We start from the raw sequence: 55,746 nt of genomic DNA on the forward strand, positions 1-55,746 counted from the left end.
TGCGGGAATAGCTCAGTTGGTAGAGCACGACCTTGCCAAGGTCGGGGTCGCGAGTTCGAGTCTCGTTTCCCGCTCCAAATTCAAAAAAACGCCGCTCATACGAGCGGCGTTTTTTTTATGCGCGTGAAAAGACCATTCAAGATGCATGGATCTTTAACCAGCGATTTTCGTTGTCTGAGGGGGCTTGCTGCGCTTTACCTTAATAATGAAGGTGAAGCGAAAGTACTTCATGCAAAACTTAAGGTAAAACGCTCAGGAAGATTAATAGTTCATTCCTAAAAAAAAGCACTTCTCCTAACCTTCCAGTACCCATTCTGGAGGTGCGCTTATGTTGATTTTTGTTAAATCGATGGTCATTGGGCTATGCATTGCAGCCCCTGTGGGGCCTATTGGGCTGTTGTGCATACAGCGAAGCCTCATGCTGGGTTGGAGAGCCGGTTTCGCAACGGGATTGGGGGCCGCCACTGCCGATTCGATCTACGGGTTCATCGGGGCCCTCGGGGTCACGGCCATCATCGCGACGCTGATCAGCTTCAAACCTTGGTTGTGTATTTTTGGTGGACTGTTCCTCGCCTACATTGGCTATCAGACAATACGATCGAAGGGGGGCGCGACCGCCATGGCAGGTGAGCGTGCCAACATGTTCAAAGCCTACTCGACCACGCTGTTCCTGACCCTGTCGAACCCCATGACCATCTTGTCGTTTATCGCGATATTTGCCGCGTTGAGCGATGGCATGGCCAGCGACCAGGGCGGCCAGCACGCCTTGCTGCCGATGGTGACCGGTATATTCCTGGGCTCGGCTGCCTGGTGGCTGGGCTTGAGCGGGTTCTCTTCCCTTTTCAAGGCACGGATTGCCGAATCGAAGCTAAGGCTGATCAACTATTTTTCGGGGGCGACCATCACCATTCTGGGGGCCTACCAGGTCGCCGCTGGGGTCATGCTGGCCACGGCAACCTGATGGAGAGCAATGCATGAAAAGAGCTCCTACTGCAGCCTGGACTCGACATACGCCCTGAAGCGGCTTATTGCCTGGGTGACGTCTGGGGCGGTGGCATTGCTGAATGAAAGCCTGACCTGATTAGCCGCCTCATTCGTCAGCGAAAATAAAGTGGTGGGGAATACGATCACCTTGAACTGTTGGGCGCATTCGCGCATTTCACAATACCCAAAGGCGAAAGGCAGTTGCAGATTGATGAAGAAGCCGCCCGCCGGCTGATTCCAGCTGATCGTTCTTCGGGCGCCGACCTTGACTGGGAATTCACGCTCCAGGCATTCAAGCATGTGGTCTCTTTTCTGCGTATAGGACAACACCCTGGGTTGGTTCAGCTCTTTCAGCGAGTAGTTGTTCTCGATCAGCAAGCCGGCGGCGACCGCTTGGCACAGGGCAGGGGTGTTGACGGTAATCAGGCTTTTGGCCTTGCACAATCGGGCGCTGAATGACATGACGCCGGCGCCCTCCGGCGCGACCACATAACCCATGCGCAAGCCCGGAAAAATCGATTTGGCAAAGGAACCCAGCAAGAACACTCGACTGCTGTCGATGGACTTCATGGACGCAATGGCATCGCCTTCGTACCTGAAGTAACGGTAGGCCGTGTCTTCAAGGACAAAAAAATTCTTTTCACTGGCCAAGGAAAGCATGGCTGTCCTGGCGTGATAGGAGAGGCTGTCGGCGGTCGGGTTGCTAAAGTCCGGAACGGCATACAGTGCTTTGATTTTTTCCCCCCTGGATTCAAGTTCTTCAATGATTCTGCGCAGGGCGATCGGGTTGAGAAAAGCCGCCATGGGGACGGGGACTATTTTTATGCCCAGCAGTTTTGCGATGCCCGTGATCCCGGAAAACACCGGGTCGGGCACTAATAAAATCCCGCCGCCTTCAAAAATGGACAGGAGCGTCAAGGTACAGGCTTCCTGAAACCCCAGGCACACCACGATGCTTTCAGGGTTGGAGACTGTTATCCCTTCATCCACCTGCAGATAGGTGGCGATTGTTTCATTGATGATTCCCGAGGTTTTTCCATATTGGCAAAGCAGCGTCGCCAGTGACTGCCCAGTACCGGCAACGTGACGTTTGTATTGGGCCAGGCCCCTGTCGATGAGCGACGGGTCGCACTGCTGGTCATCGGGTCGACCGGAGGCCAGTGAAATGGCCTCCGGGTTTTCCTGGGCGATGGAGTTCAGAAGGTGGATGACGTTCAGGAGGGGGTCTTCGAATATCGTGTTCTCGAATGCGCTGGACACTTTCGCTTCTCCATAAAAAAAGCAACGAGCCACTGAAGGCTCGTTGCTTGTGATGACACGCTAGGCAGGATCGAGTGAGCTTTGCTGATCGATCCTGCTTTCCATGGTTTCGAATGCCTGGAGCAGGTCCTCCTTGAGGTCTTCCAGATCCTCCAGGCCAAAGCACAATCGAACCAGGCCTTTCTCGATGCCCATGTCCGCTTTTTCCTGGTCCGTCATCGAGGCGTGGCTGCCACTGAAGGGCTGGGCGACCATCGAGGTCACGCAGGCCATTCCGGTGCCCGTGCCAAACCATTTGAGCGCGCGGGTGAACGTTTTGTAAAAGGGCACCAGATCGGGCCGAATATCAACGAACACAATGCCGCCATAACCGGTCAATTGCCGGCCATCGATGCGTGGGTAATAGACATGCTCGATAAACGGCAACTCGCGCAGATAGTTGAGCATGCTTGCTGTGGTCTGGCTGTGTTTTTCCATGCGCAGGTTGAACGTCTGCATGCTTCTGCGCAGTAACCAGGCGCTATTGGGCGTCAGTATCGTGCCTGAATAAAAGCGGCCCTCGAGGAGACGGTTGTAAATCGTCTCATTGTCGACCAGCACCAGGCCGCCCATGACATCACTGTGTCCAGAGAAGTATTTGGTGGCACTGTACAGGGAAATGTCGGCGCCAAAATTCAACGGCTTCTGAAATATCGGCGTGGCCCAGGTATTGTCAACGACCACCAGCGCCTGCGGGTTGTGTTGCTTGACGGCCCTGCTGACCGCCTGGATATCAATGTCTTTCAGGAAGGGATTGGTCGGTGTTTCGAAAATGACCATGTCGACATTCGCCGGCAAGGCCTTCAGGCCCTCTGCCGTGGTGAGATCCAGAATCGTCAGGTGTGCGCCGATACGTGCCGCATAGCGCTGGAACAATTTATAGGAGCAGCCATAGATGTATTTGTTGATGACCAGCGAAGCACCCGGTTTCAACAGTTCCAACACCATATAGATCGCGCTCATCCCGGTGCTGTAGGCCAGGGCATACTCACTGCCCTCCAGGGACGCGACGACCTGTTCCAATTCCGTCACGTTGGGATTGGCTTTCCTCGAGTAGAAGAAGGCCGAGTCGGCGTTGAAAGCGCTGCACTGATAAATAGGCGTTACCGAAGGATGGGCGTCCCGGTCATCCACCTTGATATGAAGTATTTCAGTAGACACTTTCATGCTTGGCTGACCAGTTTGATGACCTGTTCATACATGTTTTGCTTGCCCTCGTAACCCACGGTCGGGGTGATGTCATTTTGCGAAATACCAATTTCTTCAATCGACTCTGTCGGGAAGTGGGCCCTGTCGAACACTTCATGAAGGTTCGAATTCACGCCGTTGGGGAGCCAGACCTCCGGGCCTGTTTCATCGATGCGAGCCTTGGCAACGATGAATCGATAGCTTTCATGGGGGCGCAAGGTCAGTGATTTCCAATCGCTGTTGTGCCCGTCCGTATAGTTGCGTCGCAGGTAGACGGTCTGTTCGAAGTCTTCGGTATTCAGCACTTGGGCGTGCAGCGACACAATGTCTCCGTGCCACTCGAACTTTCGCTTCTCGTAGGCGCTCAACGCGTCCTCGCGCAACTCGACAGGGGCATTCGCCTGGTGTCCGCCCAGCAATTTGAAATGCGCATCATGTCCGCACTGAGAGCAGCATCCTTTGCTGTCCAACCCGATGATTTCGGCGTTCAAGCCATAACGGGTGACGAGCAGGGCGTTACAGTGGTTGCAACTGGTATTGGTCCCTTCGACGTCATTCACGTTACCCAGGTAGACGTGCTCAACGCCCATGCTCCGAGCAACGTCCCGAGCCTTCAGGAGCCTGTCCACAGGCGTACGGATGCTGTTGCTCATCTTGTAGTCGGGGTGAAACCGGACGAAGTGCAGCGGTACGTTCGGGCCCAGTTCATCCAGGACCCACTGGCTGATTTTCCTGGCCGTTTCCTCGTCGTCGCTGATGTCGGTCACCATCAAGGTGCTGACCTCGACATATTTGCCGGCGTCATAGACTTTCTTGATACCCGCCAGGACGGGCTCCACCCAGCCGGTGGTGACCTTGCGGTAGTATTCCGGGGAGATGGATTTCAGCGAAATCGAGAAAATATCGATGACCGGCAATAACTCATCAATGGCCTCTTCGCTGATGAAGAATGCCGATTTATAAAGGTTGATCAGGCCCGCTTCCTTGGCCAGCTTCGCTGTGTCGAGGATGAATTCGTGCCAGACAACGGGATCGTTATACGTCCAGGAAATGACGCGTATGCCGTGTTTGAGTGCGGTTTCCACCACCTGCTCGGGGGTGTAGTAGTAAACGTCCTTGTCGGTGACGTACTTGGCCTGCGATGTCTTCCAGTTATGACAGTAACCGCAGTTGAGCATGCAGCCGATATTACCCAGGGACAAGATTCTCTCCCCGGGGGCAAAGTGGAAAACGGCTTCGGTTTCAATTGTCTCCTCAGTGCTGTGGACGCCTTTACCGTAGTTCAATGTAACGAGCCTGCCGCCACGGTTTCCGCGCACTTTGCAAAAACCTAGCTTGCCTTCCTGGATCACACAGTTGCGCGGGGAAAGATGACACTTCACAGCGCCCCCGGGGAGTATTTCTTCCAGTTTTGCCGGGCTGCTTTCCAAGGTCCAGTTTTTATTTTTTGTAGTGTCCATCTTTCACTCCTCATCACGGAAGTTGTCATCATTGGCATCGGTTTAAAAAAATCGAGGCAAAACGATCCTGCCGCCCTGCAGGGCAGTCATAGTTGTAGATTTATTAGTAAGCGGATGAAGCGCTCATCAATCCATAGTTTTTAAGTGCAAAGCGCTTGGCATTCATGTTCATGAACGGTTGAATAAGTGGGCCGATCACCAGCAGAAATGCAATCGTGCCGATACCGAAGGGCCCGCCTAAAAGCCAACCGCTGGAAAAGATGCCGATTTCAATAATCATTTTGGCCTTGGTGAACGACCAGTTCCATTTGGATACCATGGTCAATACCACCAGGTCCATGATCCTGATGCCGATACCGCTCATGATGATCAAGGCGGAGGAGTAGGCACACAGCATCAGCCCCGAGGCCAATAGCGCGTACTCATTCATTCTGACGATCAAGTACTCTCCGAGCCCCAGCCACGACCAGAGATCGATCAGCAGCCCAGTCAACGTCGTTGTAATGAAGGGACTTATCGGTGGGTATTTTTTGTTCCAGAGCACCCACCATGTCAGGAAAAACAGCGATACGATCGCCGAGCAAACGCCCATGCCCAGCATGAGTATTTTATCGATCGAGATGATCAGGACATCTAAAGGATCAGTACCCAGTTGGCTGATGATGAAACACTTGGCACCCAACGAAAAGAAACCGACACCCATCAGGTACATCAGTAACTGATCTTTCTTGAAATGCCGGAGACTTAGGACTTGCGTGCCAATGTGTTGAATGAGCGGGTGAGGTTTTTTTTCACACTTTTTCTTTTCATCTTCCATGCGAACACCATCCCTGGAGAGAATATTTTATTATGAGTGCGTCACGCTAAAGAACAGGGCCGTTGATTGCCCGGATTCTTTTCAGGCTTTTCAGGCTGGAAATAGACTAGCGCCATGCTTTATTTTGGTGCATGCTTTTTTTAATGAAAAACGCGGGCTTTTCATTAAAATTTATACTTTTAACCGGGGAAAACGCACATGGATCGTATAGACGTCAAAATCCTGGGTAAGGTACAGGACTGTGGTCGGATTTCCATCACAGAGCTTTCCAAGCACGCGGGGCTTTCTATTCCTGCCACCAATGACAGGTTGCGCAAACTGGAAGACTCCGGGGTCATCAAAGGCTATTGCGCTCAGTTAGATCCAACCAAGCTGGGATATGGCATATCGGCGGTCGTCGGCATCACCACCCTCAAGCCGGCGAAAGCCAAATTGATAGCGACACTCACCGACATACCCGAAGTCGTCGAGTGCCTGCACATCACGGGGAATGACTCCTATCTGATCCGCATTTACGCCAGGTCCATGGCTGAGATCGAGGACATTATTGCGAAAATCAACGCGTACGGTGAGACGCGGACCAGCATTGTCCTGTCCATTCCTATCGAGAGAAGAAAACTCGCCCCGTGAGTCAGGGCGCCTGTCGGGCAGGGGCGGGGAGTCGATCGACGAGGTCGCTCCCCGGCCATGGGCGTCCGGTCTAGCCCTGGCACGGGTGGGGATGCTTATGGAAAGATGGCGATAACGGTACAAAACCTTTTACCCCTCGAGGCTGTGCACCAGGTTTTCAATCGCTTCCAGGGCGGCCTCATCCGCTGGCTCCGGTACCGGATGTGCGTTGCGCATCTGGTACGCGAGACGGTATTCACTGGGCGTGCAACTGGCGTATTGCTTGAAGGCGCGAGCGAAGTAGGAAGGGTCCTTGAAGCCGGCCTCGTAGCCGATGCTGGTGATGGGCATCTGGCTGTTATCGAGCAGCTCCTTGGCGAAGCTCATGCGTTTGTTCAGCACGTAGTCGGTGAAACCGAGGCCATTGGCTTCCTTGAACACCCGGCTGAAACGAAACGTCGTCATGCCGCAACGCTTGGCCAGGTCGCGCTGATCGATGCTGTCGCGAAAATGCTGGTCGATGTACAGCATGATGTGGCTGAGGGCCTGGTGCTTCTGGTGCCCGGAGGTCAGGCGAATGCTGTCCGGCAGGGTCGGGGAGTGGTCGATCTGCGAGGTTTTTGCTCGGCCATTGGCATTGCGGCGCAGCTCGCACAGTTGCACCACGGCCGTGAGGTAGCGCTTTCTCTCGGCGGCGGACAAGGGCAGCACCATGTATTCCCAGACGCTGGAGCGCATGGCCCACACCGCCAGCTCTTCGGAGTGCTGCACGGTGAACATGGTGATGGGCGTGCCAGGAGCGGTTCGCTTGATCTCCAACAGGCGTCGCAGGCCCGGCGTGTCCGGGCGATCGAAATGGATGCAGATCATGTCGACCTGTTCCGCGCTGGGCAGCATGGCGTTTTTTGCCAGTGTGCAGTCGCACGTGTCCTGGAACAGGGAGACGAGTTCCGGGGTGGACCGATCATGGGTCAGATCGACCCATAACAGCGTTGGCTTTGCAGTCGGATTGGACGCCATAGGACGACTACCCACAGGTGCTTGCTGCCCTTTAGCTAGCAGTATTGCCACTGTGCCATCATTTCGCCGAATAAATTTTTATAAAAGTCCGATCGTTTAGCGCCATCCGTCGTCATGGGATGCCCGTTCGCGTTGCCCAGGCTGGATTTCCCGCCCCGGCGCCTTTCCTGTCCGGCGCAAAAAAATCCTAGCGATGTGCAAAATCCTCCTAACGGCGATGACCACCTGCTGACTAGGGTTGCATCAGGCAGTTCGCAATGTACTGCCCTTGATAAAACAACCCGATGAGGTGTGCGAAATGACTCTTCAAACAATCAAGGCTTCGGTGCTGAAGTTCGCCAAAGATGAAGATGGCCTGACCATTGTGGAATACGCCGTGGCCGGTGGGTTGATCACCGTGTTGGTAGCCGCCGCGTTCGTGCTTCTGGGCGGTGCCGTGAACACCAAGATCCGTGCGCTGTGCCAGGCGGTCAACGGCAACGTTGCCTGCACATAAGCGATCACTTGCTTGGGGACACGGTAACTATCAAGGAAAACCGCTTGCGACTCTTTTGCAGTGAGTACAACGAATCAATCAAATGGACTTCGCGCTGTCCCCTCCCATCAAGTTGGTAACAGTACTTCTGACCCGCGTGAGGTTCATGAAATGACTCTCCAGACAATAAGCACTTCGATCAGCAAGTTCGCCCGAGATGAAGACGGCCTGACCATCGTTGAATACGCGGTGGCGGGTGGCTTGATCACGGTGTTGGTAGCGGCGGCCTTCGTCCTTCTGGGCGGCGCCGTGGACACCAAGATCCGGGCGCTGTGCCAGGTCGTCAATAGCAACGTCGCCTGCTAACGAAAATCACCCCAGGGAGACACATCATGTCCATGGAACTGCTGGTGTCGACGGTCCTGCTGCTGGGACTGCTGGGTGTGGCGGTGGTGAGCGATCTGCTTCGCCACCGCATCCCCAACACATTGGTCCTGTTGGGCCTTGCCCTGGGATTGGCCGGCCAGGTGTATACCGGCGGGATCGGTGGCCTGGGCGACAGCCTGTCGGGCATGCTGATCTGTTTCGCGCTGTTCCTGCCCATGTATGCCGTCGGGGGCATGGCCGCCGGCGACGTCAAGCTGATGACCATGGTCGGCAGCTTCCTGCCTTTTCATTACGCACTGTGGGCGGCGCTGTTCAGCCTGATCGCCGGCGGTGTGTGCGGTTTCCTGATCGTCCTGGCCCGCGGCCAACTGCTCCAGACCCTGGGACGCTACTGGTTGATTGTACGAGCCCAGGCCTATCTGGCGCCGACTGCGGATGAAGCGGCGGGCAAACCCTTTCCCTATTCGATTGCGATCCTGATCGGCACTTTGAACAGCGTTTACTGGCAACTGGTTGCCGGCGGCTGGGGAGTCTAGTCATGCACGTCATCAACGATAGCGATGCCTACCCCAGCGAACGGGAAGCGGTGCAACGCCTGGCACCCCAGCCATGCACCATTCGCGACACAGGCCTGACCGACAGTTTCCTGGGGGAGCTGGTGTGCAAGCATCTGCACGACGCCGGTGTGCTGGACATGTCGCGGCTGGTCGAGCGCCTGGCCCTGACCGGCGCGGTGTTGGAGGAAGTCCTGGCGTTCCTGCGCAAGGACGGTCGTGTCGAAGTGCTGGGCCAATTGGGGCAAACCAGTGGACAGACGCTGCGTTATGGCCTCACCGAGCGCGGCCGCAGTTCGGCCCGTGATGCCCTGGCCCGCAGTGGTTACATCGGCGCGGCACCGTTCCCGGTGAGCACGTATCGCTCGCTGATCAAGATCCAGACCATCCACCACGGCCGCATCACCGCCAAGGACATGGGCCAGGCCTTGGCCGGCCTGGTGCTGAGCCAAGGCATGCTCGACCAGTTGGGCGTCGCCCTGAATTCCGGGCGGGCGATCATGATCTACGGGCCGGCGGGCACGGGTAAGACCTATGTCAGCAGCCGATTGATCCGGCTGTTCGCCGAGGCCATCTGGGTGCCCCATGCCATCGTCATCAACGAGTCGGTGATCGAGATCTACGACCCGCAGGTGCACCAGCGCCTGGACGACAATGGCCAAGCGAATAACTTGATGCTCAATGAAGGCATCGACCGCCGGCTGCTGTGCTGCAAACGCCCGATCGTCATCACCGGCGGCGAGTTGAGCATGGAGCAGTTGGACGTGCGCTACGACCCGTTCACCCGGCAATACCAGGCGGCGCTGCAGCTCAAGGCCAGCAACGGCCTGTTCATCATCGATGACATGGGACGCCAGCGCATGGCCCCTGCGGAGTTGCTCAATCGCTGGATCGTGCCCATGGAGGAGAAGCGCGATTTCATCAATCTGGGCGGCGGTCGGCATTGCGAGCTGCCGTTCGATCTGGTGCTGGTGTTTTCCACCAACCTCAATCCCCTCGAACTGGCCGACGAGGCCTTCCTGCGGCGCATTGGCTACAAAGTGCAGTTCGGCTACCTCAAGCCCGAGGATTACGAACGCATCTGGCGCCAGGAGTGCGAGCGCCTGGGCATCCCGTATGACCCGCTGTTGGTGCGCCATGTCCTGCAGCGGTTGTATGCAAGCGAAGGCATGCCGCTGGTGCCTTGCCATCCCCGTGACCTGTTGAACATGGCGCTCGATCGCCAGCGTTACCTGGGCGGCTCCGGCCCCCTGTTGCCGCAAGAGCTGGAATGGGCCTGGCACAACTACTTCGTTCAGCTCGACTTCCTTTGATCTGGAGATACCGACATGAGCTCTCGTACGCTTCCGCTGATAGGCGTTTCCCTGGTAATGGGCCTTGGTGCCGCATGGATGGCTGACGCCTGGCTGAGCGCACGACTCAACGCGTCCCCCGATGATCATCTGCGAAGCGTGGTGGTCGCCACGGTGGAAATCCCCTTCGGGCAAATGGTCGAGGCCCAGCAAGTCACCACGGTGCGCATGCCCATGGACACGATCCCGGACGACGCTTTCGATGCCAGCGAACAGGCCGTGGGCAAGATTGCCACCTTCGACATCCTGCGTGGCGACATCGTGCGAGGCGCGCGTCTGAGTGAGCACTTGGGCGGCAGCACCCTGGCTTCGCTGATCGCGCCGGACAAACGCGCCATTTCGGTCCGTGTGGATGATGTGGTCGGCGTAGGTGGCTTTCTCTTGCCGGGCAACCGGGTCGATGTATTGGCGACCAAGACCACCAGCGCCGGCAGCAACAGCGCCACGTCCCGGACCATCCTGGAAAACCTGCGGGTGCTGGCGGTGGACCAGACGGCGGGCACCGACAAGACCCAGCCGGTGGTGGTGCGGGCCGTGACCCTGGAAATGTCGGCCACTGAAGCCGAAGCGCTGGTCACAGCGCAAACCGAAGGCAAGCTGCAATTGGCCTTGCGTAACCCATTGAACCTGGAGAAGAAGGCCGTGGCCGTTGTGCCGCCAGCCCCTGCGCCGGTCATGGCGATGGCCGCCCCGGTGCCAAAACCTGTGGTGCAGCGCATTGCCAAGCCGCAAGGCGGGGCGATCACGCTGATCCGCGGCGTTGAAAGCAGCGTGATCAATGTCCGCTGAATGACGCCTCCATGCCAGGCCCGTCCGGGCCGTGGCGATGCCGATCCCCAGACGTTGTAGATGAGGGCTCGATGATGAATGCCAATATCCGGCGCCAGGGAGGGGCGGTGAGTGTACTGATGGTGATCGCGCTGGTAGCGATTTCCATGATGGCGGCGTTGGCCCTGGATGGCGGGCACATGCTGCTGAACAAGACGCGCCTGCAAAATGCGGTGGATGCCGCGGCCTTGGGCGGCGCCAAGACCCTGAGCCAGGTGAGTGGCGGCATCAACATGGCCAGCAGCACCCGCGCGGCGGCCCTGGACACGCTGAACAGAAATGCCAACGCCTCAGGCAACACCGAGCTGGCCACCGCGGTCGCCGGCAACCCGGGCGCGTTTGCCGTGGTGGAACTGTCCAGCAGCGTCTACGGCCCGTTCTCCTACCCCGGGCCTAGCGATGCCAAATACGTGCGGGTGTCGGTGTCCAGTTATCAATTGAACGGGTTTTTCTGGAGTTTCGTGCAAACGATGGGCAGCGCCGGCTTGGGCAACAAGCGCGTGGCGGCGATTGCGACGGCAGGTCCCAGCCCCACCTCGCCTTGTGACCTGGCGCCGTTGATGGTGTGTGGCGATCCCACTCAATACAACCCTGGCGCCGGCAACTTCTGGGGATACCAATTTGGCGACCTGGAGGTCTTGAAAACGGCGGCGGGAAACACATCGCCCATTGGGCCGGGCAATTTCCAACTGCTGGATTTCGGCTCGGGCGGCAGTGCGGTCCGGGAGGACCTGGCCGGCGGTGGCTCGGTTTGCCGCAGTGTCGGGAGCAACGTCCAGACGGCACCGGGCAATAAAGCCGGCCCTACTTCCCAAGGCTTGAACACGCGCTTCGGTATCTACAATGGTCCGGTCAGTTCTTCGGACTACCCACCGGACCTGGTCACGGCGTCGAGCACCCCGGCGATGACTTACAACGATGCGCTCTCCCAGGCGCAATACAAAGGCAAAGCCGTCACTTCGAGCAACGGCGATCTGTCGGCGGGCGGCGAGGCGATACAGGACTACAACGACTGGCGGGCCAAGGTCGCCGCCTGTGTGGCGGGGGGCGCCAGCGGCTGCCAAAGCAACGGGGTTTTCGAGCGCCGGATGCTGAAGATCGTGATTGGCAATTGCACCGGCAAGCAGGGCGGTTCCACCTCGATTCCGGTCCTGGGGTTCGGCTGCTATTTCGTTGTGCAGCCGGTGGATGGCGGGGGCTCGGACTCGCTGGTCTTCGGCCAGTTCGTCAAGGAGTGCGAGGGCGATAACGTACCCGGCCCCACGCCGTCCAGCGATGCCGGCCCGCAGATCATCCAACTCTACAAAACCTATCTCAACGGCAGCGGCACTCCGAGCACCGACTCGTAGGAGGCGTCATGGGACTTTCTCAGTTCAAACCCGCGCAAGCCCAACAAGGCGTGGCGCTGGTGGAGTTCACCCTGGTGCTGCCGTTGTTGCTGTTGTTGCTGCTGGCCTTCGGCGAGTTCGGCCGCATGCTCTACCAGTACAACGTGCTGTTGCAGGCCAGCCGCGATGCCGACCGCTTCGTCGCCAGCCAGGCCTGGAACTCCACCCTTGGCACCGTTGCCTTGGGCAGCACGCTCCTGACCCAGACGAAAAACGTCGCGGTGTATGGCGTGCCCAGCGCGACGGGAACCGCCGCGGTGTCAGGCTTGACCACGGCGAATGTGCAGGTCGCCGCCGACGGCAGCGATCATGTGCGCGTCACCATTACCTACACCTTCTGCCCGGTGATTGGCGCGGGCAACTGCACGGGTTCGATCCCCGGTTTTTTCGGCAATGCCATTCCACTGGGCATCCAGTTGGTGGCGACCACTGTCATGAGGGCGCTGTGATGAATCACAAGCACATGCGCGGCACTTACATCGTGGAGTTTTCCTTCGTGGGCTTGCTGGTGTTCATCCTGCTGTTCGGCGTGGTGGAAATGGGCCGGCTGTACTTCACGGTCAATGCGCTGGATGAAGCGGCGCGCCGTGGCGCGCGGCTGGCGGCGGTGTGCAATGTCAGCGATCCGGTGGTCTTGCGCCGGGCCATCTTCAACGCCGCGACGGACGCCGGCACCAGCCAACTGATCGGCAACCTGGCGACCTCGAACCTGGCGCTGACCTACCTGGATGTCAACGGTGCCGTGGTAGCGAACCCCACCGACACGTCCGGTGCCACCGGCTTTCGAGCCATTCGCTATGTCCGGCTGAGCGTGCAGAACTTTGTTTTCAACCTGTTCATTCCCGGCTTGGGCGTGCCCATTACCTTGCCCACGTTCAGGGCAACCTTGCCACGCGAAAGCCTTGGGCGTCATTCCGATTCCGGGGAGATCACACCATGCTGAACACCAGGGAAAATCCGCTTTCGACCACCACTGGCAGAGCCGGGCTGCGGATACTGATCAGCAGTCGCGATGCTACGTCCCTGCGCGACCTGCAATGCGTCTGCCAGCGCATGCCTGGCCTTGAGGTGAGCACGCGCCTGGTCAGCAACGGCCATGTCGATCCGCTCTACGGCCTGGACCGCATGCCCGACCTGCTGCTGTTGCGCGTCAGCCATCTGTGGCGCGAAGAACTGTCGGCGTTGCTGCAACGGCCCGCCCATGAACGTCCGCCGATGCTGGTGTGCGGTCCCTTGGGCGAGCAGGAGGGCATGCGCCTGGCGATGCAGGCCGGTGCCCGGGATGTGCTGCCCGAACCCGTCGCCGATACGGAGTTGGTGGCGGCGCTGAATCGCCTGGTGGCGGAAGTCCGTCTCGGCAACGGCAACGAAGGGAAGCTGGTCGCGGTGATCAGTGCCAAGGGCGGCTCGGGCGGAACCCTGGTGGCGTGCAACCTGGCCCAGCAGCTCAGCGCCCGGGCAGGCAATACGCTGTTGCTGGACATGGACCTGCAATTTGGCAGCGTGACCCATTACCTGGACGTGGCCCAGTCCCACAGCCATCTGGAAGTGCTGCAGCAGATCGATGAGATGGACAGTGTCGCGCTGCGGGGTTTTTGCAGCCACTTCAGCCCGACCCTGCACGTCCTGGGAGGCCGGGCCGGTGAGTTGTGCCTGCCCCAGGATGCCCAACCCGAACAGCTCGACGCCCTGCTGCAACTGGCCCGCGCCAGTTATGACTGGGTGGTGGTGGACCTGCCGCGGCAGATCGATCACCTCACCGGTTCGGTACTGGAACAGGTGGACCGGGTGTACGTGGTGGTGCAACAGAGCGTCAGCCACCTGCGCGATGCCAGCGCCCTGGTGCGGATCCTTCGCGAAGACCTGGGCGTGCGCGGGGAGCAGTTGCAGATCGTGATCAACCGCTATGACAAAAACGCCGCCGTCAGCCTCAAGGACATCGGCGAGGCCCTGCGCTGCGTGAACCTGTCGAAATTGCCCAATGACTTCAACCTGGTCAGCCAGAGTCAGAACACTGGCGTGCCGTTGGGGCTGCATGCGCCGAAGGCGGCCATCACCGTTGCCTTGCGCGATTTGACCGAAGACCTGGTCGGTCACCAGATGGCCACGGACAAGGGCCTGCTTAAACGTGCCTTCAACCGTTTTTTCGGGGGATGACCCATGATCAGCGACTTTCGTAACCGCTTGCGCAAACAGCCCGCCAAACCTGGCGCCACCGCAGGCGCACAGCCCGGCGACGGCTTGCCGGACCCGACGGATGCCTTGATGGCCTGGGAGCAGGCCATCCCCGACGTGCTGTATGAAACCCGCAGCCAGGTCACCCCGGTGGAGGCCGAATGGCGGGAAAAGATCTACCAGCAACTGCTCAAGGTCATGGACCTGTCGTTGCTCGATGCCCTCGAACAAGTCGAGGCCACGCGGCAGATCCGCGATATCTGCCAGCGCCTGCTCGAGGAACATTCGGCGCCAGTGAGTACTGTCAGCCGGCAGCTGATCATCAAGCAGATCACCGACGAAGTGCTCGGCCTCGGGCCGCTGGAACCGCTGTTGGCCGACCATAGCGTGTCCGACATCCTGGTCAACGGGTTTGCCTCGGTCTATGTCGAGCGCTTCGGCAAGCTGCAACGCACCGACGTGCGGTTTCGCGACGACCAGCATTTACTGAATATCATCGACCGCATCGTGTCCAGCCTGGGGCGCCGTATCGACGAGTCTTCGCCGTTGGTGGACGCCCGGCTCAAGGACGGTTCGCGGGTCAACGCGATCATCCCACCCCTGGCCATCGACGGTCCGAGCATGTCGATCCGGCGCTTCGCCGTGGACCTGCTCAACACCGACAGCCTGATCCAGGTCGGCACCATGACCCCGGCCATTGCCTTGCTGCTCAAGGCTATTGTGCGCGGGCGCCTGAACGTGCTGATCTCCGGCGGGACCGGCAGCGGCAAGACCACCATGCTCAACGTGCTTTCCAGTTTCATCCCCCACAACGAGCGCATCGTCACCATCGAGGATTCGGCCGAGCTGCAACTGCAACAGCCCCACGTGGTACGCCTGGAAACCCGGCCGTCGAACATCGAGGGGCGTGGCGAGGTGAGCCAGCGGGAGTTGGTGCGAAACAGCCTGCGCATGCGCCCGGACCGGATTGTCATCGGTGAGGTGCGTGGTGCCGAGGCGATGGACATGCTCACGGCGATGAACACCGGCCACGACGGTTCGCTGACCACCATTCACGCCAACACCGCACGGGATGCGCTGGGGCGAATCGAGAACATGGTGTCGATGACCGGGGCGACATTTCCGATCAAGGCCATGCGTCAACAAATTGCCTCGGCCATCGATGTGGTGATCCAACTGGAGCGTCAAGAAGACGGCAAGCGACGCGTGGTGAGCATGCAGGAGATCAACGGGATGGAAGGGGAGGTCATTACCATGACCGAAATTTTCTCCTTCGTGCGCCAGGGCATCGGCGAACACGGCGAGGTGCTGGGGGAATATCGGCCCAGCGGCATGATCCCGGCCTTCCGCGATGTGCTGGCCAAGCGCGGCATCGAGTTGCCGCTGACCTTGTTTCGCCCTGAGTGGATGGAGGGCCGCACGTCATGAACAAGATCCCCAGCGAGTTCATCCTGATTTTCCTTGGCATGGTGTTCATCGCCGTGTTCCTGCTGTCCCAGGGCGTGGTGGTGCCGGTGTTCGGCGAAGCCGGCAAGATGCGCAAGCGTATTCGCGGGCGCCTGCACGTGCTGGAGAAGGCCAACCACTTGCCCAACATGCAAACCGTGTTGCGGCAAAAATACCTGACGCGCCTGTCACCCCTGGAAGCCCGCCTGGAACAACTGCCATTCATGGCCAACCTGACGCAACTGATCGAGCAGGCCGGCCATGAATACCGGGCTTATCGGGTCATGCTGCTCGGTCTGGTCCTGGGGGCGGCGGCCGGAGCCTTGGTGCTGATGGTCTCGCCGGTCTGGTGGATGGCGCTGCTGGCGGCGTTTGCACTGACCTGGGCGCCGGTGTTGAAAATCCTGCGTGACCGCAACAAGCGCTTCGCCGCGTTCGAGGAAGGTTTGCCGGATGCGCTGGACGCCATGTGCCGGGCCTTGCGCGCCGGGCACCCATTCAATGAAACCCTGCGTCTGGTCGCCGAGGAGCACAAGGGGCCGGTCGCCCAGGAATTCGGCATGACGTTTTCCGACATCAACTATGGCAACGACGTGCGCCGGGCCATGCTCGGGCTGCTGGAGCGCATGCCGAGCATGACGGTGATGATGCTGGTGACTTCGATCCTCATCCACCGCGAGACCGGCGGCAACCTGACCGAAGTGCTGGAGCGCCTGAGTCGGCTGATTCGCGGGCGTTTCCGGTTCCAGCGCAAGATCAAGACGTTGTCGGCGGAGGGGCGCATGTCGGCGTGGGTGCTGGTGGCGATCCCGTTCGTGCTGGCGATCGCCATCGTGCTCACCAGCCCCAGCTACATGCCCGTGCTGATCAATGACCCCATAGGGCACAAGCTGATCATCGGCGCGTTCTGCGCCATGTTGATCGGGATTTTCTGGATAAGAAAGATCATCCGGATCCAGGTTTAAGCGCTGTTGCGCCGAGAGGTTTCAGTCATGGACTTTTTGCTCGGATTGTTGAGTCGGTTGACCGGTAACGAAGAACTGGCACGGCTGTTGTTCATCGCTGCGGTTGGTCTCAGCACGGTGCTGGCGGTCGTCGCGCTCCTGCTATTGATGCTGGGCCTGCAGGATCCGGTGCAGCGGCGTCTGGCGCTGATCAAGCGCGGTTACGCTGGCAGCACGGTGGGGCAGGAGGCGCCCAGTAACCTGCAACTGCTGTTGGAGCGGGTCGGCCAGCGCTTTGCTTCCACCGACCAGGCCCACACGTCCGCCACCCAGACCTTGCTGACCCACGCCGGTTATCGGTCTGCCTCGGCGGTGCAGATGTATTGGGCCGTGCGCTTGATGTTGCCGTTGTCGATGGTCGGCGTAGCGTTGTTGCTGCTGCCGATGATCAAGGTTTCAGTGGCCATCGGCCTGCTGGCGGTGACCCTGGTGGCGGGCATCGGCTGGTTGCTGCCGGCGATCTACGTCGGCAAACGCAAGCAGGCGCGTCAAGGCCGGTTGCGCGCGGCGTTCCCGGATGCACTGGACCTGATGGTGGTCTGTGTCGAGTCGGGCCTGGCCCTGCCCACGACGATTGAACGGGTGGCTGAAGAGATGTCGGTCAGCCAGGTTGAGCTGGCCGAGGAACTGGCGTTGGTCAATGCGCAGATCCGGGCGGGCATCACCAGTACCGAGGCGCTCAAGCAACTGGCCGTGCGCACCGGCCTGGAGGATATCCAGGGCCTGGTCAGCTTGCTGGCGCAAAGTATCCGTTTCGGCACCAGCGTGGCCGATACCCTGCGGATCTACGCCGATGAGTTTCGCGACCGGCGTACCCAGGCGGCGGAAGAAATGGGCGCCAAGATCGGCACCAAGCTGATCTTCCCACTGATCTTCTGCCTGTGGCCGAGCTTCTTCCTGGTCGCCATCGGCCCGGCCATGATCGGCGTATTCAGGGCCTTCGGGAATATGTAGGCCACCCGTGCCCTGCCGCAAGTCCACTGTGGGAGCGAGCCTGCTCGCGATAGTGGTTTGACAGTCAACGACGGTGTTGAATGTCGGTCCGCCATCGCGAGCAAGCTCGCTCCCACAAATGATCCTGGGGGGGCATGAGTCTTGTGTTCAGCACAGTCCACATAGTGGGTGTCCATGAGTCTTGTGTTCACCACCGGTCCATTGTGGGAGCGAGCTTGCTCGCGATAGCGGTGGGTCAGTCCATGAAGGTGTTGGCTGTCAGCCCGCTATCGCGAGCAAGCTCGCTCCCACAGGTTTACTCCTGTGTTCTGCCGACCGTTCAAACCTAAAGACCACAGCCTCCGGGAGTGCCTGCATTCGATCCGATGCAGGCACTCCCGGAGACTGTGGTCTTTCGTTTGCCGCGTGTTTCATTTGCTGCTGGTGATCTCCCCACCCGAGTCCTGGTCAAAGAACTCCGGGATCGGATAGTTGAAGCTGTTGAGCCAACGCTGCATGGCCATCTCGCGTTCGGCGGCCGAGGCGGTTTGCAGGTTGGTGGAGGCCACCACGCCGCGAATCTGCAGTTGCATCCAGCTCTCGGTGCCTTGCTGTGCGGCCGAGGAGGGGCCTGGCTCAATGGCCCAGGCGGCGGTGGACAGGCTCACCATGCATACGATCATCAATTGTTTGGTCATCATTTCTTGAACTCCTCGTAACGCTCTACTTGACCGCGCCGGTTGAAGCATCGACGACCTCGGTCAGGCGGTTGGCGGGTGACGTCGCTGCCTGAGTGGCCGAACCCCTGATTTTTTCCGCACGGGCTTGGGCATCTGCCACTTGCTGGGGGCTGAGCTTGGCCATGTTCGCGAGCTCGGCGGCCTGCTTCCAGTTGTCCTGGTAAATCAGCAGGGTCACCATGTTGAACGCGGCCAGGGTGTCGGACTGCTGGAGCTCCATGGCGGTCATGAACTCGAAGCGGGCTTCTGAAATGCGCCGTTGATTGAGGTAGACAACCCCCAGGTCATTGCGGATCTTGCCTTCGGTCGGGGCCATTTTCGCGGCGTGTTCGAGGTATTGCGTCGCGGCCGCATTGTCATTCTTGGCTGCCGCCAGCTGACCCAGGCCATGTTCACCGTCAGCGGCCAGGCATGTCCCCAGCAGGCTTTTGTACAACGGTTCGGCCTCGTTGCGGCCCATCAGGCGCAGGACCCGAGCCTTGCGCAGGCGGACCTGGACCAGGTCCTCGGGCAAGCGTTCGAGGTTCGCCAGGCTGGCGTATAAACGGCCCTCGTTGGCCATGTCTTCGGCCATGTTCAAGGCCAGTTCCTGGTCGGCTCCGGGCCTGGCGCAATCGGCCGTGCGTGAAGCCACCACGCCGCTGCTGGCACAACCGGCAAGCATCAAGGTCGCCGCTAATGCGATCACTGTTTTCATGGGATACCCCTTGGCGAACCGTTGGCCGTCACATGCGTTGCACATCAGGCGCCGGTTCATTGGGAAAGCCCGCTGCGGTTGTCGAACTCGCCATGTTCGAAGAAGTACATGTGGGAGAAATTCGGGTCGTAATTGCGCAGTTGCTCACCCGGCAAGGTCGGCAGTTGCGCGTCGGCCGCCAACGGTTGGACCAGGTGCGGCGTGACGATCATCAGCAGCTCGCGCTCTTCGCGGTTGATGGAGTTGTCACGAAAGAACGCGCCGAGAATCGGCACGTCGCCCAGCCCTGGAAACTTGTTCACCTGGGAGCTGTTACGGGTGCTGATCAGGCCACTGATGACGAAACTTTCGCCATCGGCCAGGGCGATGCTGGTATCGGTACGGCGCACGGTGAGGGCTGGCACCAATGTCCCGGCGATGTTCACCGCGTTGGTGAAATCCAGCTCACTGACTTCCGGTGCCACTTTCAAGGCGATGCGATTCTTGCCGATGACGGTGGGGGTCAGGGTCAGGCGAATACCGAATTCCTTGTACTCGATGGACACATTGTCGCTGCCGGCACTGGGTACTGGGATCGGCACTTCGCCGCCAGCCAGGAAACTCGCGCTCTGCCCGCTGAGGGCCACCAGGCTCGGCCGCGCCAGGGTATAGGCAAAGCCGCTGCCTTCCAGGGCGTTGATCATCAACAGGGTCTTACCGGTGGCGAAAGACAGGTTGAACATGTCGTTATTGACCGGCAATGAAGGCCGGACAACACCGCCGATGGTGGGCAAGGTCCTCGGCGAGCCGAACAGGAAATTGCCACGGCTGCCGAAAATCGACGTCGAGGCTTCCTTGAGCTTGGTCCGGCTGACTTCAACGAAACGGATGTCGGTCTGTACCTGAGCGAGCAGCATCGGGTCTTCGGAAGGTATGCTCGCGGCGCTCGTCAGCGCCTCAGTGGCGCGGCCTTTGACAAAGACCATGCTCTGGCGCGGTATTTTCGAACAGTCGGTCCAGACCATCAGGCTGGTGGCGCCGGGCGCCAGGCCCGTGAGAATGAAGGCATCGCTGCCACTGGGTTGCACATCGGCAATTTTCGGGTCGCCGACAGCCAATTTCGTCACGGGGGCGAGGATACGCAGTTCGCTCTGGAGCCCTTGGCCGACCTCGAAGGTCGCTGGCAAATTGTCCAGTTGCGAACAATTTGCCGCTGCGGCCTGAGCCGCGTCCAGGCCAAGGCCCATCCAGAACAGACCATGGATGAAATGTTTTAAAACGGGGGCGGTGCGCTGGGTCATGAAGTGATCCTCAATAAGAGGCCATCCCTAGGCTTACCATTGCCTCGGATCACTTAAGAGGCCCGGGCTACCCCTTTCCAACTCGCCAGACCTTTCATGAATGCCGGCTTCAGGCCTCGTCGCTACCAGCAAACGGGCGCATTACACCGGCCCGACTGAACGACAGGCAGCTTGCGAACAACTCTGAGTCCCGGAACATCCGGGAATTGTCGAGGCAGTGACAGTATCGATCAGGTCGCTTGAGGCACTTTTTACCGGCCCCGTCCTCGCTTCTGTTTCACGTTAGTTCAAGCATGGCAAAGCGCCACGCTCCAGGACAAAAAAATGACTAAAAGCTGACGGAAGGAAAAACCAATCAAACGCGCGTCAATAATATGTCTTTTTGTGCGGTTTTCGGTTGACGAGTTCACAGGGAAAGGATCAACCGTCCGGCAAAAAGAATCAGCACCACCCCCATGGTCCGCTCGAACCAGTGGCCCATGCGCATGAAGACTTCCCGCACCTTGGCGCTGGAAAAAAACAGCGCCACGACCACAAACCACAACGCATTCACCATGCACATCCAGAGCCCATACAACGCCTGGATCTGCAGCGGTGTCGTCGCACTGATCAAGGTGGTGAAGATCGCCAGGAAAAACAGCGTGGCCTTGGGGTTGGTGGCGTTGGTCAGGAAACCGGTGACAAAGGCCTTGAAGGGCGTTTGCCCGGTAGCGGCCTGTTCGTTGTTCTGTTCTTTTTCAAGGGAGGACTTGGGTTGGCTGCGCAGCAGGCTGATGCCCAAGTAGAGAATGTAGGCGCCGCCCACGACCTTGGCGGCGGTCAGTAACCACGCAGTGGTGTGCATCAGCGCGCCGACGCCGAGCAAGGTGTAGAGGACATGCACCGAGATGCCGGCACCGATGCCCAGTGCAGTGCAGATACCGACCCATCGGCCGAAGCGAACGCTCTGGCGAATCGTCACGGCGAAATCGGGACCGGGCGCGACCACCGCCAGAAAGTGCAGGGTGGCCAGGGTCAGGAATTCACCAAGGTAGTTGGATAGCATTTCAGCTCCAAAAGGTCAGGGGCGAGGAGTCGCCGCGATAACCGACAAAAAAAGAAAGGCTCAGGCGTGGGGCGGCCACACCGGGGCTGACCGAATGCATGCATCGCGAATTGAACATGATGAAGTCGCCGGGTTGCGGTCGTACTTCCAGGGTCGGGCGGCCGAGTAAGGCGGGGTCGATGCCGTAGCTGTCGCCGCGCATCTCATCGAACAGGTCTGGCGAGACATGCTTATCCCACATTTGCAGCGCGCCACCTTCAGAGGGCATGTTGAGGTAGACGTTGCAGGCGAGCTGGGCTTGCAGGCTGTGGGCCTGAAAACTGTCGGGTGCATCCTTGGCGAAAATATCGTGATGGGCCAGGAAGCACACGCCGGGTTTCACCACGCGGGACAGGCCTACGTACATCTTCCGGCCATAAAGGCTTTCCAGGTGTGCTCCCGCCGGCCAGGTTTCGTCGAGCATGCAGCGCAACGTGTCGACCGGCGAGGAGTAGGGGGCACAGCGGTTGCGCAGCTCGACGATATTGCGACCGGCCTGGCTGAAGTAGTCCTCGATCAGTGGCGGCTGATTCTCGGCTTCGTAGAAGGCCATGCCGATGCGCCCGATGCTGGGGGCGTTGATATAACCTTCGAAACCGGGGGCAAGGATCTTGTTGCCAATTTCAATGGCCAACGATTCCGGCAGAAAGTTTTTCAAGCGCACGGCGAGCACTTCGCCATCTATCAGTTTCTTGATGCACCACTGATCGAGGTGCTCGACATCAAGCATCATGAGACAGGTCCGTCTGAATAGGGGGAGGGGCCTGCGAGCGGTTCCTGGTCGCAAGGGGGGCGGGTATCAGGCCACGTGGTAGTGCACCGACAGCGTGCCTTTCTTTTGCGAAAGCGAGGCGATGGTGACGGCTCCCAGTTCCTGCAGCCGTCGCACATGGGTGCCGCCGCAGCCGTAAGCCGTCAGCTCGCCGAACCCGACTTCCCGGGTGCCTTGGCGAAGTGCGATCAGGCGAGGCAAGTCCTCGGCGATCCATGCATCGATGCCCTGCTGGATGATCGATGTGTCCAGCTCTTCGGGATGTTCCCCAGGCTGGAACTGCACGCGGCTTTCGCCAGGCCAGTGGTGGGCCTTGATCGGTTTCCAGCCACGGCTTTCGGCGAAATGGCCGATCAGGTGCCCGGCCGAATGCAAGCGTGAATTCAGCAGCCGCCGCTGTTCATCCACGCGGATCGCGGCCATGCCCGGGGTCACTGGGCGGTCGACGTAATGAATGATCTGTTGCCCGTCCTGAACGACACGCAGTACTTGGCTGTCGCCGATCCATCCGGTGTCGCAGGGCTGGCCGCCGCCCTGGGGGTGGAACAGGGTGGCGCGCAGCACCACGGCGAATTCGTTTTCCCGGGGGCTGCAGTCCAGGACTTCCACGTTGGCCTTGAGGTCATCGCTATGGAAAAAAAGGCGAAGCGTCATGGTCCATACCCACATCAGAAATTGTGACGGGATTATAGGTAGCGTGTAAAAGGGTGATAATCCGTTCAATTTTCAAAGGACTGTTGCACCATGAGCACAAATCTACCGTTGCCGTTGCTCGCCGAAATGGCGGTCTTCGTCAAGGTTGTGGAGACCGGCAGCTTTTCCGAAGCGGCCCGCCAGTCAGGCTCGTCGCCTTCGGCCATCAGCCGCAGCATTTCTCGCCTGGAGAAAGCCCTGGCGACCCGACTGCTGCAGCGCACCACCCGCAAGTTACGTTTGAGCGATGGCGGGGAAGAGGTGTTCAAGCGCTGCCAGGAGATGGTCGCCGCCGCTCGGTCGGTGATGGAGATCAGCGGCCAGTTCACCCAGGAAGCGGAAGGGCGCATCCGCGTCAGCGTGCCCAAGGCCGTGGGGCGTTTCGTGATTCATCCACACATGCCTGAATTTTTGCGCCGTTATCCGAAGGTCGATGTGGAGTTGTTCCTGGAGGATCGGCCGGTCGACCTGATCGATGATCACGTCGACCTGGCCATCCGGATTACCGATCAACCATCGGCCGGGCTGGTGGGGCGCCAGTTGCTGACCATTGACCACCTGCTCTGCGCCACGCCGCAATACCTGGCGGAACACGGTGTTCCCACGCATCCCCACGATTTGCTGGAGCACAGTTGCATTTACTTGGGCGAAACGCCCAATGACGCGCGTTGGAAATTCAAGAAAGGCAGCAAGTCGGTCACCGTAGGCGTGCGTGGACGCTATGCGGCCAATCACACGGGGGTACGGTTGGGGGCGGTCTTGCAGCACATCGGCATCGGTAGCCTGCCGTATTTCACCGCCCGTCACGCCTTGGAACAGGGGTTGATCGTGCAGGTATTGGCCGACTGGACGTTCCTCGCTTCTTACCACGGTGGCTTGTGGTTGCTGCATTCGCCGACCCGCTACCTGCCGCCGAAGCTGCGGGTGTTCATTGATTATCTGGTGGAGTGCCTGGCGAAGGAGCCGACCTTGAACAAGATGGGGGGAGGGGGGCGTTCCAGCAGGGTCGCGGCGCACTACGAGTTGCCGGAAAGTGATGGGTTGTTCTGACGGGCCTCATCGCGAGCAAGCTCGCTCCCACAGACGGTCATGATCAACCGCAGCCAGTGTGGGAGCGAGCTTGCTCGCGATGAGGCCCGTCCAGGCAACACACTTGGGCAAGGCCAAAAAAAGGCCCGCCGGTTTAACCGTGCGGGCCTTTTTGCAGGACGGATCGCAATCAGTGCTTGCTGTCCTGGTCCGACATCGCCAGCAGTTGCTTTTCCTGGTTCCAGTCGAAAGGCTCGTCGTTTTGCTCGGCTTCGAAGCGACGTTCTTCCAGGGCCTGGTAGAGGGCGATTTCTTCGTCAGGCATGTAGTGCAGGCAGTCACCGGCGAAGTACCAGAGCAGGTCGCGAGGCACCAGGTGGGCGATCTGTGGGTAACGCACGATCACTTGGCACAGGAGGTCCTGGCCCAGGTACTGGCTTTCGATCGGGTCGACAGGCAATTGCGCGCGCAACTCGTCGAAGCGTTCCAGGAACAAGGCGTGGCTTTCTTCGGGCACCTGTTCGGCCTCACCCACGGCGACCAGGATGCTGCGCAAGTGGTCAAGCAAGACAAGGTGATCGGCAACGACATTGGACACGAGATAAGTCCTCAAGAGCAAAACGGGCGCAGGAGTATAAAGCCCTTGCGCCCGCTTTTATAGGTGACGGCGTACCTGGCCGTCAGTATCAACGGACCTTGTCTGGCGCCAGCGTCAGTTCGGCCTTGTCGAAATCATCCACGTCGATGACATTGCGCCGTGCCGCCTCGGCCGCGCGCAAGGTCTGCGCTTCACCGGCTTGCAGCACGCCGGCCTCCAGGGCCGCATCGATGAGGGATTCGCCAGGCGCCGGATTGAGCTGACCCTGCTTGAGCGCACCGTGCAGTTTCTTGTGCAGCGGATGGGCGGTCGCCAGCAGGTCGGCGGCGTGTTGCAGGGCGCCCACCGGATCGTCGGTCGATTGCGGGCGATAGCAACCCTGCAGCAACTCTTCGAGGGTCGGGTCCCCCTTGGGCCGGCCGATGACCGCAGCCACCTCGGCGTCGAGCCTGTCGCTCGGGCCCTTGTGACGCCGACCGAAGGGGAACACCACCAGGCGCAACAGGCAACCCAGCACCCGGTTCGGGAAGTTGCTCAGCAGTTCATCCAGCGCACGTTCCGACTGGCCGAGGCTTTCCTCCATGGCCCAGGTGAACAGCGGCGTCATGTGGTCCGGAGAATCCAGGTCGTGATAACGCTTGAGCGCGGCGGACGCCAGGTACAGGTTGCTCAAGACATCGCCCAGGCGGGCCGACAAGCGTTCGCGGCGTTTGAGCTCTCCGCCCAGCAACATCATGCTCAAGTCCGCCAGCAGCGCGAATGCCGCGGCCTGCCGGTTGAGGGCGCGGAAATAACCCTGGCTCAAGGCATTGCCGGGGGCTCTCTCGAAATGCCCCAGGCCCAGGTTGAGCACCAGGGTGCTGGCGGCGTTGCTGACGGCGAAACCGATGTGCTTGAGCAACAAGGCGTCGAACTCGACCAGCGCCTGGTCCTTGTCTTCACGGCTTGCCAGGGCCATTTCCTTGAGCACGAACGGATGGCAGCGAATGGCGCCCTGGCCGAAGATCATCAGGTTGCGCGACAGAATGTTCGCGCCTTCGACCGTGATGAAGATTGGCGCACCTTGCCAACTGCGCCCCAGGTAATTGTTCGGGCCCATGATGATGCCCTTGCCGCCATGTACGTCCATGGCGTGGCTGATGCACTCGCGACCACGCTCGGTCAGGTGGTACTTGAGAATGGCCGACAGCACCGAAGGTTTTTCCCCCAGGTCCACGGCGTTGGCGGTCAGCATGCGTGCCGCGTCCATCAACCAGGCGTTGCCGCCGATGCGCGCCATGGCTTCCTGGATACCTTCGAACGCCGACAACGGTACGTTGAATTGTTCGCGCACCTGGGCGTACTGGCCCGTCACCAGGCTGGTGAACTTCGCCGCGCCGGTGCCCACCGCCGGCAGGGAAATCGAGCGCCCGACCGACAGGCAGTTCATCAGCATCATCCAGCCCTTGCCGAGCATCGCCTGGCCGCCGATGAGGAAGTCCAGCGGGATGAACACGTCCTTGCCCCAGTTCGGTCCGTTCATGAACGCGGCGCCCAGGGGCAGGTGACGGCGGCCGATATGCACGCCTGGGGTGTCGGTGGGAATCAAGGCGAGGCTGATGCCCAGGTCTTCCTCGTCACCCAGCAGGTGGTCGGGGTCATACGCCTTGAAGGCCAGGCCCAGGAGCGTGGCCACCGGGCCGAGGGTGATGTAGCGTTTTTCCCAGTTCAGGCGCAGACCGAGGGTTTGCTGGCCTTCCCATTCACCCTTGCAGATGATGCCGGTGTCGGGCATCGCCCCGGCGTCGGAGCCGGCCAGCGGCCCGGTCAGGGCGAAGCAGGGGATATCGTCGCCGCGGGCCAGTCTCGGCAGGTAATGGTCGCGTTGCTCGTCGGTGCCGTAGTGCAGCAGCAGTTCCGCCGGGCCGAGGGAGTTGGGGACCATCACGGTGGAGGCCAGGTCGCCGCTGCGGGTGGCCAGTTTCATCGCGACCTGGGAGTGGGCATAGGCGGAGAAGCCCTTGCCACCATATTCCTTGGGAATGATCAGCGCGAAGAACCCGTGCTCCTTGATATGGGCCCAGGCTTCAGGGGGCAGGTCCATGGCCTGACCGATCTGCCAGTCGCTGACCATCGCGCAGAGGGCTTCGGTAGGGCCGTCGAGGAACGCCTGCTCTTCCTCGGTCAGTTGCACCTTGGGGTAGGCCAGCAGCAAGTCCCAGTCCGGGCGACCGCTGAACAGTTCGCCATCCCACCACACCGTGCCGGCATCGATGGCGTCGCGTTCGGTCTCGGACATGGGCGGTAGGGTTTTCTGGAACCAGTCGAACATCGGCGCGCTGAAATATTTGCGGCGCAGGTCCGGTAGCAGCAGCGGGGCCGCGACAGCCGCGAGCACCACCCAGAGGATCAGCATCAGCCAGCCGGGCGCGTGGCTGAAAATGCCCATGGCCAACAGGTAGACCGCGACGATACCCAGCGCGGGCAGCGGGGCGGAGCGCCGATGCGCCAGCCAGGCGATCCCGACAACCAGGACCAGTATCCACAACAACAGCATATGTAATCCTCCGTGAACCAAGGCAAAACCGACCTTCAGAGCTTAGACGGCATCTGCAAAACCGGCAGTCGGCGCGATGTGATTGATTTCGTGGGAAACCCTGGTTGCATTGCGCCAGTCTGGTTGGCAACAGCCGCGGGAAATCGTTCGTTAACAAGGTGAGAAAACGCCATTGTTTGGCCAGAATGCCGTTATCCCTGGGCGGGGGCTGTGGATAAACTCGTGGAAAGCGCTCCGTAGGAGCTGCCGAAGGCTGCGATCTTTTGATCTTGATCTTGATCTTGATCTTGATCTTTCGCTTGCGATTCAACTGTCTGGGACAAGATCGCAGCCTCGTTGCACTCGACAGCTCCTACGCGGGGGTGATGTTTTTCCAGAGGCCTTCCCTTTATGCAGCAATACCTGAACCCCGGCCGCTTCATCGACAGCGATCATCCCGCGGTCATCGACTTCGCCGAAGCCCACCGCGGCGCCGAGCGCGACCCGCGGGCCCAGGCGGTCAACCTGTATTACGCCGTGCGCGAGGCGGTGCGCTACAACCCCTATACCTTCAGTCGCGACCCGGCGACCTTGCGCGGCAGTTACGCGCTGGCTGCGAGTGAAAGCTATTGCGTGCCCAAGGCCACCTTGCTGGCCGGCTGCGCCCGGCATTGCGGCATCCCGGCGCGGATCGGCCTGGCGGATGTGCGCAACCACCTGTCCACCCCGCGTCTGCTGGAACTGCTCAGGAGCGACGTGTTCGCCATGCACGGTTATACCGAGCTGTACCTGAACGACCGCTGGGTCAAGGCCACGCCGGCTTTCAACCAGGGTTTGTGCGTGTTGTTCGACGTGGCTCCGCTCGAGTTCGACGGTCGCCACGACAGTGTCTTCCACCCGTTCAATCGGCAAGGGGCGAAGCTGATGGAGTACATCACCGACCATGGCCAGTTCGCCGACGTGCCCGAGGCATTCTTCTTCGAACACCTGGAAAAGTGCTACCCGCATCTGTTCGGCGAACAGGTGCCGCGCTTGCTCGGCGACATGCAGGACGATTTGAGTCGCGCCTGATCAGGCGTATGCTGCTGCGGCATTTATCCATCGAGGACGCCGTGATGCTGAAGATATGGGGCCGGAAAAATTCATCGAATGTGCGCAAGGCATTATGGTGCGCGGAGGAGTTGGGGCTGGCCTACGAGTCCATCGATGCGGGCGGGGCGTTCGGTGTGGTGGACACGCCCGAGTACCGCGCGAAAAACCCCAATGGCCGCGTGCCGACGATCGAGGACGACGGCTTCGTGCTGTGGGAATCCAACACCATCGTGCGCTACCTGGCGGCCCGTCATGCGTCGGGATCGGCCTGGTATCCTGCCGACGTACAGGCCCGGGCCCAGGCTGAAAAATGGATGGACTGGACCACGTCCAGCTTTGCCGCACCGTTTCGCACGGTGTTCTGGGGCGTCTTGCGCACCCCGGCCGAACAACAGGATTGGACGGCCATCAACGCGGCGATCAAGGAGTGCGACGATTTGCTGGCCATGGTCGAGCGGACCTTGAGTGCACAGCTTTACCTGTCGGGTGATGAAATCGGCATGGGCGACATTCCCTTGGGCAGTTTCATTTATGCCTGGTTCGAGATGCCCATCCAGCGCGCCGAGCGGCCTGCCGTACAGGCCTGGTACGCGCGGTTGCAGCAGCGCCCGGCCTACCGCAAAGCCGTCATGACCGCGTTGACTTAATACCTACTATCAACACGCTTGACTGTACTTGTGCGGCGACGCCAAGCACCATTGCCTCGGTGCGCCGTGTTGCATTGCTCGCCGCCCGCCCTTATCTATTCTTTTCTTCCCTCCCTTCTTGGTGCGTAATCCGATATGAGTTCCGCTCTGTCCATCCGGCAGCTAACCAAAACCTACGGCAACGGTTTCCAGGCCTTGAGTGGTATCGATCTGGACGTCGCCGAAGGTGATTTCTTCGCCTTGCTCGGCCCTAACGGTGCCGGCAAATCCACCACCATCGGCATTCTTTCCACCTTGGTGAACAAGACCAGCGGCACAGTGAACGTGTTCGGTCATGACCTGGACCGCGAGCCCGCAGCCCTCAAGCGCTGCATCGGCGTGGTGCCCCAGGAATTCAACTTCAACCAGTTCGAAAAGACCTTCGACATCGTCGTGACCCAGGCCGGTTACTACGGCATCCCGCCAAAGATCGCCAACGAGCGCGCCGAGCAGTACCTGACCCAATTGGGCCTGTGGGACAAGCGTGACGTGCCGTCCCGTTCACTGTCCGGCGGCATGAAGCGTCGCCTGATGATCGCCCGCGCGCTGGTGCATGAGCCGCGCCTGCTGATCCTCGACGAACCGACCGCCGGCGTGGACATCGAGCTGCGTCGCTCGATGTGGAGCTTTTTGACCGAGCTGAACCAGAAAGGCATCACCATCATCCTCACCACCCATTACCTGGAAGAGGCCGAGCAGTTGTGCCGCAACATCGGCATCATCGACCACGGCACCATTGTCGAGAACACCAGCATGCGCCAGTTGCTCAGCCAGCTGCATGTGGAAACCTTTCTGCTGGACCTGAAACACGACCTGAAGACCGCGCCCCAGCTCGTCGGCTATCCGGCCCGCCTGGTGGACAGTCGTACCCTGGAAGTGCAGGTGGACAAAGCCGTGGGCATCACCGGGCTGTTCACCCAACTGGCCCTGCAAAACATTGAAGTGCTGAGCCTGCGCAACAAAACCAATCGCCTCGAGGAGTTGTTCGTGTCCCTGGTGGAGAAGAATCTGGCGAAGGTGGCGGTATGAGCATGAGTTCCGAACTGCGCCCCAACCTCATCGCCCTCAATACCATCGTTTACCGTGAAGTCCGGCGTTTCATGCGGATCTGGCCGCAGACGCTGCTGCCGCCGGCCATCACCATGGTCTTGTACTTCGTGATCTTCGGTAACCTGATCGGTCGGCAGATCGGCGACATGGGTGGCTTCACGTACATGGACTACATCGTGCCGGGGCTGATCATGATGTCGGTGATCACCAACTCCTACGGCAACGTGGTGTCGAGTTTCTTCGGCAGCAAGTTCCAGCGTTCGATCGAAGAGCTGATGGTCTCGCCGGTGTCGCCCCATACGATTCTCATCGGCTACACCTTGGGCGGTGTCCTGCGCGGCCTGGCGGTGGGCCTGATCGTGACCCTGCTGTCGTTGTTCTTCACCGATCTGCAGGTGCATCACCTGGGGGTGACGATATTGGTGGTGGTGCTCACGGCCACGATCTTTTCGCTGCTGGGGTTCATCAATGCCGTGTTTGCGCGCAACTTCGATGACATCTCGATTATCCCGACGTTCGTGCTCACGCCGCTGACTTACCTGGGCGGGGTGTTCTACTCGATCTCCCTGTTGCCACCGTTCTGGCAGACCGTGTCCCTGGCCAACCCGGTGCTGCACATGGTCAACGCGTTCCGCTACGGCATCCTCGGGGTGTCGGACATCAAGATCAGCATCGCCATCACCTTCATGCTGGTGGCAACCGTGGTGCTCTACATCGGCTGCGCGCGGTTGCTGGTCAGCGGGCGCGGCATGCGCACCTGACCCCAGCCCCCTGTGGGAGCGAGCCTGCTCGCGATGGCGTCGGGTCATTCAGTCATTTTCCGGCTGAAACACCGCTATCGCGAGCAAGCTCGCTCCCACATTGAAATGCATTCCCTTGCGGGAGCCTGCTCGCGATGGCGTCAGTCGAAACACCACAAGAAAGGCCTCCATTCCCAGGAGGCCTTTTTTGCAGCTCACATCCGGCTTTTCTTGCGCCGCCGCCACTGTCGCGCCACCCACCAGCGCCAGTAACTCATGGTGACGAAGTAGGCCAGGGCGCCGAGCACCAGGCCGGTCACCACCGAGCCCAACAGGAATGGCTGCCACAAGGTGGACAACTGGCCGCTGATCCATTCCCAGGTCAGTTCTTCGGGCAGTGTCCGGGCAGGCACGTCCATCAGCCAGGCGCCGGTCTGGTAGGTGCAGAAAAACACCGCAGGCATGGTGATCGGATTGGTCAGCCACACCAGGCTCACCGCGATCGGCATATTGCCGCGCACCGTGACGGCCAACGCGGCGGCCAGCAACATCTGCAACGGGATCGGCAAGAACGCGGCAAACAGGCCAACGGCCATCGCCCGGGCCACGGAGTGCCGATTGAGGTGCCAAAGGTTGGGGTCGTGCAGCAGGGTGCCGAGAAAACGTAAGGACTTATGTTCCCGAATGCTCTCTGGGTCTGGCATGTAACGTTTGAATAGGCGCCGGGGCATAAGGCTTCTCGGTCGGTTCAACGCAGTAAGGCCGCAAGTATGTCTGGATTCTACGGCTGGCAGATTCAGACTTTGTGACAATTGATAACGCCAGGGGTGCCGCTGAGCGTCTATGCCTGAAGAGGGCACTCTCAAGGACGGGTTATGCGCACAGGGTTAGTCGCGCTTGCATTGGGGTTGTTGGCCCCGATTTGTTTACCGGCACTGCCGCCGTTGTGGCTGGTGACAGCCATGCCGGTGCTGGCGCTGATGGTGTTGCCGTTTCGAACCTACCCGTTGGGTTTTTTCCTGTTCGGGCTGGCTTGGGCCTGCCTGTCGGCGCAGTGGGCGCTGGACAATCGATTGCCCGCCGCCCTGGACGGAGAAACCCGCTGGGTCGAAGGGCGCGTCGTCGGTTTGCCGCAACAGGGCGACGGCGTGGTGCGCTTCGAACTGGCCGATGCCCATTCACGTCGTACCCGATTACCGACAACGATGCGCCTGGCCTGGTTCGGGGGGCCGCCCATCAACAGTGGCGAACGATGGCGATTGGCAGTGAAGCTCAAGCGGCCCGCCGGGTTGTTGAATCCACACGGCTTCGACTATGCCGCCTGGTTGTTGAGCCGCGGCGTTGGCGCGACCGGTACCGTCAAGGACGGGCGGCTCCTGCAGGCGGCCCGGGGCGCCTGGCGTGACGGGGTGCGCCAGGCGCTGGCACAGGTCGACGCCCATGGCCGCTCCGGCGCGCTGGCGGCATTGGTCCTGGGCGACGGCGGCGGGCTGAGTCGCGAGGACTGGCAGGTTTTGCAAGACACCGGCACCGTTCATTTACTGGTGATCTCCGGGCAACACATCGGTCTGCTGGCCGGCCTGGTGTACCTGTTGGTGGCTGGCGCGGCGCGTTATGGCCTGTGGCCGGTAGGGCTGGCGTGGTTGCCCTGGGCCTGTGCGCTGGCCTTTTGCGCCGCCCTGGGCTACGGCTTGCTCGCCGGCTTCGAGGTGCCGGTACGACGGGCCTGCGCGATGATTGGCCTGGTGTTGCTGTGGCGCTTGCGTTTCAAACAGCCGGATCCGTGGTGGGCATGGCTGCTGGCTTTCACCGGGGGGCTGGTGTTCGACCCGCTTGCCAGCCTGCGGCCAGGGTTCTGGTTGTCGTTTGCGGCCGTGGCCATCCTGATGTTCACCTTTGGCGCTCGCCTGGGGCCCTGGCGCTGGTGGCAAACCTGGACCCGTGCCCAGTGGCTGGTTGCGGTCGGCCTGTGTCCGTTGCTGTTGATCGTGGGTTTGCCGGTCAGCCTCAGCGGGCCGCTGGTGAACTTGCTCGCGGTGCCCTGGATCAGCCTGCTGGTCTTGCCGCCAGCGCTGCTCGGCACGGCGTTGTTGCCAGTGCCGCTCATCGGTGAAGGCCTGCTGTGGATCGCCGGCGGGTTGCTCGATCTGTTGTTCAAGGGGCTGGGGCTGATTGCCGGACGAATACCCGCCTGGGTCCCCGTTGCGGTCCCGCCGTGGGCCTTGGGCATCGCCGCTTCAGGGGCATTTCTGCTGCTACTGCCCAAAGGCGTGCCACTGCGTGTGTTGGGGTGGCCTATGGTGCTGCTGATGGTATTTCCCCCGCGAGAACACCTGCCGCAAGGGCACGCCGAGGTCTGGCAACTGGACGTGGGCCAAGGGCTGGCGGTGCTGGTACGCACCCGGCATCACAGCCTGCTTTACGACGCCGGGCCGCGCTTTGGCGAGGCCGATGCGGGCGAGCGCGTCGTACTGCCGACCTTGCGCAAGCTCGGTGTGCACGGCTTGGACCTGATGCTCCTCAGCCATGCCGACGCCGATCATGCCGGCGGTGCCCAAGCGGTGCGCAATGGGCTGCCGACGATGGAAGTCATCAGTGGTGACCCCGAGGCGCTGCCCGATGAACTGCAAGCCGGGCCTTGCGACAGCGGCAGGCGCTGGGAATGGGATGGCGTCGGGTTCAAGCTGTGGCGCTGGGCATCTGCTGTCGAAAGCAACCAGAAGTCCTGCGTCCTGCTGGTGGAAGCCAGCGGCGAACGCCTGCTGTTGACCGGCGATATCGACATCCCTGCCGAGCGCGCCTTGCTCGACGAGGCCCTGGCGCTACCGATCCAGTGGCTGGCCGCGCCTCATCACGGCAGCCGCAGTTCGTCGTCGATGGCGTTGTTGTCGCGCCTCAAGCCGCATTCGGTGTTGATCTCCCGAGGGCAGGGCAACGCGTTCGGTCATCCCCATCCCCAAGTGATGGCCCGCTACCGTCGCTCGGGCCTGGCGATCTACGACAGCGCCGAGCAGGGCGCCATTCGTCTGCAACTGGGCGCGTTCGAGTTACCGCGCACCGAGGCCGGGCACCGACGTTACTGGCGCGATCCGCCCGCCGTCGGGACGCCGGGGCAACATTGATCCAGGGCAATCGGCTGATGCGCTTATCGGCGGGGCGGGTCTGCAAGGCGAGTGTGTGTGATAAAGTGGCGCACTTTTTCGAGGGGGCAGTCACTGTGTGGGAATTGGTCAAATCCGGCGGCTGGATGATGTTGCCGATCATTCTGAGTTCCATCGCGGCACTGGGTATCGTTGCCGAACGCCTGTGGACCCTGCGGGCCAGCCGCGTGACCCCGGAGCATCTGCTCGGGCAGGTCTGGGTCTGGATCAAGGACAAGCAGCTGAACAAGGACAAGCTCAAGGAGCTGCGGGCCAGTTCGCCGCTGGGGGAAATCCTCGCCGCGGGCCTGGCGAACTCCAAGCATGGTCGCGAGATCATGAAGGAGTGCATCGAGGAAGCCGCCGCCCGGGTCATCCATGAACTGGAGCGCTATATCAACGCCCTGGGCACCATCGCCGCCATGTCCCCGTTGCTGGGGCTGCTGGGAACGGTGCTGGGCATGATCGACATCTTCAGCGCGTTCACCGGTTCCGGCATGACCACCAATGCCGCGGTACTGGCCGGGGGGATTTCCAAGGCCCTGATCACCACCGCCGCCGGCCTGATGGTGGGTATTCCGGCCGTGTTCTTCCATCGGTTCCTGCAACGCCGCGTCGACGAGTTGGTCGTTGGCATGGAGCAGGAAGCCATCAAGCTGGTCGAGGTGGTGCAGGGTGACCGTGACGTGGACCTGGCTGGGGGCAAGCAGTGAAATTCCGCCGCAAGCCACGGGAAAACATCGAGATCAACCTCGCGTCGCTGATCGACGTGGTGTTCATCCTGCTGCTGTTTTTCGTCGTGACCACCACGTTTACCCGGGAAACCCAGCTCAAGGTTGAATTGCCGCAAGCCGTCAGCGGCTCGCCGGCCGAAGACCAGCAATTGAAGAACCTGGAAGTCACCATCAGCGCCGAAGGGGCGTTCTCGGTGAATAACCAGTTGCTGCCCAAGAGCGACCTGGCGAGCCTGATCGAGGCCCTGCAGAAAGAATCCGGCGGCGACACCAACCTGCCGCTGTCCATCAGTGCCGACGGCAAGACCCCTCATCAATCGGTGATCACCGCCATGGACGCGGCCGGCAAGCTCGGCTTCAGCCATCTGCGCATGACCACGGTCGAGGCGGCTCCCGCACCCTGATGGCCATGTCCGATCGATTGCTTGCCGCGTGGTACGAAGGCCATCCGGCCCTGGCCCTGCTACGGCCGCTGGAGTGGTTGTACCGGCGGGTGGTGGTGGGCAAGCGCGAGCGTTTCCTGGCGGGTGAAGGCCCGATCTACCAGCCCCCCGTGCCGTTGGTGGTGGTGGGCAATATCACCGTGGGTGGCACTGGCAAGACGCCGTTGATCCTGTGGCTGATCCAGCATTGCCAGCGCAGCGGCTTGCGGGTCGGGGTGGTCAGCCGGGGCTATGGCGCCAAGCCGCCGCAACTGCCGTGGCGGGTCGCGGCCGGGCAGGGCGCCGACATCACGGGGGACGAGCCGCTGTTGATCGTCCAGCGCACGGGTGTGCCGTTGATGATCGACCCCGACCGCGGCCGCGCGGTCCAGGCGCTGCTGGAGGCCGAGCCGCTGGACCTGATCCTGTCCGACGACGGCATGCAGCATTATCGGCTGGCCCGGGACCTTGAGCTGGTGCTGATCGACAGCGCCCGAGGCCTGGGCAACCGGCGTTGCCTGCCCGCCGGGCCGTTGCGCGAACCGGTCGAGCGCCTGCAATCGGTCGACGCCGTGCTGTACAACGGCGCCAGTACCGACCGCGAAGACGGCTTCGCCTTCCAATTGCGCCCCACCGAGCTGGTGAACCTGGCCAGTGGCGAACGCCGCCCCTTCGACCATTTTCCACCCGGCCAGGCCCTGCACGCCGTGGCCGGTATCGGCAACCCCCAGCGTTTCTTCACGACCCTCGAAACGCTACACTGGCGGCCAATACCGCACGGGTTTGCCGACCATGCCGAATACAGCGCCCAGGCCTTGAACTTCACGCCATCCCTGCCGGTGGTCATGACGGAAAAAGACGCGGTCAAATGCCGTGCCTTCGCCGCGCCCGACTGGTGGTACCTGGCGGTGGACGCCGCGCCGTCGCCGGCCTTCGCGGCCTGGTTCGATACGCAGCTGATGCGCCTGTTGCCGGACCGACTCTTGCCTTAACACCTTTTACCCAGGGGAACTCCATGGACACCAAACTGCTCGATATTCTGGCCTGCCCGGTCTGCAAAGGTCCGCTCAAGCTCAGCGCCGACAAGACCGAACTGATCAGCAAGGGTGCCGGCCTGGCCTACCCGATTCGCGACGGCATCCCGGTGATGCTCGAAAGCGAAGCCCGCACCCTGACCACCGACGAGCGTCTGGATAAATGACCACCGCCTTTACCGTTGTCATTCCGTCGCGCTTCGCCTCGACGCGCCTGCCCGGCAAGCCGTTGCTGTCGATCGCCGGCAAGCCGATGATCCAGCACGTCTGGGAGCAAGCCAGTAAAAGCAGCGCCCAGCGCGTGGTGGTGGCGACTGACGATGCGCGTATCGTCGAGGCCTGCAAAGGCTTTGGCGCCGAGGTCGTGCTGACGCGCGAAGACCATAATTCCGGTACCGATCGCCTGGCGGAGGTCGCGGCGAAGCTCGGTCTTGCCGCCGACGCGATCGTGGTCAATGTACAAGGTGACGAGCCGTTGATCCCGCCGAGCGTGATCGATCAGGTCGCCGCCAACCTCGCGGCCCACACCGAAGCGCGCATGGCCACCCTGGCCGAGCCGATCGAGGATGTGCAGACCCTGTTCAACCCCAACGTGGTCAAGGTGGTCAGCGACCTCGATGGCCTGGCGTTGACCTTCAGCCGTGCGACGTTGCCCTGGGCGCGGGATGCCTTCGCCCAAGGTCGCGACGTGATGCCGCAAGGCGTGCCGTACCGTCGTCACATCGGCATCTACGCCTACCGCGCCGGCTTCCTCCAGGACTTCGTCGCCTGGGGCCCGTGCTGGCTGGAAAACACTGAAGCCCTGGAGCAGCTGCGAGCGCTATGGCATGGCGTGCGGATCCATGTCGCCGATGCGTTGGTGGCCCCGCCGGCCGGTGTCGACACCGCCGAAGACCTCGAGCGCGTTCGTCGCCTGCTGGAGGCTTGATGCGGGTCCTGTTCGTCTGCCTCGGCAATATCTGCCGCTCGCCCACCGCCGAAGGCATCTTGCGCCACAAGTTGCGAGAGGCCGGGCTGGCCGGGCAGGTGGAAGTCGCTTCCGCCGGCACCGGTGACTGGCACGTCGGCAAGGCCCCGGACAAGCGTAGCCAGGCGGCGGCCTTGAAGCGTGGCTACGACCTGTCGGCCCAGCGCGCGCAACAGGTGACGCGCGCCGATTTCGCCGCCTATGACCTGATCCTGGCGATGGACAGCAGCAACCTGCGCAATCTCCAGGCCCTGCAACCGGCCAATGGCAAGGCCGAGTTGGATCTGTTCCTGCGGCGCTACGAAGCCGAGCTCGATGACGTGCCGGACCCGTACTACGACGGCGAGCAGGGCTTCGAGCAGGTGTTGGACTTGATCGAGCGGGCCACCGATCGCCTGGTGATCGAATTGAAGGGGCGGTTATGACCTTGCAGGTACGGGCGGGCGTCAGCCTCAAGCCCTTCAACAGTTTTGGCGTAGACGTCAGCGCCCGATTGTTCGCCGAAGCCCGCGACGATGAGGAGGTTCGCCAGGCGCTGGCCTATGCCCGCGAGCATGCCGTGCCGCTGCTGGTGATCGGCGGCGGCAGCAACCTGCTGCTGACCGGCGACATCGACGCCTTGGTGCTGCGCATGGCCAGCCGGGGGATCCGCCTGCTCAGCGAGGATGGCGAACGGGTGGTGATCGAGGCCGAAGCCGGGGAACCCTGGCATCCTTTCGTCCAACATACGTTGGCGCAAGGTTGGTCGGGCCTGGAAAACCTCAGCCTGATTCCCGGTACCGTAGGCGCGGCACCGATGCAGAACATCGGCGCCTACGGTGTGGAGATCAAGGATGTCTTCGCCGGCCTCACTGCGCTGGATCGCCAGACCGGCGAGCTGAGGGACTTCACCCTTGAAGACTGTCGGTTTGCTTATCGCGACAGCCTGTTCAAGCAGCAAGCGGGCCGCTGGTTGATCCTGCGGGTGCGCTTTGCCCTCAGCCGCGGTGCACACTTGCACCTGGAGTACGGCCCGGTCCGCCAGCGATTGAGCGAACAGGGCATCGCTCTGCCGACGCCCACGGATGTGAGTCGGGCCATTTGCAGCATCCGCAGCGAAAAACTCCCCGACCCGGCCATGCTGGGCAATGCCGGCAGCTTCTTCAAGAACCCGCTGGTGCCGGCCACCCACGTGGCGTATCTCAGGCAGCAATACCCTGATCTTGTGGCTTATCCACAGCCAGCAGGGCAGATGAAGATCGCCGCCGGCTGGCTGATCGAACGGGCCGGCTGGAAGGGCTTTCGCGAGGGGGATGCCGGGGTGCATAAGTTGCAGGCGTTGGTGCTGGTCAACTACGGCAATGCCACCGGCCCGCAACTGTTGGACCTGGCCCTGCGGATCCAGAAAGACATTGCCGAACGTTTCCAGGTCGAGCTGGAAATGGAGCCCAATCGGTACTGAGCCGCCTCACCCAGCACCTGAAAAAACGCCCTGCACACTCTTGCACATGAACATTTGTGCAGGATTGTGCAGGGCGTTTTGCTTGATCCTGGGTTAATTTAGTTCGCTAACGATGCGACCATCGCATCCTAAAGGCCCGATGCAGACGCCTGTGTGCGCCTGCATAAGAGAGCCCGATCAGCCTGAGCCAGTCTGCAACAACCGACCCGTTACCCAAGCGGCAGATTGCTCGACCCCATCACTCGAATTATTGTGCGGGCGTGCCCATGATTACCCTGAAACTCAATGGAAAAGACCATCAACTGGATGTGACCGAGGACATGCCGCTGCTGTGGGCTATCCGGGATGTGGCCGGTTACAACGGCACCAAGTTCGGCTGTGGCCTGGGCCTGTGTGGCGCCTGCACCATCCACATCGACGGCGCCCCGGCGCGCAGTTGCATCACGCCAATCGGCTCGGTGAAAGGGCAGGACGTCAGCACCATCGACGGGCTTCATGCCGACCCGGTCGGGCAAATCGTCCAGAAGGCCTGGCTCGACACGGCGGTGGCCCAGTGCGGTTACTGCCAGGGCGGGCAGATCATGTCCGCCACCGCGTTGCTCAAGACCAACCCCAACCCGAGCGATGAGCAGATCGAAGAAGCCATGGTCGGCAACATCTGCCGTTGCGGCACGTATAACCGGATCAAGACCGCGATCCGCCAGGCTTCCACTCACCTGAAGGAGGCCAAGGCATGAGCCGCTTGCCCGATGATTTCGTGCTGAGCAACCTCAGCCGCCGTGGTTTCCTCAAGGGTGCGAGCGCCACCGGCGTGCTGGTGCTGGCGGCCACCTGGGGCCTGCCGGATGCCTTTGCCGAGGAAAAGAAATTCGGCGCCGAGGGCATGCCCCATGGCGCGGTCGACGACCCTAAGGTGTACGTCAGTATTGCCACCGATGGCAGCGTGACCGTGATCTGCAACCGTTCGGAAATGGGCCAGGGCGTGCGCACCAGCCTGAGCATGGTGGTCGCCGACGAACTGGACGCTGACTGGGCGCTCGTCAAGGTCAAGCAGGCGCCGGCCGATGAGGCGCGTTTCGGCAACCAGGACACCGACGGTTCGCGCAGCATGCGTCACTGGTACGAGCCGATGCGCCGTTGCGGGGCTGCCGCCCGGACCATGCTGGAACTGGCCGCTGCCGCCCAGTGGAAGGTCCCGGTGGGTGAATGCCATGCCCAACTGCACAAAGTGCTGCACCAGCCTTCGGGACGTGAACTGGGCTATGGCGAATTGGCTGCCGCCGCCAGTGCCTTGCCCGTGCCGGCCCGTGACAGCTTGCGTCTCAAGCAGCCATCGGAGTTCCGCTACATCGGCAAGGAAGCGAGCCGGGCCATCGATGGCGCGGACATCGTCAACGGTCGTGCGGTGTTTGGTGCCGATGTGCATTTCGACGGCATGCTCTATGCGGTCATCGCGCGTCCGCCGGTCTATGGCGGCAAGGTCAAGAGCGTGGACAGCAGCGCGGCGTTGAAGGTACCGGGCGTGGTCAAGGTGGTCCAGATAGAGGGACGTCCGCTACCCTCGGAATTCCAGCCGTTGGGCGGCGTAGCGGTGGTGGCGAAGAACACCTGGGCGGCGATCAAGGGCCGCGAGGCGCTGAAAATCCAGTGGGACGACGGCCCGAATGCCGGTTATGACTCCATTGCCTATCGCAAGGAACTGGAAGCGGCCGCCCTCAAGCCTGGAAAAGTCGTGCGCAGCAGCGGTGACCTCGACGATGCGCTGGCCAAGGCTGATTCGACGTTGGAGGCGTCGTATTACTTGCCGCACCTGTCCCAGTCCCCCATGGAACCGATGGTTGCCGTCGCCCGGTTCAAGGACGGCCAATGCGAGGCTTGGGCGCCGAGCCAGGCGCCGCAGGTGACCCGTGAACGTGTCGCCGAACGCCTGGGTATTCCTTTCGAGAAGGTCACGGTGAACATCACGTTGCTGGGCGGCGGTTTCGGACGCAAGTCGAAACCCGACTTTGTCGTCGAGGCGGCGGTCCTCGCCAAGGAGTTTCCCGGCCAGGCGGTACGGGTGCAATGGACCCGCGAGGACGACATTCACCATTCGTATTTCCACACCGTATCGGCCGAATACCTCAAGGCCGGCCTGAACCAGGACGGTATGCCGTCCGGTTGGCTGCACCGCACCGTAGCCCCGAGCATCACCGCACTGTTCGCACCGGGCATGACCCACGAGGCGCCGTTCGAAATAGGCATGGGCGTGACCAACATGGCCTACGCCATTCCCAACCTGCGCCTGGAAAACCCCGAAGCGGTGGCCCATGCCCGGGTGGGCTGGTATCGCTCGGTGTCGAATATTCCTCACGGCTTCGCAATCCAGAGCTTCATTGATGAACTGGCCCACAAAGCCGGCCAGGATCCGCTGAAGTACCAGGTCAAATTGCTCGGGCCGGACCGTAAGATCGATCCGCGTACCTTGAGCGAAGAATGGAACTACGGCGAATCCCCCGAGCGTTACCCGATTGATACGGCGCGGATCCGCACGGTGCTGGAAACCGCCGCGAAGGCCGCCGGTTGGGGCCGGAAGCTGCCCAAGGGCCGTGGCCTGGGGCTGGCGGTGCACTACAGCTTCGTCACCTACGTGGCGGCGGTGCTCGAGGTGGAGGTCAAGGACGATGGCACGGTGATCGTGCACAAGGCGGACATCGCCGTGGACTGCGGCCCGCAGATCAACCCCGAGCGCATCCGCTCCCAATTCGAAGGCGCCTGCGTCATGGGCCTGGGCAATGCCATGGTGGGCGAAATCAGTTTCAAGGATGGCAAGGTGCAGCAGGACAATTTCCATATGTACGAAGTGGCGCGCATGTCCCTGGCGCCCAAGGAAGTGGCCGTGCACCTGGTCGCGCCGCCGGGTGAGGTGCCGTTGGGTGGGGTTGGCGAGCCGGGCGTGCCGCCGATTGCGCCGGCCCTGTGCAACGCGATTTTCGCCGCCACCGGCCAACGTATCCGTAACCTGCCTGTGCGCTATCAGCTGCAAGGCTGGCAACAGGCCAAGGCCTGATGGACAGCGTCGATCTGAATGTCCTGCGCAGCGTGCTCGAGTGGCGCCGCGCCGGGCAGCGGGTGGTGTTGTTCACCGTGGTCCAGACCTGGGGCACTGCGCCAAGGCCGCCGGGGGCGATGCTGGCCCTGCGCGAAGATGGCGTGGTGATCGGTTCTGTGTCGGGCGGTTGTGTCGAGGATGACCTGATCGCCCGGCTGCACGACGGCCGTATTCCGGCGGACGGTCCGCCGGTGCAACTGATCACCTATGGCGTCACCCGCGAAGAAGCGGCGCGCTTCGGCCTGCCGTGCGGCGGCACCCTGCGCCTGACCGAGGAGCGGGTGGGCGATCCGCAGTGGGTCGCAGAGCTGCTGGAGCGCTGCGAGGCCCATGAAATCGTCGCCCGTGAGCTGACGGTGACCAGTGGCAACGTGGTCCTGACCTCGGCCAGCAAGACCGACGCCCTGGTGTTCGATGGGCAGGTGTTGCGGGCCATTTACGGCCCGCGTTGGCGGTTGCTGCTGATCGGTGCCGGGCAATTGTCGCGCTACGTGGCGGAAATGGCCCGGCTGCTGGACTTCGAAGTGCTGATCTGCGATCCGCGCAAGGAGTTCGTCTATGGTTGGGAAGAGCAGCATGGGCGCTTCGTCTCGGGGATGCCCGACGAAGCCGTGTTGAGCATCCAGACCGACGAGCGCACGGCCATTGTGGCGCTGACCCATGATCCACGCCTGGACGACATGGCGCTGCTCACGGCCCTGGACTCCAAGGCTTTTTATGTCGGCGCCCTGGGGTCGCGGGTCAACAGCCAGAAACGCCGGGACAACCTGGCTCAGCTAGGCTTGTCTGCGGAGGCGATTGACCGCTTGCATGGACCGATCGGCTTGCACATCGGCAGCCATACCCCGGCGGAAATCGCCTTGTCGCTGCTGGCCGAAATCGTGGCCATCAAGAATGGCGTGGAACTGCGGCAGAAAAAACCGCTGTAAGCCGTGGGTAAGGAGGGCGTATGAGCGAGTCGATTGGCGTGATCATCCTGGCGGCCGGAACGGGCAGCCGTTTTCGCCGGATTGCAGACCCCGGCAAGGATAAATTGCTCGCCGATTGCACCGGGCGTGACGGTGCCGTGCGCTCGGTAATCGAGCAGGTGCTGGTGAATCTGCCAGCCTCCCTGGAAAAGCGCGTGCTGGTAACGAGCAAGGATCGACCGCAAGCCATTCGCATGGCCCAGGCCTATGGCTGCGATGTCGTGGAGCTGGACTCCCCTGGCTTGGGCGACAGCATTGCCGCCGGTGTCCAGGCCTGCCCTGAGCTTGATGGCTGGCTGATGGTGCTGGGTGACATGCCCTTCATCCTGCCGTCGAGCATCGAGCAGGTGGTGGCGGCGATTCGCACGGACGGCATCAGCGTGCCGGTCCTGGCCGGTGAGTACGGGCATCCGGTGGGGTTTGGTCGTGGGTTTGGGCCGAAACTGATGGCATTGACCGGCGATCGCGGCGCCAAGGTATTGTTTGCCGGGGCGCAAGTGGTCGAAGTGCCGGTGGATGACCCTGGCGTGACCTGGGATGTGGATGTGCCAGAGGCGCTGGTCTTCAAATAACAGGCGACGCAGAACCCTGTGGGAGCGAGCTTGCTCGCGAAAGCGGTCTGACTTCAGCATTGATGCAAGCTGACCCGGCGCCATCGCGAGCAAGCTCGCTCCCACATTGGATCTTCAGTGGGCATAAGTCTTGTGCCTGGTCCCAGTCTCCCTGTGGATAACTCTGAAGGCATAAAAAAGCCCCATCTGGGGTCACCAGGCGGGGCTTTTTACTGGGCGTTGGAATCAGGCGTGAGGTTTAGGCTCGTGCTCTTTTTCCAGGGCTTCAGGGTGACGCGGTGCGATTTCTTCAGCGGTGTGCTGAGGTTCGTCGAACGTCGGAGCCGATTCAACCGGGGTTTCGGCGACCGGGGCAGGGGCTGCCTCGGCGACTTCTTCCACGACTGGCGCAGCCTCGGCAGCAGGCGCTTGGGCGGCGGCGGCAGCTTGTTCGGCTTCCTTCTGCAGACGCTCGGCTTCACGCTTGCGACGACGCACTTCACGTGGATCGTTCGGTGCACGGCCATTCGCGGTCAGGGCGCTGGCAGGTGCAGGCTCCACCGGGGCAGGGGCTTCGGCAACCACCGGCGCCTCGACCACTGGAGCAGGCTCGACCACTTCTGGCTCGACCGCTTTCACAGGCTCTGGTGCCGGCTCAGGCTCGACAGCAGGTGCCGGTGCGGCTGGCTCGGCGCTCCAGTTGAACGCAGTCTGCTCTTCGCGGACAGGCTCTGGTGCCTTTTCCTCGGCCGGTGCTTCGACGACCGGTTCGGCAGCAACGACTGGAGCCTCGACGACCGGTGCAGGCTCGACGGCGACTTCGGCTTCAGGCTGGGCTTCATGAGCCGGTGCGAGTTCCACTTCTGGCGAGGCGGTGGCTTCTACCGGGGTGGTGGCTTCGACCACTGGCGCTTCAACCGGCGCGCTTTCCACCGCAGCGGTGGCACGTTCGGCTTGTTCGTGAGCCTGGGCTTCGGCCGGGGCACTGATCGCGCTGCTGGCAACGGCCGCAGTCACGGCCAGGCCGGCAGCCAGGTCCGCGGCGCTTGGCGCTTCGGCGTTCTCGGTGGATTCGGACTCTTCCGAACCTTCGATCACGTTGCCGTTGGCGTCGCGCTGACGTTCACGACGGTTGCTGCGACGACGCTGGCCACGGGAGCGGCGGCGTGGACGATCGCCTTCGGCGGTGTCCTGGCCATCTTCCTGCAACTGCTCCTCGGCATTCAGCACTTCTTCTTCGCTGGCAGCGGCGGCTGCCTGCTCGGCGCGTGGCTGGCGTTCTTCACGTGGAGGGCGCGGTGCGCGTTCTTCACGAGGCTGGCGGGCTGGACGCTCTTCAGCGGTGGCGGTAGCCACAGCCGGGGCGGCATCCAGTGGCTCGCGCAGCTCACGAACACGTTCTTCGCGCTCGCCACGTGGCTTGCGGTCTTCACGCGGTGCGCGTGGCTGACGTTCTTCACGGGGCGGACGCGGCGCGCGTTCTTCGCGGGCTACGGCTGGCGCTTCCTCACGGGCTTCGCGCGGCTGGCGTTCTTCACGCGGCTCACGTGGCGCACGTTCTTCACGCGGTGCACGTTCTTCGCGAGGCTTGCGCTCTTCATCGCGACGACCGTTGCGGTTGCGGGTCTGCTGGCGACCGTTGCGGCGTTCTTCGTTGCGGGCAGGACGCTCGGTAGCGGCAGGCTTGGCGACGACGGCCGGGGTAGCGGGTTCTTCCTTGGTGGCGAACAGGCTGACCAGCGACTTCACCAGGCCTTTGAACAGGCTTGGCTCGGGGGCTGCGGCCGGGGCGGCAACCGGAGCGGCCACTTCGGTCGGAACCGGAGCGTTGGCGCGGGCTGGAGCAGTCTTGACCGCGGCTTCCTGGCGAACCAGGGTGCGAGTGGCGGCGGCCGGCTGGACTTCTTCCACTTCGGCAGCAGCGGCAGCGATTTCGTAGCTGGACTGGTTGGTGTGGGCTTCCGGGCTGTCATCACGCAGGCGCTGCACTTCGAAGTGCGGCGTCTCGAGGTGATCGTTCGGCAGGATGACGATGCGGGCGCGGGTGCGCAGTTCGATCTTGGTGATCGAGTTGCGTTTTTCGTTGAGCAGGAACGCGGCCACCGGGATCGGCACCTGGGCGCGAACTTCGGCGGTGCGGTCTTTCAGGGCTTCTTCTTCGATCAGGCGCAGGATCGCCAGGGACAGCGACTCCACGTCACGGATGATGCCGGTGCCGTTGCAACGCGGGCAAACGATGCCGCTGCTTTCGCCCAGGGACGGACGCAGGCGCTGACGGGACATTTCCAGCAGGCCGAAGCGCGAGATGCGACCGACCTGTACGCGGGCGCGGTCGGCTTCCAGGCATTCACGGACCTTTTCTTCCACGGCGCGCTGGTTCTTGGCCGGGGTCATGTCGATGAAGTCGATGACGATCAGGCCGCCGATGTCGCGCAGGCGCAACTGACGGGCGATTTCCTCGGCGGCTTCAAGGTTGGTCTGCAGGGCGGTTTCTTCGATGTCGCTGCCTTTGGTGGCGCGGGCCGAGTTGATGTCGATGGACACCAGGGCTTCGGTCGGGTCGATGACGATGGAGCCGCCGGACGGCAGTTCGACGACGCGCTGGAAGGCGGTCTCGATCTGGCTTTCGATCTGGAAACGGTTGAACAGCGGAACGCTGTCTTCGTAGAGCTTGATCTTGCTGGCGTACTGCGGCATCACCTGGCGAATGAAGGTCAGGGCTTCGTCCTGGGCTTCGACGCTGTCGATCAGCACTTCGCCGATATCCTGGCGCAGGTAATCGCGGATGGCGCGGATGATCACGTTGCTTTCCTGGTAGATCAGGAACGGCGCGGAACGATCCAGCGAGGCTTCTTTGATGGCGGTCCACAGTTGCAGCAGGTAGTCGAGGTCCCACTGCATTTCTTCGCTGCTGCGGCCCAGGCCGGCAGTGCGCACGATCAGGCCCATGTCGGCTGGCGCGACCAGGCCGTTGAGGGCCTCGCGCAGTTCGTTGCGCTCTTCGCCTTCGATGCGGCGGGAGATGCCGCCGGCACGCGGGTTGTTCGGCATCAGGACCAGGTAACGGCCGGCCAGGCTGATGAAGGTGGTCAGGGCGGCGCCCTTGTTGCCACGTTCTTCTTTTTCCACCTGGACAATGACTTCCTGGCCTTCGCTCAGGACGTCCTTGATGTTGACGCGGCCTTCAGGGGCCTTCTTGAAGTATTCGCGGGAGATTTCTTTGAGGGGCAGGAAGCCGTGGCGCTCGGAGCCGAAATCGACAAAGGCAGCCTCAAGGCTTGGTTCGATGCGAGTAATCCGGCCTTTATAGATGTTGGCCTTCTTCTGCTCGCGTGCACCGGATTCGATATCCAGGTCGTAGAGGCGCTGGCCGTCTACCAGTGCAACACGCAACTCTTCGGGTTGAGTTGCGTTAATCAGCATTCTTTTCATGTAGTACCGTCGGTTTCCGGGCTGCCGGAAACGGCGTTCGGCACACACGACTTCTCACGGTCGGTGTCAGGTGCGTCCTGGAGATGGCGAGGCCATTCCAGTGTCCAGCGAGTTCGACCCAATGATGGCGAAGTCGCGACGGACGCGTCCTGCTTGCTGGTACTCAAGCACTCAGTCAGGAGGAGGAATCAACCGGCGCCTGTGGACGAGATGAAGCGTCTAAATATAAGCCTAGTGCTACACAGTCCGACGGTTGTACGTCTCCACCCTACACGTATCCCTGATAATTCGGGTGCTGCCGCGCGCAGAATCCGCAGCGGGTTGGCATTTACCGTGAGCTCCGGAAGGGGAGGTCACGCATCATGGCTAATTTAGGCGTTGTTTCCGAAGCGCTCGCTCGGGGTCGTTCGCAGCTGACTGCACTTTGTGAACTGGCCGTGAATGTGGCGCGCAAGGCGAGTCAAAACTCTGCTTTGCGGCGTATTTCAGGCCTCATGTCACCTGCGCTCGTTACACCTGAAAACTCTACCGTTACGTAGCGAAAGCCCCGTAGGACGGCCTCTCGTCCTCGTGAATTGCGTTGGTCAGGGCCGGTTTTTAACCGCTGGTCCACTGTCCAGCCACTTTTGGCGGCGTTCGCGACTATAGCAGCAATGATTAAGTGCTTCAATTCCATAAAAAATTGTTATGATCGCCGCCATGACAACTACTGCCCCTTCGACCCCAGGCGTTCAACTGCTCGAGGTCTCGCCGGAATATGCCGGCCAACGAATCGACAATTTCCTGCTGGCCCGGCTCAAAGGCGTGCCCAAGACCTTGATCTACCGCATTTTGCGCAAAGGCGAAGTGCGGGTGAACAAAGGTCGGATCAAGCCCGAATACAAGCTCCAGGCCGGTGACATCGTGCGCGTGCCGCCGGTTCGCGTGCCCGAGCGCGATGAGCCGGTGCCCTTGGCCCAGGGGTTGTTGCAACGCCTCGAAGCCTCGATCGTCTACGAAGACAAGGCCCTGATCGTGATCAACAAGCCCGCGGGCATTGCGGTTCACGGCGGCAGCGGCCTGAACTTCGGTGTGATCGAAGCCTTTCGTCAGCTGCGTCCGGACGCCAAGGAACTGGAGCTGGTCCATCGCCTCGACCGTGACACCTCCGGCCTGCTGATGATCGCCAAGAAACGCAGCATGTTGCGTCACCTGCATGAGCAATTGCGCGGTGACGGCGTCGACAAGCGCTACATGGCGCTGGTGCGTGGCCGCTGGGAAACCTCCATCAAGCAAGTGCGTGCGCCGCTGCTCAAGAGCAACTTGCGTTCCGGCGAGCGCATGGTCGAAGTCAACGAGGAGGGCAAGGAGGCGCTGACGGTGTTCAAGGTATTGCGCCGTTTCGACGACTTCGCCACCTTGGTCGAGGCCAAGCCGGTGACCGGGCGCACGCACCAGATCCGCGTCCATACCCTGCACGCCGGCCATTGCATCGCCGGTGACAGCAAATACGGCGATGACGATTTCACCAAGGAAATCCGCGACCTGGGCGGCAAGCGCCTGTTTCTCCACGCTTATATGCTCACGGTGCCGCTGCCCGATGGCGGCGAGCTGAAATTGCAGGCCCCGGTGGACGACATGTGGGCCAAGACGGTGGAGCGGTTGAGTGCATCCTGAGTACAAATTGCTGATATTCGATTGGGACGGCACTCTTGCCAATTCCATCGGTCGGATCGTGGAGTCGATGCATGTCGCATCGGATCGCTCGGGTTTTGCCCGGTGCGACGATTTCGCGGTGAAGGGCATCATCGGCTTGGGATTGCCGGAAGCGATTCGCAGTTTGTACCCGGAGATCGACGATGATGAGCTGGTGGTTTTTCGCCAGCACTATGCCGATCACTACATTGCGCTGGAGGCCGAGCCTTCGCCTTTGTTCGAGGGCGTGGTTCATACCCTTGAAACCTTGAAGGGCGAGGGTTACCGCTTGGCGGTCGCGACCGGCAAGGCTCGTCGCGGGCTGGATCGGGTATTGAAGGCCCATGGTTGGGACGATTATTTCGATATCACCCGTGCCGCCGACGAGACGGCCAGCAAGCCGCATCCGCTGATGCTCGAGCAGATACTGGCTCATTGTGGGATGCAGCCTGCACAGGCGTTGATGGTGGGGGATTCTTCGTTCGACTTGCAGATGGCGCGCAATGCCGGCATGGGTTCGGTGGCTGTCAGCTACGGTGCGCAGTCCATCGAGGCACTCAAGGCGTTCGAGCCGCGACTGGCGATTGACCATTTTCCTGAATTGCACGCCTGGCTGAGCCAGCGCGCCGATTAAAGTCTGTTGAGGATGCATGTATGACCGATGAATGGAAGGCACCGGCCAAGGCGAGCGCTGACAACGGTGACGAAAAAAGCTGGAAGCTGCTGGAAAAGACCCTGTTGGCCGGGGTGGAGGAGCAGCGTCGTGCGCGCCGCTGGGGGATCTTCTTCAAGTGCCTGGTCTTCATCTATCTGTTTTTCGGCTTGGCGATGATCTTCCAGGCGGTTGATGGCAAGAAGAGTCCGGGAGGTGGTTCGGCCTATACGGCGGTCATCGACATCGAGGGCGTGATTGCCGACAAGGAAGCGGCCAGTGCGGACAATATCATCGGCAGTCTGCGGGCGGCATTCGAAGATTCGAAGGTCAAGGGTGTGGTACTGCGCATCAACAGTCCGGGTGGCAGCCCGGTGCAGGCCGGCTACGTTTATGACGAAATCGTCCGCTTGCGTGCGGCGCATCCGGATATCAAGGTCTACGCGGTGATTTCCGACCTCGGTGCCTCCGGCGCCTATTACATCGCCAGCGCGGCGGACCAGATCTATGCCGACAAGGCCAGCCTGGTGGGCTCCATTGGCGTGACGGCGGCGGGTTATGGCTTCGTCGAGACGCTGGACAAGCTTGGGGTGGAGCGCCGGGTCTATACCGCGGGCGAGCATAAGTCCTTCCTCGATCCGTTCCAGCCGCAAAAGCCCGAGGAGACGGCGTTCTGGCAGGGCGTGCTCGACACGACCCACAGGCAGTTCATCGCCAGCGTCAAGAAAGGGCGGGGCGAGCGCTTGAAAGACAAGGAACACCCGGAGCTCTTCTCCGGGCTGGTCTGGTCGGGCGAGCAGGCGTTGCCGCTGGGCCTGATCGATGGCTTGGGTAGTGCCAGTTCGGTGGCTCGGGACGTGATTGGCGAGAAGGAACTGGTGGATTTCACCATCGAAGAGTCGCCGCTCGACCGTTTCTCGAAAAAACTGGGCGCCAGCATCGCCGAGCGTCTGGCGATGTGGATGGGGTTCCAGGGGCCGGCGTTGCGCTGATTGCCTTGGGGTTTCAATGCAGGGGAGGTTGACAGCCTCTCTTGTGGCCAGGGGATAAATCCCCTCGCCACAAGTTTTGTATTTACAAGTTTTGTATTTGGCAGTGGTTACCCTCAATGCCGGCGTTTCAGGGGATTTGCACGCCCTCGGCCAGCAACATGTCCACGAGGCGAATCAGCGGCAGCCCGACCAGGCTGGTGGCGTCCGGCCCTTCGGTGCTCTGGAACAGGCTTACGCCCAGCCCTTCGGCCTTGAAGCTGCCGGCGCAATCGTAGGGTTGCTCGGCGCGCAGGTAGCGTTCGACGCGCCCTGGATCCAGGGTGCGCATATTGACCGCAAACGCAACGCAATCGACCTGGCAGGCGCCCGTCTGGCTGTTGAGCAGCGCCAGGCCGGTCAGGAACGTGACCTTGGTGCCGCTGGCGGCCAGCAGTTGTTCGCGGGCGTTCTCGAAGGTGTGAGGCTTGCCCAGGATGCGCTCGCCGAGCACGGCGACCTGGTCTGAGCCGATGATCAGGTGTCCTGGATGGCTTTGAGCCAATGCCAGGGCTTTTTCCCGGGCCAGGCGCTTGACCAGTTCGAGGGCGGGTTCGCCGGGCCGATGGCTTTCGTCGATATCGGGTGAGCGGCAGACGAACGGCAGTCCCAGGCGGGCAAGCAATTCCCGGCGATAGACCGAGCTTGAGGCAAGTAATAAAGGCAGCATGGGCATCTCCAGGAGTCGGGGGCGAATTCTAGCGAGGCACGCAAGTGACGGACAGGGCTGAATTTCCTTTGACATGGCCGGGGGCATCCCTATAATGCTGCGCCTATGTTGAATGACCCGATTCCACCTCACGTTGACCCGCGCAAATTGGCTGACCGTGGCACCACCCTTCAAGGTGAACTGCTGCTGGCCGATTTGAAGAGACTCTGCGACCCGCTTTCCGACGATGTCGGTACGGTCCAGGCCAAATTCGTTTTTGAACGAGATGAACGTAAATCTGTGGTTATCCACAGCTTTATCGACACTGAAGTCAAAATGGTTTGCCAGCGTTGTCTTGAGCTGGTCACCCTGCCGATCCACAGCGAATGCAGTTACGCCGTGGTGAAGGAGGGTGCGAATACCCAGTCGTTACCGAAAGGTTATGACGTGCTGGAACTGGGCGAAGATCCATTGGATCTGCAGTCACTGATCGAGGAGGAGCTTCTGCTCGCCTTGCCCATTGTGCCTGCTCATCATCCGGAAGAATGCCAGCAGCCGGCGGGAGCAGATGAGCCCGAACCGAGCGAGGACGAGGTAACGCGGTCCAACCCGTTCAGTGTATTGGCGCAGTTAAAGCGTGACCCAAACGTTTAGGAGTTAATCAATTATGGCTGTTCAGCAGAACAAAAAATCCCGCTCTGCCCGTGACATGCGCCGTTCGCACGACGCTCTCGAGGCTAGCACCCTGTCCGTAGAAAAGACCACCGGTGAAGTTCACCTGCGTCACCACGTATCGCCAGAAGGCGTATACCGTGGCCGTAAAGTGATCGACAAGGGCGCCGACGAGTAATCACTTGTCCGCTCAAGTCATCGCGATTGACGCAATGGGCGGGGACTTCGGTCCCCGCAGCATTGTTCAGGCCAGCCTTGCTTGTCTGAATGCCACACCCTCGCTGCACCTGACCCTCGTCGGTCAATCCCCCCTCCTGGAAGACATGCTCAGTGGCCAATCGGCTGTGGATCGCGCGCGCCTGACGATTGTCCCGGCGTCCGAAGTCATCACCATGGACGAAAAGCCGGCCCAGGCCCTGCGCGGCAAGCCTAACGCCTCGATGCGCGTGGCCCTTGAGCTGCTGCGTGACGGCAAGGTCCAGGCTTGTGTCAGCGCGGGCAATACCGGTGCGCTGATGGCGCTGTCACGCTATGTGCTCAAGACCTTGCCAGGTATCGACCGGCCCGCGATGGTGGCGGCGATCCCGACCCAGCGTGGGTTCTGTCAGTTGCTCGATTTGGGGGCGAACGTCGATTGCAGTGCCGAGCATCTGCTGCAGTTTGCGGTGATGGGCTCGGTCGCGGCTGAAACCCTGGGCATCGTGCGTCCTCGCGTGGCGTTGCTGAACATCGGCACCGAAGACATCAAGGGCAACCAGCAGGTCAAGCTGGCGGCCACGTTGTTGCAGGCTGCGCGGGGCATCAACTACATCGGTTTCGTCGAAGGCGATGGTTTGTACCGTGGCGAGGCCGATGTGGTGGTCTGTGACGGTTTCGTGGGCAATATCCTGCTCAAGTCCAGCGAGGGGCTGGCGACCATGATCGGTCAGCGCATCGAGACCTTGTTCAGGCAGAGTCTCGCTTCGCGGGTGGTCGGTGCTCTGGCGCTGCCGTTGATGCGTCGCTTGCAGGCGGACCTGGCGCCGGCACGGCACAACGGTGCGAGTTTCCTCGGACTGCAAGGTATCGTGATCAAGAGTCACGGGTCGGCGGGCGTGCAGGGTTTCCAAAGTGCGATCAACCGAGCGGTGATCGAGATCCAGGAGAACCTGCCGGAGCGCTTGCACGGTCGCCTCGAGGATTTGTTAACTTAGGCGTTTTCGTCCGACAATGCTTAAATGTGACCGGTCGGTTCAACCCGCCATCCAACTTTCAGTTTGCTAGCGCCCCCAGGGGCGTCAATTTTTGACGACAGATCATTAGGGGCTTTGTTTTCATGTCTGCTTCCCTCGCATTCGTCTTTCCAGGGCAGGGCTCGCAGTCCCTCGGCATGCTGGCCGAGCTGGGCGCGCAATACCCGCTGGTCCTCGAAACATTCAAAGAAGCTTCCGATGCGCTCGGCTATGACTTGTGGGCACTGACCCAGCAAGGGCCGGAAGAGCGGCTCAATCAAACCGATAAAACCCAACCGGCCATCCTCACCGCCTCGATCGCCTTGTGGCGCCTGTGGCTGGCTGAAGGTGGCGCGCGTCCGGCATTCGTCGCCGGTCACAGCCTGGGCGAATACAGCGCCCTCGTGGCCGCTGGCAGCCTGAGCCTGGGCGCCGCGGTGAAGCTGGTGGAGCGTCGTGGCCAGTTGATGCAAGAGGCCGTTCCGGCCGGGCAGGGCGGCATGGCCGCGATTCTCGGCCTGGAAGACGCCGATGTACTGGCGGCCTGCGCCGAGGCGGCGCAAGGCGAAGTGGTCAGCGCGGTGAACTTCAACTCCCCGGGCCAGGTAGTCATCGCCGGTGCCAAGGCGGCTGTCGAGCGTGCCATCGAGGGTTGCAAGGCCCGTGGTGCCAAGCGCGCCATGCCTCTGCCGGTCAGCGTGCCGTCGCACTGCGAACTGATGCGTCCGGCCGCCGAGCGCTTTGCCGAGTCCATCGCTGCCATCGATTGGCAGGCCCCGCAGATTCCCGTGGTGCAGAATGTCAGCGCCGACGTGGCGCCTGATCTCGAGACCTTGAAGCGTGATCTGCTGGAACAACTCTACAAGCCGGTTCGCTGGGTCGAATCGGTGCAGACCCTGGCAGCCAAGGGCGCGACCGAACTGGTCGAATGCGGTCCTGGCAAAGTGCTGGCCGGCCTGAACAAACGCTGCGCCGAAGGCGTGTCGACTTCCAACCTCAATACCCCAGATGCCTTCGCTGCCGCCCGTGCAGCGCAGGCCTGAACAGGAGAAACTTGCATGAGTCTGCAAGGTAAAGTTGCACTGGTGACCGGTGCAAGCCGTGGCATCGGCCAGGCCATCGCCCTGGAGCTGGGTCGTCAAGGCGCCATCGTCATCGGCACCGCGACTTCCGCTTCGGGCGCCGAGCGTATCGCCGCGACCCTGAAGGAAAACGACATCCAGGGCACCGGCCTGGAGCTGAACGTCACCAGCGACGAGTCCGTTGCGGCGGTGCTGGCAAGTATTCAGGAGCAGTTCGGCGCGCCGGCGATCCTGGTCAATAATGCCGGTATCACCCGCGATAACCTGATGATGCGCATGAAAGATGACGAATGGTTCGACGTCGTCGACACCAACCTGAACAGCCTTTTCCGGCTGTCCAAGGGCGTTCTGCGTGGCATGACCAAGGCTCGCTGGGGTCGAATTATCAGTATTGGCTCGGTTGTGGGTGCCATGGGCAACGCAGGCCAAGTAAACTATGCTGCGGCGAAGGCCGGTCTGGAAGGTTTCAGCCGTGCGCTGGCGCGTGAAGTGGGTTCGCGCTCGATTACGGTAAACTCGGTAGCTCCGGGTTTCATCGACACCGACATGACCCGTGAACTGCCGGAAGCACAGCGCGAAGCCTTGTTGACACAGATTCCGCTGGGTCGTCTGGGGCAAGCTCAAGAAATCGCGTCCGTGGTCGCTTTTCTTGCGTCGGACGGTGCGGCATACGTGACCGGGGCTACAATCCCGGTGAACGGCGGGATGTACATGAGTTAAATGTGACGGATTGCTTCAAAAAAATGTCATACGAGCTGTCTAAAATCCGTTATAAAGCTGCAATCAATTTATAGACGGCGGGCCGCGGGGTTTGAGGAGTGAAGCTTTCGGTTGAAAAACCGAAAAGTTCTTCTATACACTTACCCACCGGCCAGCTGCCTGAATTTGTCCATTAGGAGTGAAAACAAGGTATGAGCACCATCGAAGAGCGCGTCAAGAAAATCGTTGCCGAGCAACTGGGCGTTAAAGAAGAAGAAGTTGTGAACACCGCTTCCTTCGTTGAAGACCTGGGTGCCGACTCCCTTGACACCGTTGAGCTGGTGATGGCTCTGGAAGAGGAATTCGAGACCGAGATTCCTGACGAAGAAGCTGAGAAGATCACTACTGTACAAGCTGCTATCGACTACGTTACCAGCCACCAGGCGTAATCGTTTTTAGTCGTCGCTAGCTGTCATGGAAAAACCGCACTGCCGTCACGGCGTGCGGTTTTTTCTTTAGGCCTGATGCAAAGTCGTCATTAGAAAAAGGAGAGTGCTGTGTCGCGTAGACGCGTCGTAGTCACCGGTATGGGTATGTTGTCGCCACTGGGTACGGATGTGCCGAGCAGTTGGCAGGGCATTCTGGCTGGCCGCAGTGGCATTGGTCTGATCGAACACACCGACCTTTCTGCCTATTCCACCCGTTTTGGCGGCTCGGTAAAGGGCTTCAATGTCGAGGAATACCTGTCGGTCAAGGAAGCCCGCAAGCTCGACCTGTTCATTCAATACGGCCTGGCAGCCGGTTTCCAGGCAGTGCGTAACGCTGGCCTGGAAGTCACCGACGCCAACCGTGAACGCATCGGCGTGGCCATGGGTTCGGGTATTGGCGGTTTGACCAATATCGAAGAAACCAGCCGTACGCTGCACGATTCGGGGCCGCGACGGATTTCTCCGTTCTTCGTGCCGGGCTCGATCATCAACATGATTTCCGGTTTCCTGTCCATCCACCTGGGTGCCCAGGGGCCCAACTACGCCATCGCCACGGCGTGCACCACCGGTACCCACTGTATCGGCATGGCCGCGCGCAACATCATGTACGACGAAGCGGACGTGATGATCGCCGGTGGCGCTGAAATGGCCGCTTGCGGTCTTGGCATGGGCGGTTTCGGCGCGTCCCGTGCGCTGTCGACCCGCAACGACGAGCCCGCCCGCGCGAGCCGGCCATGGGACAAGGGCCGCGATGGCTTCGTATTGTCCGACGGTGCCGGTGCGCTGGTGCTCGAGGAGCTGGAACACGCCAAGGCGCGCGGCGCGACCATCTACGCCGAGCTGATCGGCTTCGGCACCAGTGGCGACGCGTACCACATGACCTCGCCACCGGCCGATGGCGCCGGTGCCGCCCGTT

57 protein-coding genes and 1 tRNA gene (1 of these 58 only partly in view) are annotated in these 55,746 nt (G+C 61.3%); 42 read left to right on the forward strand and 16 right to left on the reverse strand.

Annotated elements, in window-relative coordinates; all coding sequences use genetic code 11:
* The first annotated feature begins 1 nt into the window (after position 1).
* Positions 2-77: transfer RNA gene (locus BLQ55_RS18520), tRNA-Gly, on the forward strand.
* Positions 78-328: 251 nt separating this feature from the next.
* Positions 329-961, forward strand: coding sequence for a LysE family translocator (locus BLQ55_RS18525; RefSeq protein ID WP_092201845.1), 633 nt, complete (start codon positions 329-331; stop codon positions 959-961).
* A 26-nt stretch (positions 962-987) separates the two neighbouring features.
* On the opposite strand, the gene BLQ55_RS18530 is transcribed toward BLQ55_RS18525, so the two are convergent.
* The 4 genes from BLQ55_RS18530 to BLQ55_RS18545 all read right to left on the reverse strand — a co-directional run bounded on the left by BLQ55_RS18530 (position 988) and on the right by BLQ55_RS18545 (position 5,748).
* Entirely contained in the window at positions 988-2,244 is a 1,257-nt protein-coding gene (locus BLQ55_RS18530) for an aminotransferase-like domain-containing protein (RefSeq protein ID WP_092255751.1), read from the reverse strand.
* A gap of 60 nt (positions 2,245-2,304) precedes the next feature.
* Positions 2,305-3,450, reverse strand: a complete 1,146-nt coding sequence (locus BLQ55_RS18535; protein ID WP_092255754.1) for a trans-sulfuration enzyme family protein — start codon at positions 3,448-3,450, stop codon at positions 2,305-2,307.
* Positions 3,447-4,931 (reverse strand): AmmeMemoRadiSam system radical SAM enzyme, encoded by a 1,485-nt coding sequence (gene amrS / locus BLQ55_RS18540; RefSeq protein ID WP_092255757.1) that lies wholly within the window; start codon positions 4,929-4,931, stop codon positions 3,447-3,449. The genes BLQ55_RS18535 and amrS overlap by 4 nt, the downstream gene beginning before the upstream one ends.
* Before the next feature lie 103 nt (positions 4,932-5,034).
* On the reverse strand, positions 5,035-5,748 hold the full coding sequence (locus BLQ55_RS18545) for a YczE/YyaS/YitT family protein (RefSeq protein ID WP_092255759.1): 714 nt from the start codon (positions 5,746-5,748) through the stop codon (positions 5,035-5,037).
* Positions 5,749-5,946: 198 nt separating this feature from the next.
* Here BLQ55_RS18545 and BLQ55_RS18550 point away from each other — a divergent pair, with 198 nt between their 5' ends.
* Entirely contained in the window at positions 5,947-6,378 is a 432-nt protein-coding gene (locus BLQ55_RS18550) for an Lrp/AsnC family transcriptional regulator (RefSeq protein WP_060741195.1), read from the forward strand.
* A 129-nt stretch (positions 6,379-6,507) separates the two neighbouring features.
* Here BLQ55_RS18550 and BLQ55_RS18555 read toward each other — a convergent pair whose 3' ends face one another.
* Complete coding sequence (locus tag BLQ55_RS18555; RefSeq protein ID WP_092255761.1) at positions 6,508-7,377, reverse strand: response regulator transcription factor; 870 nt, start codon at positions 7,375-7,377, stop codon at positions 6,508-6,510.
* 298 nt (positions 7,378-7,675) lie between these two features.
* Here BLQ55_RS18555 and BLQ55_RS18560 point away from each other — a divergent pair, with 298 nt between their 5' ends.
* The 12 genes from BLQ55_RS18560 (at position 7,676) to BLQ55_RS18615 (ending at position 17,940) form a co-directional block, all read left to right on the forward strand.
* Positions 7,676-7,873 carry a Flp family type IVb pilin gene (locus BLQ55_RS18560; RefSeq protein ID WP_092255763.1) on the forward strand — a complete coding sequence of 66 codons (198 nt, stop codon included), beginning with the start codon at positions 7,676-7,678 and terminating at the stop codon, positions 7,871-7,873.
* A gap of 150 nt (positions 7,874-8,023) precedes the next feature.
* Positions 8,024-8,218 carry a Flp family type IVb pilin gene (locus tag BLQ55_RS18565; protein WP_092201853.1) on the forward strand — a complete coding sequence of 65 codons (195 nt, stop codon included), beginning with the start codon at positions 8,024-8,026 and terminating at the stop codon, positions 8,216-8,218.
* A gap of 26 nt (positions 8,219-8,244) precedes the next feature.
* Positions 8,245-8,775 (forward strand): A24 family peptidase, encoded by a 531-nt coding sequence (locus BLQ55_RS18570; protein ID WP_092201855.1) that lies wholly within the window; start codon positions 8,245-8,247, stop codon positions 8,773-8,775.
* A 2-nt stretch (positions 8,776-8,777) separates the two neighbouring features.
* A complete protein-coding gene (locus BLQ55_RS18575) occupies positions 8,778-10,106 on the forward strand; it encodes a P-loop NTPase family protein (RefSeq protein ID WP_092201857.1) in 1,329 nt (442 codons plus the stop codon).
* A gap of 15 nt (positions 10,107-10,121) precedes the next feature.
* On the forward strand, positions 10,122-10,934 hold the full coding sequence (cpaB, locus tag BLQ55_RS18580) for a Flp pilus assembly protein CpaB (protein ID WP_092255765.1): 813 nt from the start codon (positions 10,122-10,124) through the stop codon (positions 10,932-10,934).
* Positions 10,935-11,005: 71 nt separating this feature from the next.
* Positions 11,006-12,322 carry a TadE/TadG family type IV pilus assembly protein gene (locus tag BLQ55_RS18585; RefSeq protein ID WP_092255768.1) on the forward strand — a complete coding sequence of 439 codons (1,317 nt, stop codon included), beginning with the start codon at positions 11,006-11,008 and terminating at the stop codon, positions 12,320-12,322.
* Positions 12,323-12,330: 8 nt separating this feature from the next.
* Positions 12,331-12,810: a TadE/TadG family type IV pilus assembly protein gene (locus BLQ55_RS18590; protein ID WP_092201862.1), complete on the forward strand. Its 480-nt coding sequence runs from the start codon at positions 12,331-12,333 to the stop codon at positions 12,808-12,810.
* On the forward strand, positions 12,810-13,304 hold the full coding sequence (locus tag BLQ55_RS18595) for a TadE family protein (RefSeq protein ID WP_092201864.1): 495 nt from the start codon (positions 12,810-12,812) through the stop codon (positions 13,302-13,304). The genes BLQ55_RS18590 and BLQ55_RS18595 overlap by 1 nt, the downstream gene beginning before the upstream one ends.
* Positions 13,298-14,518, forward strand: coding sequence for an AAA family ATPase (locus BLQ55_RS18600; RefSeq protein ID WP_092255771.1), 1,221 nt, complete (start codon positions 13,298-13,300; stop codon positions 14,516-14,518). Before BLQ55_RS18595 ends, BLQ55_RS18600 begins: the two co-directional genes overlap by 7 nt.
* Before the next feature lie 3 nt (positions 14,519-14,521).
* Positions 14,522-15,964: a TadA family conjugal transfer-associated ATPase gene (locus BLQ55_RS18605; RefSeq protein WP_092201868.1), complete on the forward strand. Its 1,443-nt coding sequence runs from the start codon at positions 14,522-14,524 to the stop codon at positions 15,962-15,964.
* Positions 15,961-16,947: a type II secretion system F family protein gene (locus tag BLQ55_RS18610; RefSeq protein ID WP_092201870.1), complete on the forward strand. Its 987-nt coding sequence runs from the start codon at positions 15,961-15,963 to the stop codon at positions 16,945-16,947. Before BLQ55_RS18605 ends, BLQ55_RS18610 begins: the two co-directional genes overlap by 4 nt.
* Positions 16,948-16,974: 27 nt before the next feature.
* On the forward strand, positions 16,975-17,940 hold the full coding sequence (locus tag BLQ55_RS18615; RefSeq protein ID WP_092201872.1) for a type II secretion system F family protein: 966 nt from the start codon (positions 16,975-16,977) through the stop codon (positions 17,938-17,940).
* A 410-nt stretch (positions 17,941-18,350) separates the two neighbouring features.
* On the opposite strand, the gene BLQ55_RS18620 is transcribed toward BLQ55_RS18615, so the two are convergent.
* From BLQ55_RS18620 to BLQ55_RS18645, 6 genes are all read right to left on the reverse strand, one after another.
* Entirely contained in the window at positions 18,351-18,620 is a 270-nt protein-coding gene (locus BLQ55_RS18620) for a DUF3613 domain-containing protein (protein ID WP_060741209.1), read from the reverse strand.
* A 22-nt stretch (positions 18,621-18,642) separates the two neighbouring features.
* Entirely contained in the window at positions 18,643-19,356 is a 714-nt protein-coding gene (locus BLQ55_RS18625) for a tetratricopeptide repeat protein (RefSeq protein ID WP_092201957.1), read from the reverse strand.
* Positions 19,357-19,412: 56 nt separating this feature from the next.
* Positions 19,413-20,636, reverse strand: coding sequence for a type II and III secretion system protein family protein (locus tag BLQ55_RS18630; RefSeq protein WP_092201874.1), 1,224 nt, complete (start codon positions 20,634-20,636; stop codon positions 19,413-19,415).
* 406 nt (positions 20,637-21,042) lie between these two features.
* On the reverse strand, positions 21,043-21,681 hold the full coding sequence (locus BLQ55_RS18635; RefSeq protein WP_092255774.1) for a LysE family translocator: 639 nt from the start codon (positions 21,679-21,681) through the stop codon (positions 21,043-21,045).
* Position 21,682: 1 nt separating this feature from the next.
* Entirely contained in the window at positions 21,683-22,453 is a 771-nt protein-coding gene (locus tag BLQ55_RS18640; protein ID WP_092255777.1) for a 2OG-Fe(II) oxygenase, read from the reverse strand.
* Positions 22,454-22,519: 66 nt separating this feature from the next.
* On the reverse strand, positions 22,520-23,146 hold the full coding sequence (locus BLQ55_RS18645; protein ID WP_092255780.1) for an alanyl-tRNA editing protein: 627 nt from the start codon (positions 23,144-23,146) through the stop codon (positions 22,520-22,522).
* A 90-nt stretch (positions 23,147-23,236) separates the two neighbouring features.
* Between BLQ55_RS18645 and BLQ55_RS18650 the strand changes: the two genes are divergently transcribed.
* On the forward strand, positions 23,237-24,235 hold the full coding sequence (locus BLQ55_RS18650; RefSeq protein WP_092255783.1) for a LysR family transcriptional regulator: 999 nt from the start codon (positions 23,237-23,239) through the stop codon (positions 24,233-24,235).
* Between the two features lie 169 nt (positions 24,236-24,404).
* Here BLQ55_RS18650 and BLQ55_RS18655 read toward each other — a convergent pair whose 3' ends face one another.
* On the reverse strand, positions 24,405-24,812 hold the full coding sequence (locus BLQ55_RS18655) for a PA2817 family protein (RefSeq protein ID WP_003204309.1): 408 nt from the start codon (positions 24,810-24,812) through the stop codon (positions 24,405-24,407).
* 88 nt (positions 24,813-24,900) lie between these two features.
* The gene (locus BLQ55_RS18660; RefSeq protein ID WP_092255786.1) at positions 24,901-27,348 is read right to left on the reverse strand and encodes an acyl-CoA dehydrogenase; all 2,448 of its coding nucleotides are present in this window, start codon (positions 27,346-27,348) and stop codon (positions 24,901-24,903) included.
* A 390-nt stretch (positions 27,349-27,738) separates the two neighbouring features.
* Here BLQ55_RS18660 and BLQ55_RS18665 point away from each other — a divergent pair, with 390 nt between their 5' ends.
* From BLQ55_RS18665 to BLQ55_RS18680, 4 genes are all read left to right on the forward strand, one after another.
* Positions 27,739-28,398 (forward strand): transglutaminase-like domain-containing protein, encoded by a 660-nt coding sequence (locus BLQ55_RS18665; RefSeq protein ID WP_092255789.1) that lies wholly within the window; start codon positions 27,739-27,741, stop codon positions 28,396-28,398.
* Positions 28,399-28,442: 44 nt separating this feature from the next.
* On the forward strand, positions 28,443-29,066 hold the full coding sequence (locus tag BLQ55_RS18670; RefSeq protein WP_092255944.1) for a glutathione S-transferase family protein: 624 nt from the start codon (positions 28,443-28,445) through the stop codon (positions 29,064-29,066).
* A 135-nt stretch (positions 29,067-29,201) separates the two neighbouring features.
* Positions 29,202-30,134, forward strand: coding sequence for an ABC transporter ATP-binding protein (locus tag BLQ55_RS18675; RefSeq protein ID WP_092201886.1), 933 nt, complete (start codon positions 29,202-29,204; stop codon positions 30,132-30,134).
* 2 nt (positions 30,135-30,136) lie between these two features.
* Positions 30,137-30,916, forward strand: a complete 780-nt coding sequence (locus tag BLQ55_RS18680; protein WP_170842314.1) for an ABC transporter permease — start codon at positions 30,137-30,139, stop codon at positions 30,914-30,916.
* Between the two features lie 194 nt (positions 30,917-31,110).
* Here the strand turns inward: BLQ55_RS18680 and BLQ55_RS18685 are convergent, their stop codons facing one another.
* Positions 31,111-31,626 (reverse strand): DUF2062 domain-containing protein, encoded by a 516-nt coding sequence (locus BLQ55_RS18685; RefSeq protein WP_046063671.1) that lies wholly within the window; start codon positions 31,624-31,626, stop codon positions 31,111-31,113.
* 144 nt (positions 31,627-31,770) lie between these two features.
* On the opposite strand from BLQ55_RS18685, the gene BLQ55_RS18690 reads away from it, so the two are divergent.
* From BLQ55_RS18690 to BLQ55_RS18745, 12 genes are all read left to right on the forward strand, one after another.
* Positions 31,771-34,017 (forward strand): DNA internalization-related competence protein ComEC/Rec2, encoded by a 2,247-nt coding sequence (locus BLQ55_RS18690; RefSeq protein ID WP_092255792.1) that lies wholly within the window; start codon positions 31,771-31,773, stop codon positions 34,015-34,017.
* Positions 34,018-34,112: 95 nt separating this feature from the next.
* Entirely contained in the window at positions 34,113-34,748 is a 636-nt protein-coding gene (locus BLQ55_RS18695; protein WP_162491247.1) for a MotA/TolQ/ExbB proton channel family protein, read from the forward strand.
* A complete protein-coding gene (locus BLQ55_RS18700; RefSeq protein ID WP_053123850.1) occupies positions 34,745-35,173 on the forward strand; it encodes an ExbD/TolR family protein in 429 nt (142 codons plus the stop codon). Before BLQ55_RS18695 ends, BLQ55_RS18700 begins: the two co-directional genes overlap by 4 nt.
* The gene (gene lpxK / locus BLQ55_RS18705; RefSeq protein WP_092255795.1) at positions 35,173-36,183 is read left to right on the forward strand and encodes a tetraacyldisaccharide 4'-kinase; all 1,011 of its coding nucleotides are present in this window, start codon (positions 35,173-35,175) and stop codon (positions 36,181-36,183) included. Before BLQ55_RS18700 ends, lpxK begins: the two co-directional genes overlap by 1 nt.
* A 23-nt stretch (positions 36,184-36,206) precedes the next feature.
* Positions 36,207-36,392 (forward strand): Trm112 family protein, encoded by a 186-nt coding sequence (locus tag BLQ55_RS18710; protein WP_003179363.1) that lies wholly within the window; start codon positions 36,207-36,209, stop codon positions 36,390-36,392.
* Positions 36,389-37,153 carry a 3-deoxy-manno-octulosonate cytidylyltransferase gene (gene kdsB, locus BLQ55_RS18715; protein WP_092201894.1) on the forward strand — a complete coding sequence of 255 codons (765 nt, stop codon included), beginning with the start codon at positions 36,389-36,391 and terminating at the stop codon, positions 37,151-37,153. The genes BLQ55_RS18710 and kdsB overlap by 4 nt, the downstream gene beginning before the upstream one ends.
* The gene (locus tag BLQ55_RS18720; protein ID WP_060741219.1) at positions 37,153-37,617 is read left to right on the forward strand and encodes a low molecular weight protein-tyrosine-phosphatase; all 465 of its coding nucleotides are present in this window, start codon (positions 37,153-37,155) and stop codon (positions 37,615-37,617) included. Before kdsB ends, BLQ55_RS18720 begins: the two co-directional genes overlap by 1 nt.
* Complete coding sequence (murB, locus tag BLQ55_RS18725) at positions 37,614-38,633, forward strand: UDP-N-acetylmuramate dehydrogenase (RefSeq protein WP_092201896.1); 1,020 nt, start codon at positions 37,614-37,616, stop codon at positions 38,631-38,633. The genes BLQ55_RS18720 and murB overlap by 4 nt, the downstream gene beginning before the upstream one ends.
* A gap of 266 nt (positions 38,634-38,899) precedes the next feature.
* Entirely contained in the window at positions 38,900-39,370 is a 471-nt protein-coding gene (locus BLQ55_RS18730) for a (2Fe-2S)-binding protein (protein WP_060741221.1), read from the forward strand.
* Positions 39,367-41,682 carry a xanthine dehydrogenase family protein molybdopterin-binding subunit gene (locus BLQ55_RS18735; protein WP_092255798.1) on the forward strand — a complete coding sequence of 772 codons (2,316 nt, stop codon included), beginning with the start codon at positions 39,367-39,369 and terminating at the stop codon, positions 41,680-41,682. The genes BLQ55_RS18730 and BLQ55_RS18735 overlap by 4 nt, the downstream gene beginning before the upstream one ends.
* Positions 41,682-42,653 carry an XdhC family protein gene (locus BLQ55_RS18740; protein ID WP_092255801.1) on the forward strand — a complete coding sequence of 324 codons (972 nt, stop codon included), beginning with the start codon at positions 41,682-41,684 and terminating at the stop codon, positions 42,651-42,653. The genes BLQ55_RS18735 and BLQ55_RS18740 overlap by 1 nt, the downstream gene beginning before the upstream one ends.
* A 20-nt stretch (positions 42,654-42,673) precedes the next feature.
* Positions 42,674-43,264 (forward strand): nucleotidyltransferase family protein, encoded by a 591-nt coding sequence (locus tag BLQ55_RS18745; RefSeq protein WP_092255803.1) that lies wholly within the window; start codon positions 42,674-42,676, stop codon positions 43,262-43,264.
* Positions 43,265-43,489: 225 nt separating this feature from the next.
* On the opposite strand, the gene rne is transcribed toward BLQ55_RS18745, so the two are convergent.
* Complete coding sequence (rne, locus tag BLQ55_RS18750; RefSeq protein ID WP_092255806.1) at positions 43,490-46,675, reverse strand: ribonuclease E; 3,186 nt, start codon at positions 46,673-46,675, stop codon at positions 43,490-43,492.
* A gap of 699 nt (positions 46,676-47,374) precedes the next feature.
* On the opposite strand from rne, the gene rluC reads away from it, so the two are divergent.
* Genes rluC through BLQ55_RS18765 form a run of 3 tightly spaced genes read left to right on the forward strand, consistent with a single transcriptional unit; the run spans position 47,375 to position 49,993 of the window.
* The gene (rluC, locus tag BLQ55_RS18755) at positions 47,375-48,331 is read left to right on the forward strand and encodes a 23S rRNA pseudouridine(955/2504/2580) synthase RluC (protein ID WP_060743156.1); all 957 of its coding nucleotides are present in this window, start codon (positions 47,375-47,377) and stop codon (positions 48,329-48,331) included.
* The gene (locus BLQ55_RS18760) at positions 48,321-48,983 is read left to right on the forward strand and encodes an HAD-IA family hydrolase (protein ID WP_092201906.1); all 663 of its coding nucleotides are present in this window, start codon (positions 48,321-48,323) and stop codon (positions 48,981-48,983) included. Before rluC ends, BLQ55_RS18760 begins: the two co-directional genes overlap by 11 nt.
* Positions 48,984-49,003: 20 nt before the next feature.
* Positions 49,004-49,993, forward strand: a complete 990-nt coding sequence (locus BLQ55_RS18765; protein WP_092201908.1) for a S49 family peptidase — start codon at positions 49,004-49,006, stop codon at positions 49,991-49,993.
* 127 nt (positions 49,994-50,120) lie between these two features.
* Here the strand turns inward: BLQ55_RS18765 and BLQ55_RS18770 are convergent, their stop codons facing one another.
* Positions 50,121-50,699 (reverse strand): Maf family protein, encoded by a 579-nt coding sequence (locus BLQ55_RS18770; RefSeq protein WP_092255809.1) that lies wholly within the window; start codon positions 50,697-50,699, stop codon positions 50,121-50,123.
* A 105-nt stretch (positions 50,700-50,804) separates the two neighbouring features.
* Here BLQ55_RS18770 and BLQ55_RS18775 point away from each other — a divergent pair, with 105 nt between their 5' ends.
* From BLQ55_RS18775 to fabF, 7 genes are all read left to right on the forward strand, one after another.
* Positions 50,805-51,332, forward strand: a complete 528-nt coding sequence (locus tag BLQ55_RS18775; protein WP_003204262.1) for a YceD family protein — start codon at positions 50,805-50,807, stop codon at positions 51,330-51,332.
* A 13-nt stretch (positions 51,333-51,345) separates the two neighbouring features.
* Entirely contained in the window at positions 51,346-51,528 is a 183-nt protein-coding gene (gene rpmF / locus BLQ55_RS18780) for a 50S ribosomal protein L32 (protein ID WP_003179396.1), read from the forward strand.
* A gap of 4 nt (positions 51,529-51,532) precedes the next feature.
* On the forward strand, positions 51,533-52,543 hold the full coding sequence (gene plsX, locus BLQ55_RS18785; protein ID WP_092255812.1) for a phosphate acyltransferase PlsX: 1,011 nt from the start codon (positions 51,533-51,535) through the stop codon (positions 52,541-52,543).
* A 122-nt stretch (positions 52,544-52,665) separates the two neighbouring features.
* Positions 52,666-53,604 (forward strand): ACP S-malonyltransferase, encoded by a 939-nt coding sequence (fabD, locus tag BLQ55_RS18790; protein ID WP_072406322.1) that lies wholly within the window; start codon positions 52,666-52,668, stop codon positions 53,602-53,604.
* Between the two features lie 15 nt (positions 53,605-53,619).
* Positions 53,620-54,363, forward strand: coding sequence for a 3-oxoacyl-ACP reductase FabG (gene fabG, locus BLQ55_RS18795; RefSeq protein ID WP_092255814.1), 744 nt, complete (start codon positions 53,620-53,622; stop codon positions 54,361-54,363).
* A 191-nt stretch (positions 54,364-54,554) separates the two neighbouring features.
* On the forward strand, positions 54,555-54,791 hold the full coding sequence (gene acpP / locus BLQ55_RS18800) for an acyl carrier protein (protein WP_003175607.1): 237 nt from the start codon (positions 54,555-54,557) through the stop codon (positions 54,789-54,791).
* Positions 54,792-54,899: 108 nt separating this feature from the next.
* Positions 54,900-55,746: the 5' portion of a beta-ketoacyl-ACP synthase II gene (gene fabF / locus BLQ55_RS18805; protein ID WP_092255817.1), read on the forward strand. Its footprint extends 398 nt past the window's final position; 847 of the gene's 1,245 nt are visible here — the first part of the coding sequence; it begins with the start codon at positions 54,900-54,902; its stop codon lies off the right edge, out of view.

It is taken from the genome of Pseudomonas sp. NFACC13-1, assembly GCF_900104425.1.
Lineage (GTDB): Bacteria > Pseudomonadota > Gammaproteobacteria > Pseudomonadales > Pseudomonadaceae > Aquipseudomonas > Aquipseudomonas fluorescens_AA.

Bases quoted from the DNA above. Each gene is read 5' to 3' on its own strand.
- BLQ55_RS18545 (WP_092255759.1), bottom strand. From the start codon at position 5,748: ATGGAAGATGAAAAGAAAAAGTGTGAAAAAAAACCTCACCCGCTCATT.
- BLQ55_RS18600 (WP_092255771.1), top strand. From the start codon at position 13,298: ATGCTGAACACCAGGGAAAATCCGCTTTCGACCACCACTGGCAGAGCC.
- BLQ55_RS18675 (WP_092201886.1), top strand. From the start codon at position 29,202: ATGAGTTCCGCTCTGTCCATCCGGCAGCTAACCAAAACCTACGGCAAC.
- BLQ55_RS18630 (WP_092201874.1), bottom strand. From the start codon at position 20,636: ATGACCCAGCGCACCGCCCCCGTTTTAAAACATTTCATCCATGGTCTG.
- BLQ55_RS18685 (WP_046063671.1), bottom strand. From the start codon at position 31,626: ATGCCCCGGCGCCTATTCAAACGTTACATGCCAGACCCAGAGAGCATT.
- BLQ55_RS18745 (WP_092255803.1), top strand. From the start codon at position 42,674: ATGAGCGAGTCGATTGGCGTGATCATCCTGGCGGCCGGAACGGGCAGC.
- BLQ55_RS18720 (WP_060741219.1), top strand. From the start codon at position 37,153: ATGCGGGTCCTGTTCGTCTGCCTCGGCAATATCTGCCGCTCGCCCACC.
- BLQ55_RS18560 (WP_092255763.1), top strand. From the start codon at position 7,676: ATGACTCTTCAAACAATCAAGGCTTCGGTGCTGAAGTTCGCCAAAGAT.
- BLQ55_RS18660 (WP_092255786.1), bottom strand. From the start codon at position 27,348: ATGCTGTTGTTGTGGATACTGGTCCTGGTTGTCGGGATCGCCTGGCTG.
- BLQ55_RS18690 (WP_092255792.1), top strand. From the start codon at position 31,771: ATGCGCACAGGGTTAGTCGCGCTTGCATTGGGGTTGTTGGCCCCGATT.
- BLQ55_RS18670 (WP_092255944.1), top strand. From the start codon at position 28,443: ATGCTGAAGATATGGGGCCGGAAAAATTCATCGAATGTGCGCAAGGCA.
- rluC (WP_060743156.1), top strand. From the start codon at position 47,375: ATGACAACTACTGCCCCTTCGACCCCAGGCGTTCAACTGCTCGAGGTC.
- BLQ55_RS18595 (WP_092201864.1), top strand. From the start codon at position 12,810: ATGAATCACAAGCACATGCGCGGCACTTACATCGTGGAGTTTTCCTTC.
- rne (WP_092255806.1), bottom strand. From the start codon at position 46,675: ATGAAAAGAATGCTGATTAACGCAACTCAACCCGAAGAGTTGCGTGTT.
- BLQ55_RS18765 (WP_092201908.1), top strand. From the start codon at position 49,004: ATGACCGATGAATGGAAGGCACCGGCCAAGGCGAGCGCTGACAACGGT.
- cpaB (WP_092255765.1), top strand. From the start codon at position 10,122: ATGAGCTCTCGTACGCTTCCGCTGATAGGCGTTTCCCTGGTAATGGGC.
- BLQ55_RS18555 (WP_092255761.1), bottom strand. From the start codon at position 7,377: ATGGCGTCCAATCCGACTGCAAAGCCAACGCTGTTATGGGTCGATCTG.
- rpmF (WP_003179396.1), top strand. From the start codon at position 51,346: ATGGCTGTTCAGCAGAACAAAAAATCCCGCTCTGCCCGTGACATGCGC.
- BLQ55_RS18590 (WP_092201862.1), top strand. From the start codon at position 12,331: ATGGGACTTTCTCAGTTCAAACCCGCGCAAGCCCAACAAGGCGTGGCG.
- BLQ55_RS18565 (WP_092201853.1), top strand. From the start codon at position 8,024: ATGACTCTCCAGACAATAAGCACTTCGATCAGCAAGTTCGCCCGAGAT.
- BLQ55_RS18525 (WP_092201845.1), top strand. From the start codon at position 329: ATGTTGATTTTTGTTAAATCGATGGTCATTGGGCTATGCATTGCAGCC.
- BLQ55_RS18710 (WP_003179363.1), top strand. From the start codon at position 36,207: ATGGACACCAAACTGCTCGATATTCTGGCCTGCCCGGTCTGCAAAGGT.
- BLQ55_RS18550 (WP_060741195.1), top strand. From the start codon at position 5,947: ATGGATCGTATAGACGTCAAAATCCTGGGTAAGGTACAGGACTGTGGT.
- BLQ55_RS18575 (WP_092201857.1), top strand. From the start codon at position 8,778: ATGCACGTCATCAACGATAGCGATGCCTACCCCAGCGAACGGGAAGCG.
- fabG (WP_092255814.1), top strand. From the start codon at position 53,620: ATGAGTCTGCAAGGTAAAGTTGCACTGGTGACCGGTGCAAGCCGTGGC.
- BLQ55_RS18610 (WP_092201870.1), top strand. From the start codon at position 15,961: ATGAACAAGATCCCCAGCGAGTTCATCCTGATTTTCCTTGGCATGGTG.
- BLQ55_RS18635 (WP_092255774.1), bottom strand. From the start codon at position 21,681: ATGCTATCCAACTACCTTGGTGAATTCCTGACCCTGGCCACCCTGCAC.
- BLQ55_RS18770 (WP_092255809.1), bottom strand. From the start codon at position 50,699: ATGCTGCCTTTATTACTTGCCTCAAGCTCGGTCTATCGCCGGGAATTG.
- fabD (WP_072406322.1), top strand. From the start codon at position 52,666: ATGTCTGCTTCCCTCGCATTCGTCTTTCCAGGGCAGGGCTCGCAGTCC.
- BLQ55_RS18585 (WP_092255768.1), top strand. From the start codon at position 11,006: ATGATGAATGCCAATATCCGGCGCCAGGGAGGGGCGGTGAGTGTACTG.
- BLQ55_RS18620 (WP_060741209.1), bottom strand. From the start codon at position 18,620: ATGATGACCAAACAATTGATGATCGTATGCATGGTGAGCCTGTCCACC.
- BLQ55_RS18640 (WP_092255777.1), bottom strand. From the start codon at position 22,453: ATGATGCTTGATGTCGAGCACCTCGATCAGTGGTGCATCAAGAAACTG.
- BLQ55_RS18775 (WP_003204262.1), top strand. From the start codon at position 50,805: ATGTTGAATGACCCGATTCCACCTCACGTTGACCCGCGCAAATTGGCT.
- BLQ55_RS18735 (WP_092255798.1), top strand. From the start codon at position 39,367: ATGAGCCGCTTGCCCGATGATTTCGTGCTGAGCAACCTCAGCCGCCGT.
- lpxK (WP_092255795.1), top strand. From the start codon at position 35,173: ATGGCCATGTCCGATCGATTGCTTGCCGCGTGGTACGAAGGCCATCCG.
- amrS (WP_092255757.1), bottom strand. From the start codon at position 4,931: ATGGACACTACAAAAAATAAAAACTGGACCTTGGAAAGCAGCCCGGCA.
- BLQ55_RS18740 (WP_092255801.1), top strand. From the start codon at position 41,682: ATGGACAGCGTCGATCTGAATGTCCTGCGCAGCGTGCTCGAGTGGCGC.
- kdsB (WP_092201894.1), top strand. From the start codon at position 36,389: ATGACCACCGCCTTTACCGTTGTCATTCCGTCGCGCTTCGCCTCGACG.
- BLQ55_RS18665 (WP_092255789.1), top strand. From the start codon at position 27,739: ATGCAGCAATACCTGAACCCCGGCCGCTTCATCGACAGCGATCATCCC.
- murB (WP_092201896.1), top strand. From the start codon at position 37,614: ATGACCTTGCAGGTACGGGCGGGCGTCAGCCTCAAGCCCTTCAACAGT.
- BLQ55_RS18650 (WP_092255783.1), top strand. From the start codon at position 23,237: ATGAGCACAAATCTACCGTTGCCGTTGCTCGCCGAAATGGCGGTCTTC.
- BLQ55_RS18625 (WP_092201957.1), bottom strand. From the start codon at position 19,356: ATGAAAACAGTGATCGCATTAGCGGCGACCTTGATGCTTGCCGGTTGT.
- BLQ55_RS18535 (WP_092255754.1), bottom strand. From the start codon at position 3,450: ATGAAAGTGTCTACTGAAATACTTCATATCAAGGTGGATGACCGGGAC.
- BLQ55_RS18680 (WP_170842314.1), top strand. From the start codon at position 30,137: ATGAGTTCCGAACTGCGCCCCAACCTCATCGCCCTCAATACCATCGTT.
- BLQ55_RS18570 (WP_092201855.1), top strand. From the start codon at position 8,245: ATGTCCATGGAACTGCTGGTGTCGACGGTCCTGCTGCTGGGACTGCTG.
- acpP (WP_003175607.1), top strand. From the start codon at position 54,555: ATGAGCACCATCGAAGAGCGCGTCAAGAAAATCGTTGCCGAGCAACTG.
- BLQ55_RS18645 (WP_092255780.1), bottom strand. From the start codon at position 23,146: ATGACGCTTCGCCTTTTTTTCCATAGCGATGACCTCAAGGCCAACGTG.
- BLQ55_RS18605 (WP_092201868.1), top strand. From the start codon at position 14,522: ATGATCAGCGACTTTCGTAACCGCTTGCGCAAACAGCCCGCCAAACCT.
- BLQ55_RS18730 (WP_060741221.1), top strand. From the start codon at position 38,900: ATGATTACCCTGAAACTCAATGGAAAAGACCATCAACTGGATGTGACC.
- BLQ55_RS18615 (WP_092201872.1), top strand. From the start codon at position 16,975: ATGGACTTTTTGCTCGGATTGTTGAGTCGGTTGACCGGTAACGAAGAA.